The following is a 57671-nucleotide window of genomic DNA, read 5'->3' as shown; positions in this document are numbered from 1 at the left end:
ACGACCGATTGCAATCACCTTGTTGGTGGTGCGGTCGAAAGCAACGATAGAAGGCTCGTCCACTACTACTTTATCGTTATGAATGATAAGGGTGTTGGCTGTGCCCAAATCTATAGCAACTTCTTGCGTAAACCAGTTAAATAACCCCATTTGGTATGTGTTGTCTTAGTTTTTAATTTAATGCAAACCTAAATAAAAAAAATGGTTTTATCCATCTGTTATTAAGGAAAAAATGAACCTTCTCGTAAATGTTTTGATAACCTAGGATGAAGAACTTTCATAACGTTTTACTACCTGTGATTATTGTGTTGAAACACGAATATAATAGTTGAATGTATCGATATCTAAATCTCCTATTTTTGCGATCTCAAGTGGTATTGTTGTGAAGGTCGAACCTACCTTGTATTGCTGTGATTTCTGCCCCTTTACTCCCAGGTGTATGGGCATCTGAAAGTTAGGTGTTTCAGCCATCCATCGGCAGGCTATTTGACCATTAGGCATTTGCTTTACTTCGAGTGTCGGTAATGTTTTATGCTGTACATACTGTGCAAAAATACTGTCAAAATTTATCCCTGTTTCCGCGTTTAAGAAAGTGACGATATCAGCGTAATCAACGGTCTGGTGATAGAATGTCTTGTTCATCTTGCGTAAGATACTCCGCCATTTGTCGTCGTCATCGATAATCGTACGGATCATATGGTGAAATACGCCCCCTTTGGGGTACATATCACCCGAACCCTCTTTGTTTACACCATAGGGACCCTGCATAGGACGGTCGTTACGTATTGCCTTGCGATTTCCATACACATACTCTTGACTGGCACGTTTGCCGTAGTGATAATCAATAAATAAGGCTTCCGAATAGTTTGTGTAGCTTTCGTGTATCCACATGTCTGCCAAGTCTCTAGAAGTAATATTATTGCCATACCACTCGTGTCCTGTTTCATGAACCACAATGAAATCCCATTTCAGACCCCATCCTGTACCAGATCCATCATTCCCTAAATATCCATTTTTGTATTTATTACCATAGGCGACGGCGCTTTGATGTTCCATGCCCAGGTGGGCGGTTTCGACGAGTTTATAACCATCTTCATAGAACGGATACGGGCCAAACCAATGTTCAAAAGCTTGGAGGGTTTCACGTGCATTTTTACGGAGGTGTTCGATTTTACCTTTATTTTCTTGCAATACGTAATAATCGAATGTTAACGGTCCTTTCTCTCCGTTGTATATTTCGCTGAAATGTGCGTAATCCCCGATATTAAGTGCCACATTATAGTTGTTTATTGGATTCACGACTTTCCAATGGTATTTGGTATAGTTATCGGGAAGTTGTTCTGTTTTGATGAGTCTGCCGTTCGATACGTTCATCAATCCCGTAGGAACTGCCACAGAAATAAGCATGCTGTCCACTTCATCAGATTGGTGGTCTTTGTTAGGCCACCATACGCTGGCACCTAATCCTTGGCAGGCGGTTGCGACCCAGGGCTTTCCGTTGCTATCCTTTTTCCAGTCGAAACCACCGTCCCACGGTGCTCGGGTTGCTGCAATTGGAGTTCCAGAATAATGGACCGTAAAAGAGTCGATTCGTCCCTTTTCGATTACCTGAGGGAAGTCCACGAAAACAGCATTATACGCGCGAGAAAACGGTAGTTCACGTCCGTGATAGGTGACCTTATCGACGGATAGATTTTCGAAAAGGTCGAACTGAAGTTTCTGGAAATCAGTGGTTGCTTTAAAGCGAAAAAGATTTGTTCCCGAAATTGATTTATTGGGTATATCTACCTTAACATCAAGGTGATAATACTGTATGTCATAGCACGTGCGTAAGGGCGTTAATGTGCCGCGAAGCGAGTCGGCTTTACTGAATATTTCTCTTGCATGTAAGAGCTGTGCATAACTAGTCTGTACGGCGCTAAAAAAAAGCACAGCACTAATAAATAAATACTTCATAAATACTTGGATGACCTTGGGCCGCTGTATCTGTAAACATATATAAATTTACTTTCATATGCAATTAAAATGCTTGCATACGAAAGTAAATTTCGTGCTACTAGTAGGTAAAACTTAAGCCTATCCCATATCCCATATCCGTATCATAGTGTGTTCGTATGCTCCATAGACGTGTCATGATGTAGCTGAAGTCCACCATGTACTCTTTGTCCGTGTTTACCATAAAGCCTGCTCGGAGTCTGTTTGATATGGGAATATCCTCCCGCATAAGTTGTAGACGTAGATTCCCATCGTGGTATACTTCAGCTTGGAATACAACGAGCATAGGTAGGGTATATGCGACCCCGGCTGTGAACATCGCTCTATTATCTTTGCTGTTCTTTTGCCCAAACATATTTTTTTCAACTTCATTGTGTCCCATGCGTCGGTATCGCCAGTCAAAACCAATAAAAGGCATCAACCATTGCATTTTTCCAATGTAACGTCCTAAATGAGTTTCCACTTCGTAACCATGTTTTTTGTTGTAACCCAATCCCCATTCAGATTGTAGTTGCCACCTTGCATTATGAAGCATGGCCATCCCATCATTACCATTGGATGCAAAGTCGTTTCGAAACATGAAATGTGGCATATTGCTTTCTCGCTGTAGCATTTTGTAAGCATGTTCTTTGTTGGGAAGACGTGGATTTGGAGGTTGATTTTCGGTGCTGAATACGCGATTCATGCCGGCCATCATGTGGTACATAATGTGGCAATGGAAAAACCAATCGCCATGTGTGTTGGCTGCAAATTCAATGGTGTCGGTTTCCATAGGCATAATATCCAGCACATTTTTTAAAGGGGCATAGTCGCCTTGGCCATTTATCACCCGGAAGTCGAAACCATGTAGGTGCATAGGGTGGCGCATCATGGAGTTGTTATAGAGCACAATGCGTAGGACTTCATCTTTTTTGATCAGTATTTTGTCTACTTCCGATAGGACGCGGTTGTCCATGCTCCATACGTATCGATTCATATTTCCTGTTAGCTCAAAGCGCAGCTGCCGAACGGGAGCGGCTGGGTCTAATGTTGTTTTGTGCGTGGCGCGTAGCATGCCGTAGTTCAAGGTCACCATATCTGTTGATGAAGTGCCATGTCCAGCATGTTCGTCGTGGCCATTAGTACTATTCGTTGCTGCGGTTTTCTCGTTGTTGTGCTGACTGTGGTCTTCTGCTTTCTTGGACTTTGTTTCTGGGCCAGATATTTCAGGGTACATCACCGTGTTCATGTCCATTTGCTGCAAGCTCATCTTCATGCCCATATCTTTCATGTCTCCATTCATCTTCATCATGTCGTTCATCATCTTCATCCCTTCAAAATACTTGAGTTTCGGTAGAGGAGCATGTAGCTGTTTTTTACCGGCACCAATATAGAGGGAAGCCGACTTGGTGCGATCTTCCGCAGTAGCAAGAAATTCGTAGGCTGTTCCCTCTTCGGGAATGGTGACAACGATGTCATAGGTTTCAGATACTGCAATGAGTAGGCGGTCTACCTCTACGGGTTCCACATCATTGCCGTCGTTCGCAACGACCGTTATCTTTCCGCCCGCATAGTTCAGCCAGAAGTAGCTGGAAGCACCGCCGTTCGAAATCTGTAAACGAACCTTGTCGCCCGCTTTGAATTGGGAAAGCTGTTCTTCTGAAGCGGCATTAATGAGGAACCGTTCATAATAAATATCACTCACATCCATCGCCAACATACGCTTCCATTCGTTGGTCACTTTGGTTTTGAAATGCCCTTTTTTGATGGCTTCCGCATAACTCTGTACACTTCCTTTTTTGATTGCAGGATAATCATTTGCATTGTGCAGCATGCGATGTACATTGTCGGGGTTCAAGTCTGTCCATTCGCTCAATACGATAGGAACACTCGGCAGATCATCGATCCCTTTCCGAAAGGTCGGATCGCCGGCGCGCTTTTTGAAAATTAAAGCACCATACATACCAATCTGTTCCTGCATGCCGGAGTGGCTATGGTACCAGTGCGTGCCATTTTGGATAACCGGAAATCGGTAGATGAAAGTTTCGCCAGGCGCGATTGGTTTTTGTGTTAACCAAGGTACGCCGTCCTCGGGATTCGGAAGGAAGACGCCATGCCAATGCAATGATGTTCCTTCTTTTAAGCGGTTATGCACGACAATCTCGGCAGTGTCGCCTTGTGTGAAAGTCAATGTGGGCATTGGAATCTGTCCATTTACGGCGACGGCTCGGCGTTCTTTGCCGGTAAAGTTAACGGTAGTGTCTGCGACATAGAGGTCGTAGCGCACCACTTTCTGGGCATGCAGTGTTAATACGCATGCCCAGAAAAATAGTGTTGCAATATATCTCATTAGCCTATTTCTTGGTGATCGTTTCTACTGTTGAGCCACAGGTTAACATTTTACTGCCGTAATACGGGTTTTTTATAGCTTGTTCTGTGCTCAACCAATTGGCTCCTTTTCCATTGGCATACATCGGACAATGTTGGTAGTAGATCGTGTTTCCAACACTTGTTTTTTGTAGGATAGGAAATAGTATATCTGACAGGAGGGCAAAAGTATCCCGTTGCTGACTGATGTTTTTAGCTTCAACAATTTTAGCGGTAAGTGCAGTGATATCTTTCTGCGTACGCATCCATAAGGTATGAGCATCATCAGAGAATTCGTCCATTTTCACAGATTGAAGGGCTTGAGCAAGATCTTTTGCCTTAGCGGTCGCTTGTTGCGTGTTGTCTGCAACCAAGGCATTTTTTATAGCAAAGTAGCTTGTGAGTACGTCTTCAAATGTGTTGCCTGATGTTGCTGTATGTTGATCGTGGTCTGTTGACGGACTATGCGTGGAACCGTGGTTTTGATGTGCGTCCTTCGCCATTACATTACGCTTAGGTTCCCGCTCGTATTTGCAACAACCAGGAAGTGCGTTATATACTTCATCAGGTGCTAGGAATGCTGCATTGTCGTAACCTACTAACGCTATTTTTTTTAAAATATCATTTTTATTGGTCTTTTTGTTGTCAAACGTAATGCTTGCGAGTTTGCTCGTACGGTCCCATTTGGTTGTGGATACATTGCCGCTTGAACCTGCCTTTTCGATCGTGTTTTTGCACATGTTGCATAGCCCTTCGACTTTAACTTCGATTGTTTCAGCATTTTTTATTTGTGCGAATGCACGACTGTTTGCGTGGATGGCCATAAAGGTCAACACCACATATATGATTGATTTCATTTTTCTATAGATTAAAATATAACACAATAAGGTAACTCATAAAACATACTAATTGTTTATGAGCCACTATAAATAGATTGTAAAATAGATTAAGCTATACGCGGAGGAATCCAAACGTTGTGGTTCAGATTTTGGTAAATAGGATATATATACAAAGGTAAATCTAGTCCACTTTTGCTTGTTGAATAGATCTGCAGTTCATACTGCATGTGCGCAAAAGTACTAACCACACTGTGGCACATATTGAAACAATGTTGCGGTGAACAGTCGTGGCTGTTATCAGTGTTGCTTTCTTCACCGTCGGCATGTTTATGATGATCACGTTGACAGCATTCTGCTGTACAGTTGCTAGTCTCTTTCTGGTGTTTTGTCGTCTGTTCCTGCTGATGGGGGGAGTTGTTCTGGTCACCACAAGCCATAGCTTGCTCCGGAAAGCTAAAGTAGCTAATCAAAATAAGCAATATGGTTATTATTCTCCCTGTCATTTGCGGTGCGATAACCAAAGTTAAGGTTTTATTCTTAAAACTTAAACTTTTCTAGGTTGGGTTTGTGTTTCTTGACTCTGTTTTGTTCTTCCTGATACAGGATCTGTCCTAAATTTTTCAGGAAAGGGTAAGTAACAGTTTCATAGCCATAGATTCCATCGTTGTAGATGCCATCGTCGTTGGATTGTATGACGACCGCCACCATGAATTCTATTCCTTTTTCGAAATCAACAATGTAAGCGTTATCAATATTGTACCCGTAAGAATCCCCGTATTTATTGAAACTACGAATCGTTGTAAAACCATCGATTCCTTTATCACGGCCAAAGTATACAAATTTGCTATAAGTGGGCCAAAACTCTTCCGGATTGTATTTCGGGAAATCTGTTTCTTGTGGCGAACGCGACATGTATTTGTAGAGGAAGGCGTAATCTTCTTTTTTGAGGTTGAAACGTTGTTTGATTGGAAATGCTTCTGGAAAAAGTAACTTTTTGAGAATCAGTTGTTGATCTGCCAGAGCATATACATTTAACCCTTCGAAGCTCCAAGGCTCGTGAATGAGGTTATCGTTGGCATCGGTATATCCGATGCCTTGCACTGTATTTTGAAGCCATGGCATGGGATAGTCATTTGCATCATATTGTGCAGGTTGACTGTAGATGTTTTTTTTGCCATTGTAAAAGGTAATGGGATTGGTGTGCTTGGCCCAGATACCTTTATCACCAATAGCTAGTCGATTAACAATTCGGCTGTGCTGTGTGCCGTGTTGTTTGAGTTTACGATTGATCTCTGCGCGGCCTACAAATTCGAATAATCTGTTATGTCCGTCATTGTCGGAGGTGAGCAGAACTTTTTTAATATAGTGTTCAATAGAAGGTAAACCATCTGCTGCCGTTGGATCCGTTAAGACCTTTGTTTGTTTCTCGTATGCCGAGTCTATACGTAGGGACGTTTCTTTCGTAAGCCCTTTGATATTCAGTTCGTTTATCTTTTCAAGGGCGAAGATTGCTGTAGGGAGTTTGACGGTACTCGCCGGATAAAAATACCACGTCGGGTCTAGGCGATAAGCAAAACTAGTAAAATGTGGTGTGTTATGCTGATCCCTGTCGATCCGTGTATAAAGAATCTGAACTTCATTTTTTTGCGGATGCGCCAATACATCACCGAATAAATCGGGATGTGCTTGGAGCAGGCTGTCCAAGTAGGTGTTATTCATCGTTTGGCCCTTAACGCCCACAGCGAAGAAGATAGAGAGGGATACGGTCGAAAGTATCTGCTTTATTGACGCTCCCATACTTCGAAAGTAAAATCATATGCATGTTTTTCATCCTTTGCATGTTGTTCCTGACTCGTCAATTTCCATTCTTCAGGGGATAGTTCCGGGAATACTGCATCTCCTTCGATTTCTGTATGTACGCGTGTTAAGAGAACCTTTTGCGCCATCGGCAGCGTCTGTTTATATAGGTTTGCACCACCGATAATAAATATTTCGCGTTCGTCACGGCAGTAGCTCAAAACTTCATCTAAGGAATTGGCTACATCGACTTCCTCAGCCAGCCAATCTTGGTTGTTTGTTAACACTATATTTCGGCGATCTGGCAATGCCTTACCAATAGAATCATAGGTCTTTCTGCCCATAATAATACTGTGGTCGAGTGTGTTCTTTTTAAAGTATTTAAAGTCATCAGGTAGATGCCAAACCATTTTGTTGTCTTTTCCGATGACATTATTAGTAGAAGCCGCTACGATAAGGGTTATCTTAAGATTACTCATTTTATATGTAATGTGTGCAGTAAAAAATTAAATAGCTACAGGCGCTTTAATATGTGGGTGGAATTCGTAGTCGAACAACTCAAAATCTTCGAATTTAAAGTCGAAAATATCGTTCACCGCAGGGTTTATTTTAAGCTTTGGCAAAGGCTTAGGGTCGCGGCTTAGCTGAAGCTCTGTTTGTTCAAAATGGTTGCTATAGATATGTGCATCACCAAAGGTATGGACAAAATCGGCTGCTTCCATATCGCATACTTGAGCAACCATCATCGTGAGAAGTGCGTATGAAGCGATATTGAAAGGGACACCCAAGAAAATATCAGCACTACGTTGATACAGTTGGCAAGATAACTGCGGTTTTAGTATGCCTTTTTCGGGCTGCGCTGGAGCGACATAAAACTGAAAGAAGGCGTGACATGGCGGAAGTGCCATATTTTCGATTTCAGCGACATTCCATGCGGAAACGATAATCCGTCTGGAGTCGGGTGTGTTTTTGAGCTGCTTAATAACTTGCGCGATCTGGTCGATATGGCGACCATCGGGTGTTGGCCAGGAGCGCCATTGCGAACCATAAACGGGACCTAGGTTTCCGTTTTCGTCGGCCCATTCATCCCAGATACTAACGCCATTGTCTTTAAGGTATTTGATGTTGGTGTCTCCTTTTAAGAACCAAATCAATTCGTGTAAGATCGAACGTAGGTGTAGCTTTTTGGTGGTAACCATGGGAAAGCCTTCCTTGAGGTTGAAACGCATCTGATAACCAAATACACTACGTGTTCCCGTCCCTGTCCGGTCTGTTTTGTCTACACCATTTTCGTATACGTGCTTTAGTAAATCTAAATATTGTTTCATGATTCTATTATTTTTTGCCTCCCTGTTCCGTGTCATCCAGAGCCTATGGGAGGAGGGTTATTCGATACGAAGATAGTACATTCTTTTAAAAGGTATGTCGCCCTAATGTTTATTTATACGCTGATCCAAGTTATTGTTTTGTTATTCAGTACTGACCTCGGTTTTCAAGTCGAATTGATGGGCTTTCGTCCGGTTTATCTTCGTTAACAATTGGAGCCTAAAGGCAGGTCAATAACAAACATGCAATCTGTTCCATGGTGTAATCGCCCTGGATGCGATAAAGAACCGGTGCCCAAGCACCTTCGCCTAGTTTTATAGTGCCATTTTCTATGACATATACAACCGGATTGCTTAAGAAGGTCCCTTCGCCAACGCGAATCTGATTGCCATCAACGGTGTAAATAACCTTGGAAAAGAAGCGTCCGTCCCCTTGCTTGATTTTACCTTTCTCTATCGTCAGGATAGGTTCTTTTCGGTTTTGCCAGCGATCGAGTTTGTACATCATGTTTTCCTCAAATTTGTAGATTGGCTCCCGGAAGGCGCTGCGCTCTTCCCGATAAACGAAACCTTGATCGAGGACCAGGAGCGGCTCCCGCATGGTTCTATTTTCTTCCGCATATATTCTGACCGGTTGTGGTACCTGTGGTTTGACTTGTGCCTGTACAAATAATGTACTCCATAGGGCAAGGATAGTGAGGGTTGTTTTCATTATAAATGGGATGTTAGCCTGTACAATATCTAAAAAATAAAGGACATATTACATCCTTTAAACAGGATTTACCGCATTATGTTCTGTCTCATGTTAATATCACAATTCTACATAGTCTTATATTCTAGGAGTTTTTATGTATTTTTGCAAAATTGTTATGAACAAAAAAGTTGCTTTTTATACTCTAGGATGTAAGCTGAATTTTTCAGAGACATCTTCTATAGGTCGATTGTTTAAGGATGCAGGCTACGAAACGACGCCGTTCAATAGCGCTGCAGATGTGTATGTTATTAATACCTGTTCGGTTACCGATCATGCGGATAAGAAGTGTCGCAAGGTGGTGAAGGAGGCGTTGAAGCATTCGCCAAATGCATATATCACTATCGTAGGTTGCTACGCGCAGCTAAAGCCACAAGAGATTGCGGAGATCCCTGGTGTTGATATGGTGCTTGGTGCGGCGGAAAAATTTAATATTATTGAGCACATCAACGATCTGACGAAGCATGAAAAAGCAGTTGTTCATAATGCACCGATTGATGAGACCAACCAGTTCGTATCTGCATATTCGATTGGCGACCGTACCCGTACTTTCTTGAAGGTGCAAGACGGATGTGATTATTCGTGTACGTTCTGCACAATCCCATTGGCACGTGGCGCTAGTCGTTCTGGAAAGATTGAAGATATTGTGCGTCAAGCGGAAGAGATTGCCGCATCCGGTGTAAAAGAGATTGTGTTGACGGGTGTTAATATTGGTGATTTTGGCATCCGCGACGGAAAGCGTCAAGATAAGTTTTTGGATTTGGTGAAAGCGTTAGATGAGGTGGATGGAATTGATCGTATACGTATCTCTTCCATTGAGCCTAATCTATTGGCAAATGAGATTATTGAGTTTGTGGCGCAATCGAAACGTTTTGTTCCGCATTTCCATATGCCATTGCAATCTGGGAATAATAAGGTCCTTGCAAAGATGCGCCGTCGTTACAAACGGGAGCTTTATGCGGAACGTGTAGCGAAGATCAAGAGTTTAATGCCGGATTGTTGTATAGGGGTCGATGTTATCGTTGGTTTCCCCGATGAATCGCGTGAAGATTTCTTGGATACCTATAATTTCTTGAATGAGTTGGATATCTCGTATCTACACGTATTCACTTATTCGGAACGTGAGAATACGATTGCTGCACAAATGGAAGGCGCGGTTCCTGGAGCACAGCGCAGTGACCGTAGCAAAATGCTCCATATCTTGTCGGAAAAGAAGAGACGTGCTTTCTACGAATCACAGCTGCTGAAGGAAGGTGAAGTGCTTTTTGAAGGGGATGTGAAAGATGGGTATATGCACGGCTTCTCGAAGAACTACGTGAAAGTACGTAGCCTATACGATCCACTATTGGTGAATGAAATTATTCCGGTCAAATTTACTTCGATTACGGAACACGGTGAAGTGGATATTGAAGAGATGGCTGTTGGTTTGTAAGGAACGCAGACTCGAACTATCGAGAGTCTAGCCACGGTGGATGGGCTTGTCACGGTGCGCCTGTGGAAGCATCATCCTTTTTTAGATTCAATATTACAACAACGGCTAAGATTAATGCAACTCCTACGAATTGCAATGGCGTAACAGCTTCGTGCAATACAAAAAAGGACATGCATACCGCTACGGGCAATTCCACGGAGCTAAGAATACTACCAAGGGAAACACCCGTTTTCGGCATACCGTATGCGAAAAGCACGGGAGGTAGTACCGTTCCAAAAATAGAAAGCAGCAGGCCGTATTGCCATAGATTGGAGAGGGTATCGATTTGAAGGACCGAGAAGGGGCGTAAAAGTGTAAAAACCAATATGCACGCGCCCGATACCATCAGTGCACTCTTATATAAAGGTGGGTAATCATTACCTACACGGCCATTAACAATAATAAAAACTGCATAGGCGGTAGCTGCCAAAAGGCCATAACCAATTCCCAAAAGACTGATCCCGTTAATATCGTGTTCAAATAAGCCCGTGGCTAAGAGTGTACTGGCTAGAATAACAATAATTCCCCATATATTACGCTTGCTGGGTTTAGCCTTAAAGACTAAAAACTCGATTAGTTGCCCGATCCAAATATATTGCATGAGTAAAACGATCGCGAGTGAGGCGGGCACCAGTTGTACACATTTGTAATAGAGAATACTTACAGCACCGGTGGAAATGCCACTAATCAACACTTTCCACTTTGATGTTTTTGACGGATATTTCGTGAAATATGACTTATTGAAGATAAGAATAATACCTAACAGAAGCCATAAAAAAAGCATACCAAAGAGTGCCTGAATGCCTGTTACTTCGCCGAGATTGAAACCTAATGCATACGATTTTTTGACAAAGGTGGATAAGATACCGAAACTCGCTGCACCCAAAAAAACTGCGATAACCCCTTTTGTTTTTTCCATGATAATATTTGGTGCAAGTTACAAAATCGCGATTAAACTTGATGAAAGGTTTTCTTTTGGTTAAGTTTGTTATATGTACTTTATCCGTCGAACCCCTTACTTAGCGCTGCTTAGCCTGTTTTTTATGGTTTTGCTTCTCAGCTCCTGTGGTAGTAAGCGAAAGGTTGCGCATGGAGGACGAGGTACGGGGCGACCAATAACAGAGGGACGTGGGACCGCTGTTCTGACCGATGCAAGTGATGCTCGTGGTAAAGTGCTCAATGCTTCAAAAATGGATAATTATGCGTCCTTGTTAGGTGTTGATGTGCGAGATTTGGACAATAAGCAGTTGTATCATTTTATTGATGACTGGATGGGTTGTCCACATCAGCTGGGAGGAACTCAAAAGTCGGGTGTTGACTGTTCTGCCTTTGTCAGTATACTTTTTCAGCAAGTTTATCGTAAAGATCTGCCGCGTACCTCACGCGATATGGGAGAGCAGGTAAAACGTAAATATGAACGTGAATTGAAGGAAGGTGATTTGATCTTCTTTTCATTCGGAGGGAAGACCATTGACCATGTTGGTGTTTATTTACGAAACAACAAATTTGTTCATGTATCGACCCGAAAAGGTGTGATTATCTCCAACATTAAGGACAGCTGGTATTATAAATATTTTGTCCGCGGCGGTTCGCCAAAAATCTAACATTCAGATTACATAAGCATCCGAAATGTGAAATTCAAGTGCTGTATTGTTTTCACATATTTGCGTATGTTTGCACATATTTTAATGTACTATGAGTAAAAGAACAAAAACCATCTTCCTCGGTTTGTGTATTATCGGGTCATTTTTTATTTACTGCGTGTTTTACTACTCAAACATGTTGAAGAATGCACCTTTCCGATTTTCTGATTTTGAATCTATTTCGATCCAATACGGCTTACGGGACTCCATGTTGAACACCTACAATACGGCGACGCAGGAGTATCAATACATCAATAAGAATAATCAGGTTGTTAAAGAACGATTGAAGTTGTCTGACGATGATTTACTGTTCTTGCACCGTAAGGCAATGGAAATGGGCTTTTGGAATGTAGATAATGATATGACGACCCCACGGCAAGATTCAACGGAAGGAGCTAAAGTACCTCGTTATGTGCTGGAGTTCAAATATAAAGAAAAAAGTAAGCGGGTGACATTAGATGCAGATTACCCAGGTAATCAAAAAATGAAGGATGCAGCCAAGACAACCATTGAGAAGGTGTTAGACCGGATCAATGTTGCTTACGCCAGGTAATATAAGAGGCTCGCAACAAATAAGAGTAAAAGAAAAATTTTGCTGTTATTTAATAAGCGCCTAATACTAACTTAATACGAGAACAGCACCTTTGTGTTAGAGTAATTTTTGTTCATAGTGTTATGGTTAATGTTAGGCCTGTTGTGAAATATGCCAAACCAAGAATTTGTTATTCATACAAACAAATGAGAAAAGGTTATCGTGTTAGGGATAACCTTTTTCTTTTTATCTAATTATCTAACGCTCTAATTTTCCAACTCCTCACCAACATATCATCCTGTCGAATTTGTAGACCGCTAAATAACATTCTATTTCTCTAATTCTTTAACCTTATTCATCACCCCGCGGAGATCATCGGATGCAGGTAATTCAAAAACCTCTAAGTGGAAAAACTTTATTGCTGCGAAGAGGTGGTCAAATATATCCGCCATTACATTCTCAAAAAAGGTCCATTCGGTACTTGTCGTAAACATATACAGTTCCAATGGTAATCCATGTTCATCGGGTGGTAGCTGTCGTACCATAAGCATGCGGTCTTGGTGGATATTAGGATTGTTTTGCGCATAACGGGTTATATATGCACGAAAAGTACCTACATTCGTTATCCGCCTTCCATTAACCATAACACGCGGATCGTTTTGCGTCTCTTCATTATAAGCTGCAATCTCTTGCTGCCGCTCCTCAATATAGTCCTTTAAAAGCTTGATTTTTTTTAATTCATTGATTTCTTCATCTGTTAAGTAACGAATCGAGGATATCTTGATACTGATTGCACGTTTGATACGTCTACCACCAAACTGTTGCATGCCTCGGTAATTCTTAAAGGAATCTGTTAAAAGTGTATGCGTGGGAATGGTCACAATTGTTTTGTCGAAGTTTTGAACTTTGACGTTGTTCAAGTTAATTTGAAGGACGGTGCCGTCCGCTCCATATTTTGTCATTTCGATCCAGTCTCCAACGCGAACTGAATCGTTTGCCGATACTTGTATGCTGGCTACAAAGCCGAGAATGGTATCTTTGAATACAAGCATAAAGATTGCCGATGCTGCTCCTAAAGAGATTAAGAACTCCCATGGAGAAGAGCCTGTTACAATCGAGAAAACGAATGTTAAGCCTATAAAAATAAGGAATATCTGTACGACTTGTAAATAACTGTCTAGGGGTTTATCTATGAAGGCGTTTTTCTCGCGTAGAATATCCCGCAGAGTTTTTAGAAAACCATTGATCAATCGATAAATAACAAAAACGATAAAAATTGTTACGGTTTTAAAAATGAAGGACGACCAAATAGGGGAGTCTATAAATACAACAGGTAAAAGCTGTTGTGCAATCATTAACGGAACAATATGGCTCAGATTATCGAGTACTTTGTGTTCTATCAATAAATCATCCCAAAGTGTTTTGGTGCGTTTTATGATATTCACAAAGAGCGATCTCAGGATCTTTCGAACGATAAAGTCAACGATCAGGAGTCCGACTGTAATAGCAATTAGGAGAAGGAAAGAGGTGACGAACTGAGCTATTCCACCATGAAGTCCCGTTTTTTCTACATAATCTAGTGCCCAATCAAAAATCTTACTGTTTCTTTTTGCATCTACTACGATAAAATCTTTGTCTTCCATGTCTTACAAACTTAGAAAAAGTTGTTCGGAATACCAATTTGTGGAAAAGTGGAATCGCTTTACACATAAAAAAAGAGACATTAAGTCTCTTTTTTTATGTGTTTTTTTCGTGCTTATGCTTAAACATAAAAGCAAACAAGATGGCTATTACTAAGGTGTAGCCGGCGAAGGCCAGCCAAATTTGATGCCAATCTTTTAGTAGGATACTGGTGTTAAATAGTCCGTTTTCCGCAATATTTACACCACGTTCCTGTACAAGCGATAAGAGTGTTGTATTGCTTGCTTCTGTATGCAGATAAGTAGCTAAAGATGATATGTCATGGAAAGAAAGTGTAAAATAATGATCAATCACCCATCCAGAAACCAAACTTCCCAGTACCGCACCAAATCCGTTCGTCATCATCATAAATAATCCTTGAGCAGAACTGCGGATATGGGAATTGGTCGAAGATTCTACAAAGAGAGACCCCGAGATATTGAAGAAATCAAACGCCATCCCATAAACAATACAGGAAAGAACAATCATCCATAATCCACCTGCCGGGTCGCCATAAGCAAAGAGCCCGAAACGTAATACCCACGCAAACATCGATATCAACATTACATTTTTTATACCAAAACGCTTTAAGAAGAACGGTATAGCAAGGATGAAGAGTGTTTCTGATATTTGTGAAATAGACATGATAATCGTGGAATATTTAATCACGAAAGAATCTACATATTTAGGATAGAACTTGAACTCATCCAAGAAAACATCGCCATAGGCATTGGTCAATTGTAATGCGCCACCCAGAAACATAGAGAAGACGAAGAACAAGGCCATTTTGTAGTTGCCAAAAAGCTTGAAGGCCTCCAAGCCAAAAGTTTCCATAAGTGTTCTGTTTTCTCCACCCGTATTTTTTGGGGGACACTTTGGTAGGGACAGCGCAAATAGACTTAGCGCTAAGGCTGCGCCACCAGCAATGTTGAATTGATGGCCTGTAGCTTTATTTCCCGTCAGGTTTACAAGCCACATGGCGGCAATAAAGCCGATGGTGCCCCAAACGCGAATCGGGGGGAAGGATTTTACTAAGTCGTAATTTCCCGAAGTAAGTGCGGTGTAAGAAATGGAATTGGATAGTGCTAACGTCGGCATGTAGAAACACATGGCCAGTAGCATAATGTAAAAAAACATCTGCGGGTCGTTGACCGTAGGCAGATAAAAGAGCGTTGCTGCGTACAAGAAGTGTAGGATACTGTATAGCTTTTCGGCATTAATCCATCGATCAGCGATAATACCCATTAAAGTAGGCATAAATAGGGAAGCAATTCCCATTGTCGCGAATATAGCACCAAATTGGGTTCCATCCCAGTGTTTGGTTCCAAACCAGTAATTCGCTATTGTAATTAACCAAGCTCCCCAAACAAAAAACTGGAAGAAACTCATGATGGTTAATCGTAGTTTAACGGACATATATGGGCTTATTATTTTAATTATGATTTTCTACGCTCGATTTCGTCGCGAATTTTTGCGGCAGCTTCGTACTGTTCGTTGTCGATAGCTTTATTGAGATCCGCTTCCAGCTGTTCGTCGCTAAGGTGTCCATATGTTGATTTTGGACTTTTTTCCTTTGGTTTGTCTGGAGCTGGAGTTGTGATATTTTCTTTTGCTGTTGGAGCGTCGATATTTTCTAAGAAGGCCAAGTCATTTGTTTCGATAACGATTCCTGAAGCATCCATAATAAAATCGTAGGTGAAAATAGGTGCTCCAAAACGTACCGCCAAGGCTACCGCATCGGAAGTCCGCGCATCGATTTCAATTGGTTTTGCACCATTTGAACATATTATTTTGGCAAAGAAGATACCATCAATAAGGTTGTATATCAATACCTCTTGAATGACGATGTTGAAATTATCGGCGAAAGTTTTAAACAAATCGTGTGTCAAAGGTCTGCTAGGTTGCATCTTTTCGATCTCGACAGCTATAGCTTGCGCCTCAAACCCGCCAATAATGATGGGTAACCTACGGTTTCCGCCAACTTCTCCGAGCACAAGGGCATAAGCGCCAGATTGCGTTTGGCTGTAGGATAATCCAACAATATCTAATTTGATTTTCTTCATTCTTAAAGCCTTACAGGAATACAAAGATGGGAATATTCAAGACAAAATAAAAATGGCTAGACGTAATTTAATGATGTCTAGCCATTTACTTTGTTTCAATGTATACGTTTAACTGTTTTTATACGCTTTGAAAGCTTCAATCAATTGTGGAATAACTTCAAAAGCATCACCTACAATACCGTAGTCGGCTACTTTGAAGAATGGTGCTTCGGGGTCTTTATTGATCACAACAATTGTTTTTGACGCGCTCACGCCTGCAAGATGCTGGATTGCCCCTGAGATACCTATAGCAATGTATAAATTAGGACTGACAGCAATTCCTGTTTGTCCCACGTGTTCAGAATGCGGGCGCCAACCGGCATCCGAAACGGGTTTTGAGCATGCTGTTGCGGCACCTAATATTTCGGCTAACTCTTCCACCATGCCCCAGTTTTCAGGGCCTTTTAAGCCCCGACCTGCCGATACAACAATTTCTGCTTCAGGAAGAGAAACTTTATCTGTTGCACGAACGATGTCTTTAATAACGGTCGATAAGTCTGATCCTGCTACATTCGGTTGAAAATTCTCAACGGATACAGAAACAGGATTTTCTTTGACCTCAAAGGCATTTGGACTTAATGAGATAACGCGTTTATCTGCCGATAGTTCTTCTGTCGCTATTGCTTTACTTGAGAATACCGTGCGTTTAATTTGCCATTTGTTACCGTCTACTGTCGGTAAAGCTGTTGCCGCTGCGCCTAAGGCCGCAGAAAGCTTAGCCGCGATGCGAGGCGCTAGGCCTTTACCTGAAAAGGTATTGGATAAGATAACGGTAGATGCGTTTTTACTTTTTGCCACCTCTGCAATTACAGATGCGTAAGCCTGGTTTACAAACTGACCCAGTTGGTCGGTATTAACCGTCACTACATTAGAAACACCATACGTTCCGATTTTATTCAATTCCGATTCCTCGACCTGACCAATACTCAAGGCAATAATGTCCTGTCCGGCTAGATCGGCAACCGCCTTTGCATAAGAGACTGCTTCAAAAGCAGATTTCTTAAAGGTACCTTCAACATTCTCTATATATACTAATACTGACATAAAATTTCTTCTTAAAGGGGTTAAATTACTTTCGCTTCGCTATGTAATAATTCTACGAGTTGAGCCACATTATCTTTGTCGATAAGTTTAACAGTGCTTCTTGGCGCTGGTGTTTCATAACTTTTAATAGCTGATAAGGAGGCCACTTCCACTGCCGGAATCACATTTAACGGTTTTGTTCGTGCCGTCATAATACCGCGCATATTCGGAATTTTCGCTTCTGCGACACCTTCCGCCGTTCCTACAACTAAAGGGAGGGACGTTGTTAAGATTTCTTTACCTCCTTCAATCTCCCGTTCGACTGTAGCTGAAGAGTCAGAAATATCTATTTTTTTTGCAATGGATACGGATGGAATAGAAAGGAGTTCTGCAACAAAAGCAGGTACTTGTGTTCCATTGTAATCGATAGACTCACGCCCTGTAAGGATCAAATCAAAATTTTGATCTTTAGCATAAGTTGCGATTTGATTGGCAACGAACCAAGCGTCGCGTGCCGGTGCATCGACACGAACAGCTTCATCGGCGCCTACAGCTAAAGCTTTACGGATCGTTGCTTCTGAGGAAGCATCGCCTACGTGTAGTACGGTAACCGTACCTTTTCCGCCTTCTGCTAATTCTACCGCTTTTGATAAAGCAATCTCATCGTATGGATTGATAATGAATTGAACACCCGCACTGTTAAAAGTGCTGTTATTATCACTAAAAGTGATTTTAGACGTTGTGTCGGGCACATTGCTTATACAAACTAATATCTTCATATATCCTAATTTTGTGGAGCCTCAATCGGCTCGGTTTACTATCTAATGGTTGTTAAATGTTCGTATTATAACAAACCTATCATTTTTTTTGACTATTTACAAGATGTTAAAGCGGCTTGAATGGGCTAATGTATTGTATCTTTTTTTGCCAATTTGTTATTATTTATTCCACTTCGTTAATAAAACTGTTGTTAGGGCTATATTGTTTTATTTTTTATTGATGAAATGTTAAAAAAAAAGTGTGTTTTCAGAAAGGTCAACGAAGTGTCATTTTTCTATGCTAGCATAGTATTTTAATATATGTTAAAGCTCGAGTGGTAAAACCGAAGTTAGTGATTTAAAAATATTTTGCTTCTTCGAATTAATACAATGAGGGTTTGCTTGTTTGAGGTTAAGTAGGGTGGCTGTATTAACAAAACAAAATGATTATTTTTGAGGGATCAAGAGTAGATAAATTCAAGTATTGTAATATGTCAAATAGAATCGAGGAGTTAACTGTTTTTTTACAAGAGAGCCCGAAGGATCCATTTTTAAAATATGCATTGACGATGGAATATCGTAAAATGGGTGATGTTGTAAAAACACGAGCTGGGTTTGAGGAATTGGTGCGTGACCACGCTGATTATGTAGGGACGTATTATCACTATGCTAAGTTCTTAGAAGAGCAACAAGAAAAAGAGGAGGCACTCCTCATTTACCAAAAGGGTATGGAGATCGCACAACAAAAAAGAAATCGCCATGCCTATGGTGAGTTGTTAGGTGCGTATAACTTGGCTTTGGGTGTGTCGGAAGACGACGACTGGGACGATTAATCCACGTATCGGCTATCCTGCGTTTTTATCTTGCTCCTTCCATTGCTTAGCGAAAGATTTATCGGCTAGTTTTGGAAGGTCTCGATGTTCTCCCCAAGACTTTTTAAAGAAATTCCGAAGGAAGAAGTTTTTGAATTTGCCGCCAAAGAAGTCGATTAACTTTCGGCGTTGAATGGCATAGGTAAACCCTTTCCACGCTCTTTTTTCTGCGGTCGTTGTCAGGTTTTGTTCGACAGCATCCCGACGATTTAAAAGGAGCATTTTCTGAATGTCGATACCGACGGGACAAACTTCAGTGCATTTTCCGCAAAGTGAAGAAGCATAGCTAAGGTGCTTAAATGACTTCATGCCGTGCAAGTGTGGAGAAATTAACGAACCTATTGGACCTTGGTAGGTTGTTTCATAGGTATGCCCACCAATATTTTGATAGATTGGACATACATTTAAACAGGCTCCGCAACGGATGCAATAGAGACCCTGGCGCTGTTCTTTTTCTGCCAAGAGATTGGTTCGTCCATTATCCAGCAGGATAACATACATTTCTTCTGGACCGTCTGTCTCTCTCGATTGACGTGGTCCACTTAGTATGGTGTTGTATACGGTTAGATTTTGACCTGTTCCATGTGAAGCAAGCAACGGCCAAAAGAGATCCAGGTCGTGCATACTTGGAATTATTTTCTCTATCCCAACGACTGCAATGTGTACTTTTGGGAAGGTCGTTGTCAAGCGTGCATTGCCCTCATTTTCGGTGATGGCTATGCTTCCTGTATCCGCTATAATAAAATTTGCGCCCGAGATTCCGATATCAGCTTGGGTATATTTTTCTCGGAGTAGTTCCCGTGCTTTTTGTGTGAGCTGTTCAGCGGTTGCATCTAATGGCGTTTCAAACTTCTCGTGGAATAATTTAGCGATATCTTCGAGGCTGAGGTGCATGGCCGGCGTCACAAAATGATACGGCTTTTGTCCTAACAACTGGATGATAAATTCCCCCAAGTCGCTCTCGACGGCTTCGATACCTAGCTTTTCTAAGAAGTGGTTGAGCTCGATTTCTTCAGTGGCCATAGATTTAGACTTCACGATAAGTTTAGCCTCGTGCTGCTCAACGATTTTTTGGATTTCCTCTTGTGCCTCTTTTGCATCGTTCGCCCAAATGACATGCCCACCCCGCCGGGTGAAGTTCGATTCGAAATCTAGGAGGTAGCGATCCATGTTTTCAATGGATTTCCACTTGATGATATTAGCTTTTATTTTGGCGTTAGGCAGATCAAAAAACTTATCCTTAGCATTTTCAAAAGCATGGGTGTATTTATCAATATTGGTATTGATAATATCGCGATGACGTTGGTCAAAGGCTTTTTCTGTACTATCTTTTAGAAATTTGTCTGCGATTTTTTGCGCCATAGAACAAAACTACTGCTTTTTTCTGAATTGTAGGACCTCCTGTTTGCTGCAACAAGCTTTTTCTTTGAAATCTCGGCCCTTATGTTGTAAACTGATCTTACAGCAAAAAAAGGCGGCAGCCTTCTTTAATTCGAAAACTGCCGCATTCTGGTACAGGTAGGTATGCCGGTACTAATATAGTTTCGTACTTTATTTAGCTTTTATATTAAGCGCTAAGCTCAGTTCATCTAGTTGCGCTGGAGCTACGGTCGCTGGCGCATCAATCATGACATCTCTTCCGGAGTTGTTTTTCGGGAATGCAATAACATCACGGATAGTATCTAGTCCGGCAAAGATGGAGACCAGACGATCGAAACCGAAAGCTAGACCGCCATGTGGTGGCGCACCGTATGTAAATGCTTCCATCAAGAAGCCGAATTGTTTTTGAGCTTCTTCTGGTGTAAAGCCTAAGTGCTTAAACATCAGTGATTGTAACTCACGGTCGTGTATCCGGATTGAACCTCCTCCAATTTCGACACCATTAATGACTAAATCGTATGCATTGGCACGCACTTCGCCCGGAGCACTATCCAAAAGTGCGATATCTTCTGGTTTCGGGGAGGTGAATGGGTGGTGCATAGCGTGGTAACGTTCTGTATCTTCATCCCACTCTAGCAGTGGGAAGTCGATTACCCACAGTGGAGAGAATTTGTTTTTATCACGTAAACCGAGTTGTTGTCCCACTTCAAGACGAAGTTCGTTCAGTTGTTTGCGCACTTTATCTTTAGGGCCTGCCATGATCAGGAATAAGTCACCTGCTTCTCCATCAAATGCTGCTGACCATGCTTGTAAATCTTCAGGCGAATAGAATTTATCAACCGACGATTTAATAGTTCCATCTTCGTTGTAACGTGCATAGACAAGGCCTGTTGCACCAATCTGTGGGCGTTTCACAAAATCAGTCAATGCATCCAATTGCTTGCGTGTATAGTGTGCGCAACCTTTGGCATTGATACCGACAACAAGTTCTGCCGCATCAAATACAGGGAACCCTTTGTCTTTTGTTATATCGTTTAGTTCAACGAACTGCATCCCAAAGCGGGTATCGGGTTTGTCGGAACCATAAAGACGCATAGCTTCGGCATAGGTCATTCGTGGTACGGTACCCAGATCAATGCCTTTTACGTGTTGGAAGAGGTGTTTTGTAAGCCCCTCGAACATGTTTAGGATATCTTCTTGCTCTACGAAAGCCATCTCACAGTCGATCTGTGTAAATTCCGGCTGACGGTCGGCACGTAAATCTTCATCACGGAAACATTTTACAATTTGAAAGTAGCGGTCGAAACCGGAAACCATCAACAGTTGTTTAAATGTTTGAGGCGATTGTGGAAGGGCGTAGAATTCACCGGGGTTCATACGGGAAGGTACAACAAAGTCGCGCGCCCCTTCGGGTGTCGATTTGATGAGTACGGGCGTTTCTACTTCCAAAAAGTCTTCGCTATCAAGGTAACGACGGATTTCCTGCGCCATTTTGTGGCGTAGGATTAGATTCTGACGGACAGGGTTACGACGCAGGTCGAGGTAACGAAACTTCATTCGGATATCATCTCCTCCATCTGTTTCATCCTCAATGGTGAAAGGAGGTAGTTTCGCCGCGTTTAGGATCTCTAAGTCGGCTACTTTGATTTCGATTTCTCCGGTCGGGATTTTGCTATTCTTACTGGAGCGTTCGATTACTGTTCCAGTAACTTTAATAACATATTCACGACCTAGTTCGCGAGCACGTGCACGTAATGTTTCGTCATCATCAGTGTTAAAAGTCAATTGTGTAATACCATAACGGTCACGTACATCAATGAAGGTCATGCCTCCCAGGTCACGTGATTTCTGTACCCAACCACTCAAGGTTACTGATTTTCCAAGATCGGCTAATGTTAACTCGCCGCAGGTATGTGTTCTGTGCATTATATACTGATTTTAAAACCGTACAAAAATATCGGTTTTTTAGGAGAATAAAGAAAGTTTGACACCTTCTATTGCAGATATCGCTGTAGCGTTTATATTTGTCTCACCGTTAAGGTACTGATTCATTAATCATTATTTATGTCGCATCGTTTTTTTGGTTTGTTCATCATATTTATATGTTTGAACTTTTCATGCTCAAGAGAAGAGCACAGCTTTTATGCGGAGGATGTTCCGACTGTTGGAAGGGGCGGGGAGTATGCAGATAACTTGAACTATCTGACTGATATTGGAAATATTAATATCAATGTCATTGCTAATGCAAATTATAAGGGCGAGACTAATCATGCCTTTTTAAAAAATATATCGGGTACAAATCACAGTTATTGTCACCCTGATGTTTTGTATTTCCCGGATGGCTTTCGTGGGTATCGCTACTGGATGGTATTTACCCCCTATTTTGGAGCCGTTGGTACGAGTCAAGATGCAAAGAGGTATGAAAACCCAACTTTGGTCGTGTCAAATGATGGGTTGAATTGGATAAGTCCGGTTGGAATAAAGAGCCCACTCCAGGAAACGCCGAGCTTAAAAGAGAGTTTTATTGATCAAAAAACTGAGCCAAAGCAAGGGTTTTGGTCTGACGTAGACTGGGTTTATGCTAATAATAAGTTTAGTTTATATTCCCGTGCCAGTTTTGTTACAGCCGAAGGCTTAAAGCGAAGAGGAGCAAAGAGTCTTAATAACAAAGAAAAATTGGTAAAAAATGCACAACGAACTATTGTAAGGCAAGTTTCTGTCGATGGAATAAATTGGAAACCTTTAGACGTTGCTTTCACAAGCAACTCTCCATATACGCCAAAGAATAATCATCTTTTGTCTCCCAGCTTTATTCATGATGGTTCTGAGTTTAAAAGTTATGAAATTGAACTAAACACAGGTGCGAAAAATTTTAAAGGAAAGGATAAATCTTTTGTTATTCAACGTACATCGGCAGATGGGCTTAATTTTACACCTTTTAATCGCAGTAAGATTGTTAATTTTTTGAGCAAGCCATGGGAGCAAGTCGATGCGAAATACTCTCCTTGGCATATTCATGCGGAGTATGTTGACGGATTTTATTTTTTATGTTTGGCGGTAGGTGATGTCACGCGATATAATTGTGAAGCGTTGTATGTGGCGTATTCCAAAGATGGTGTTAATTTTCAGGTGTTTCCAAGGCCACTGGTGGAGCGTAACGCTTACCGATCCGCCCTCTTTAAAATGAAGTCAGACGAAAATGTAATAAATTTTGGTGCCGTTATTGGTTTGAAAAGTGGGGAGTTTAAATATCGTGAGTTTATGCTCAGCAAGGCTAAGCTTTCAAAGTCATTGGAGTAACTAAAAATGGAAGTCCTTCAATCAATTTCCTTACCTTCGAGTAAATGAATGTACCTCATCAAATATTTGTTTCCGTCATTGTTCCTATTTATAATATAGAAAGATACATTGAGGAAGCGATTCAAAGTATTTTGAGTCAGACACTAGAAAATATTGAAGTAATTCTGGTGAATGATGGTAGTAACGACAATTCTGAAATAATCTGCCAGCAATATGCTGCTGCGCATTCAAATATTACTTATCTGTATCAAAGCAATGGTGGAGTCTCTGTGGCTCGAAACAATGGTTTTTTACGAGCTAAAGGAGACTATGTTTTTTTTATGGATGCAGATGATACAATTGAACCGGGTTTTCTTACTTCTTGTTACCAAGTCGCGATAGATAGTGGTGCGGATATTGTGATTGTTGGTGCGGATTTCGTTCACGCACATCCCTATACGGCAGCACTCCCTACCTGCGCTCAGTTTTTAAAACGATCATTCTTGAATGAGTATCCTGATATTCGTTTTCCTGAAGGGATACAACCTTGCGAAGATGGCTTACTATCTCATCGTTTGCTTGCAGTAACAAAGAAAGTTACGGTTCATCCAGAGGCGCAGTATTTTTATAGACAGCATGATAGCCAAAATCATATACGGATTAATGAACATAGTTGGGCTGTACTTAAACAGATACCGAAATGGTTTGAGATTTTAACTGCATTTTACGATAAATACGATTTATGGGATTCACATGTAGAACATCTCTTACTCTTTTTGGAGCACGAGCCTTTTAATATTAGATATTTTGAATTACCCTTAGATGAGGAGCAAAAAACTTATCTGTTTAATTTGATACATGATTTTGAAAAAAAGCATAGAATTTTAGGTAAATGTGATTCGAAGAAACTACCCATAACGACACCTTTTAGATTTTTTCTCAAAGCGAAGAATTCGCGTGAATTTGATGATTTCTATAATCGTTTCAAAAAACGAAGAGCGATAAAGCGAAAGATCCTTCTTTTTCTAAGTAAGTTGATTCCTGTTGCAGGTAAGCGTCGTGAATTTAGGACCAAGATTAGAAAAACATATCAACGATGAAAATAGTTCTCGTACAACATAAGGATTTTATTAATGGCTCAGGAGGAGCGGAGAAAATGTGTTGTTTTCTGGCTAACGGATTTCATGATATGGGATATACTGTTGAAATTGCTACTAATGAAGATATTATTGGTGCTCCCATGTTTCCGCTAAATAAAGGAGTCACTGTTACGAATATCTTTGATGCAGCGATTGAACAAGTCCGGTTAGAGCCGTTAATTAATTATGCAGGTAAAAACCCATGGAAATGGTTGTTGAGTAAGATAAGGAAGAAGCGTGCTAAGCTCATTAATAAGCGTATACGTCGGGCGTATGACGATAAGATATATGAGTTCAATCTCAAACAACGTGCATTGGTATGGAATAGATATTTTGAACGGGTTAAACCAGCGTTGGTTGTGACGATGTCGTTGGAGTCTGTGCTCGAGATTACTTATCTGAATAGCTGTGCTTTTCCTATAGTAAATTCTGTGAACGGTCGCCCAGATTATGATTACGCGTCTCCATTTTGGAATCGGGATACACAAGAAGCATCTCTTTTGAAAGCGGCATACACTAAATTAGCAGGTGTTCAAGTCTTATTTGCGAGCTACGAAGAGTTTATACCTACTATATTTAAAGGCAAATGTTTTGTAATTCCGAATCCTGTTCCGCAACCTATTGACAATGCAGTTGTCAATCATTTTAAAGATAAAGATAGATATACAATCGTAAATATTGGACGATTAGATAATGCAGGTAAACAGCAGTCTCTCGCCATCGAGGTCTTTGCACAAATAGCGGATAGCTATCTTGATTGGGATCTGGTACTTTGGGGAATTGGAGCTGATCGAAAAATGTTACAAAGTCTAATCGAAGAGCGGGGAATGGAAAAAAGAATTTTTCTAAAAGGTTTTACAGAGAACCCATTAGATAAGTTAAAAGAGTCAGATGTTTTTGTGTTTCCAAGTAAGTATGAAGGCTTTCCATTAGCCTTAACGGAGGCGATGTCCGTCGGTTTGCCAGTATTGGGTTTACGGTCTTGTTCTGGTGTAAATGAGCTTATCAATCATGAGGTCAATGGTTACCTGGTGGAGGGGAAAGAAGATCTACAGACATATCTCGTTAAACTTATTGAATCGCCTTCTCTTCGCCAGGAATTAGGTCAATCTGGCAAGAAATCTATGGGGTGCTATGCGCCAGCGCTAGTATTGCAAAGATGGAGTGAGCTGCTAACTCGTATTACAAATTAATTCAAAAAGTGCTTATTCATACTTCAAGATCTCTTCTATTTGTTTAATTTTTTCATGCAGAACTTCTTTAGAGAAAGGCTTTAGTCCGGACATGGAATTTTCTTGAATTTCTTTCCATATTTTTTCATCAGTATATAACGAGATGGTTTTTTTTGCAAAATCCTCTGGATTTTCAGCGACAAGGATATGTCTGCCATCTACTAAGTGCATGCCTTCCGCACCTATGCTGCTTGAAACAACAGGGAGGTGGTATTCCAATGCTTGGCCAATTTTTCCTTTAACGCCTGCCCCATATCTTAGCGGGGCGACCATAACCCTATGTTTTAAGAAGTATGAACTAACTTCAGGAACAAAACCATGGAAAATTACATTTGAAATTGATTTTCTATCTTCCGAGAAACATTGCGCAACATTGCCTACAATATGTAGTTTAATCGTATTATCTGTTTTCCAAATAATAGGCATTATTTCATCAATCATGTAGTTGATAGCATCAATATTTGGGGTGTGTCTAGAGCCTATAAAAAGTAAACCTGTTCGATCTTCAAATTTAGGCGTTTCTTGCACGTTTACTTTCGGGTAATGTACATTCGATATAACCAGCATCTTTTCCTCAGGAGAAAAGGATTGCATATATTGTTTTTCTTGATCAGAAATAGGAATGACTATATCAGCCAGGAGCGATGCTCTTGTCTCTATTTCAAGATAGGTTTCATAAGCCTGCTGGATGCCTAGGTCCCTAGGAAATAATTCGAGTTCTCTTTTGTATCGGAGATGATGTATATCTACCATATCAAAAATCAAACTAAATGTTTTGAAAATTTTTCTTGCTGTTTCGTAAAATCGATTGAAGGTTGTCGCTGAATGCATCCAAATTATTGGATTAACATAATTTACTGTCTTAAAATAGTCAGATATGTTGGAATGTCTTCGATTTATGTAGAGAACGGCTATTCCTAACTTTTGAAAATATGCGTTGTATGCGTTATAAATCGTGTTGTCTAAAGTAACCAACGTGACATGATAATTCAGCTCTTTATAAGCCTTAATTATTTCCGTCAATCGGAGCTCTCCTGAATTGTTGTCATATTGAGGCACTTGATCATTAAAAAAGATCATTGGTCGACCATCGTAAAAATCTAAAATTCGATGATGAATTGATGTAGACTTGATAGCCTCGATTTGTCTCTTCCATTTTTGCTTGAAAAGTTCCAAGTTCTTGCTAAACGATTTATTTCTTACGGAATGGGAGACGTTTTCATTAGAAGTATTTTTTGTGTAGCACACGACTTTTGAAAAAGGAGTGTAATAAGTGCTTCTACCCTGGTTATACTTTAATCTAAAACATAAATCGGCGTCAGCAAAAGAGGATAGTGAAAATGCATCATCTAGTAGATTGAGATCGCCATGAATATCCTTCTTTTTAAAGAGAAGGCTGTGCGCCGAGCAATAATCGACTTTATACGTGTAATTGACTTGTGGAAAATAAGATTTTACACCTTTTATTGGTGTTATTTTAGCATTCTTTAGCACCGCTGTACCTGCAGCGTATAGTTTCCCTGTGCTGTCAAGTAGCATAGAACCCACCGCACCGACATCGTTGTTTGTCTCGAAGACATGTAGTAATTCGTCTAAAAAACCTTCACGTACTATAGTGGAGGAGTTAAGTAGGTAAATGTATTCGCCTCGTGCCTGATGAATGCCTTGGTTTGTGGCTTGAACAAAATCATGAAGAGCTGGATTTTGAATGAGTGTAACGCCGGTTATATTGGTGAAATCAACAGCTTCTGAACTGTTGATGTCAATTAATAATATTTCGAAGGTATTTTTTGGGAGATTTTTTAAAATAGATTGTAAACATTTTCGCGTATACATTTCACTATTATGAAATGAAATTAGAATAGAGACCAAAGGTTCTTCAACAGAAGGAAAATGTATAGGATTTCGTTCGGTATTTGGTTCAGAAACCTGAAAAGAGTGGGCTTTATCTAATTCGGCAATTTGCTTATTTCTTCTTAAAAATGCACTTATTACTCCCATGAGTCTTTATTTATTACGATTCTCTAAGCTTGTTGTATTTTTTGAACGGTTGGATTTGTAATTCCCTTTTTCTCATTTTGACATTGATAATGATATAAAAATGGATGATAATTAAGGTAAATCCAACAAGCTCATTTAAACTACGTAAATATAGGAATATATACCCTTTAGTTATAACAAATTGATGATAACATAACGCACGATTTGATTCATGATAATATCTGTTATTGCTTTAAATTGTTGTACTCACCGCAGTATTTTATCCTTCGAGGTATTGCTTATTTCGAGGACAAATATTGTTTTAAGAGCTAAAAGCGGTTTTTAAATCGTAGACATTTTTTCTCGATCAAATGCCATGAAATGTAGGAGAGAATATAGGTCACTATTAGACTGTAGAGCGTAAGGAGGTAAGGGTTCAGGTCTAAATAATTCATAAACAACTGCTGAATAAGGAAACCATAAATATAGATTCCATAGGATAGGTCTCCTATTTTTGAAGGAATGTAATTTAGGGTTGCACTATAGGAAAGACCAATTAGAATGATTAATGTGGGGGTTAATATGATTGAAAAATAGTTATACACTCGGAACTGTATGGTTACTATTATTAAAAAAAATATGACTAATTTAATAGACAATCTATTTAATGCCTTGATGTCAATGATACGTAGTATACTTCCGGCAAGGAACAAGCTTGCTAAACGGTATAGTTGGGAGGTGTCGAGATGAATTTCACTAAAAAAAGTCTTTAGCATCGCGGTGTTAAATTGTCCATATACGGCAAGTAGATAAGCAGAAATTAAAAAGGTTAGAAGAATCTTTTTGTTTTCTTTGAATTTATATGCTAATAGTAGGATGATATACATTGTAAATTCATACGATAAAGACCATAAACTTCCATTTATTGCACTCGGATAGGGATTATTTTCAAATACATGAGGGATACTGTATCTTACTTTGTATAGTGTCATGTTATCGAAAAAATATTTGTAAAAATCTTTTTCTCTAAAGATATTGTTTCCTGTATAGACGATACTGATAACGATACAAGAGAAGATTAACATGAAAAATAAAGCCGGGAAAAGTCTTAAACAGCGTTTCCATAGGTAGTTCTTTATTGACTTGCTTTGTTTTAAACTGCTGATAATTAAGAATCCACTTATAATAAAAAAAACGTCTACTGCTAACCCGCCAAAACTCAACTGTCCATAGCTATACTTACTAAGTATTTCTGGACTCGTGTCGGTCAACGCGAATGCATGAGAAAACACGACTAAACTAGCAAAAAGGAGTCTTAGGAAATCAAAGTTATTAGCTCGGTTATCTGGTTTTATTGTATTCATTATATTATATTGTCCTGTCTGAGTGGGTAAAATGTCTATGTCTTTAAAAAGACCATCCAATTATGGTTAAATAAAAAGTGCTATACTATACCTTTGTGCTAAATAATTAATGGGCGAAGGTACAAAATTGTAATTAGCGTACAACAAATTTGTACGTGCTGAAATTTTAATATTAAAGATGTCAAAAAAAATTCTGTTAGCTTCAACTGATAGTTTTAAACTGTATGAGCTTATTGTTCGTAATCTTGAGTTTTTGGGTTACGAAGTTGTGCATATTCAAGATGCCGGTTACCCCTTTAGGTACAGCTCTATTTTTGAAAGAATCGAAAATATAGCACGAAAAATTTTTTTAGGAGATAAGAAGTTTAAACGTCAGCTTCGTGAAAAATTCTTACAGAATAAACAGAAGGAGATTCTGGATCAGCATATGGCTTTTGAGTTTGCACTAGTTTTACGTGCAGACTTTTTTGATTTCGAAATAATTAAAACCATACGTAGTAAGACCAATTTGTTAATTGGTTTTCATTTTGATGGAGTCGGACGAGATATTAAAGTATTAGATTACGTTGAATTTTTTGATAAATTCTATGTCTTTGATCGAAATGATGTCATGAAATATAACGATATTAATCTCATGTATTCTACGAATTTTTATTTTGATTTTCCGGGACTTATTCCGAAGAAAAGTAAAGAGACGGAGGTTTATAATGTTTACTATGTGAGTACATATAATGAAAGTCGAGTAGACTTCTTGATTGCTGTTCATCGCGCATTAACAGAATTGTTTCAAAAGGTTAGATTTGTCGTTGTCTGTAATAAGCATATAACACAGACATTACCTCCCTATTTACATGAACACATGGAAATTGTTCATCAGCATGTTTCTTTTTATGATCAATTACAGCATGTTTCCAAGTCGGAGTTGATTTTAGATCTAGTGATCTCCAGTCACGTCGGCTTTTCATTTCGTATATTTGAAGGTCTTTGTTTTGAGAAGAAAGTAATCACCACAAATCCGACTGTACGCGAAGCGGATTTTTATGATGAACATAACTTTTTTATTCTCGAAAAGGACAATTTACACGAACTTCCCAATTTTCTTAAGCTTCCGTATAGAAGAATTGATAAAAGTATTGTTGCCAAGTATAGTTTTACTTCTTGGATTGACACAAAAATTAATAACATCTTAAGTCATGATTAAAGATAATATTTTGGTTAGCGTGATTATTCCAGCTTTTAATGTGGAAGAAACTATAGAAGAATGTTTAATCTCTGTTGCAAACCAAGCCTATAGCCATATTGAGGTTATCGTGATTGACGATGGTTCTTCTGATGCGACAACGAGTGTTGTGGAATCATTTATTTTAACTAATAAGTTTTTAAAATTCTCCATATTTATACAGGAGAATCAAGGACCTTCCAAAGCGAGAAATGTAGGTATTGAAAAGGCTAGAGGAGAGTTTGTTGTATTCATGGATGCTGATGACCGCGTCGATCCAAGTTATATAGTACGTTGTTTAGAAATGTTTAAAAGAAAGCCCTCGCTTAATCTAGTCTATTCAGGTATCCGAAATTTTGGAAGGGAAAACAATGCCTTTCTTTTCAATGCGTTTGAAATTTCTTCCTTTCTGCGGGCTAATGTTATTCCCATCTTCGCAATGGTACGTCGTGAACAAGTAATGGGAGTCGGCGGTTTTGATGAGTCTTTGAAAAATCATGAAGATTGGGAGTTATGGATTCGAATTATTCAAAAATTTGGTGCACATGTGTACCAAATACCCGAACATTTATATTTTTACCGAAAGAGAGAAGTTAGAAACTCCATCACCGATTTAAGCCAAGCAAGTCAAACTATTGAACAAAGCTTCTATTACATTTACAAGAAGCATTACGCATATTATTTATCCAATAAATTGGGAATACATCAACTCTTTTTGAAAGCAAAGTATCAAGAAAAGTATAATAATGTATGGTATCGTAAGCTATATTACCTATTGTTCCCTAATAAAAGAAAAGACTAATCTAGTTTTCAGGATTATGAAGTAAAATATTCATTTTTATTGAATATGGGGAGGGATATTAAAAACTGTCCGTATCCAATTTTTTAGGCTGTATTTTTGAACAATTTCTGTATCAAGGGTATGGTACTTCGTTGATAGAAAAGATTTTAATTCCTTTTGATTATCACCAGTCCAAATGAAGATATTGTTAGGGTGAAAGAAGTCATATTTCGATATATGCTTATTTGTCGTGATAAGTTTTTTTCCATAGCAAAGAGACTCAAAGACGCGGAAAGATAGTCCTACTTGGCTGGTGTTTTGTACATCAATTAAAAGGGTTGACTCTTTTACAGCTGCTAAATTTTCGGGATAATAGATGGATCGTGTAATAGATTTTAACCCAGACTTAGTGAGCCTTTTTATATGGTCTTTTTTTGCTGTCTTTAATGTGAAACTACAATCGAATTCGTAGTATTCAAGTTCTTTTTTGAGTGCGACAGCTTGTTGGAATCTATCCTCATCAAAACTACCTAATAAATAAGCGGTTTTACGTTCGGTATTAGCGCACACCTCTGGTTCTCCAATATAGAAGTTCGTGATCAATTTTAGTGATGAACCATATGTTAAGTCTCTGAAATCGTAAGTGAAGAAGTGGTCAAAGAGATTAATGTAATTCAAGACATGTGGAAATCGATTGAAGCTGTCCCATTGGTAGGCAACGGTTTTAGTGGCTTTATTTTTAACCTCTTGTATAAATTGTTGAGGATACATGTCGGGACGAATAAAAAGAGCAAAGTCTACATTTTGTAACCGTTCTAGCTTGGGGCTTAAAGATTGATATCTCTCCTTTAGTTTTACCGTTGTTTTGTAGTGTTTGTCACCAAGTATGATTTTGCGATAGCTGTTATAAATGCGATTTAATATGCTTTTATATTTGTAGTTCGCATCTTCAATTGGAAATCCAAATACCTCAAAACCAGATTTTTCTAGATGCACTTTTATGCAATCAAAGAATCCAAAATCTGACGGGGCACAAAGGATAAGGGTTTTTTGCTTTTCAGGAGCGCTCATTAAGAACAAAGATACAGATTGGTTTTATTAATGTTAGGCTTTGAAACCAGGTGCAAGGATGAGAGAGTCTCTATAACTACTCCAAATCCAAAACTGCCCTGCGCAATATTTGGGTACCACGCTCGTGGTCAACACTCTGATGTTGTAAAACGTATCTGAAGATCTACAATGCAACCTGTTAAAAATAAGTTTATTTCGAAAGTAGATTCTTTTTATTTTTTGCTTCTTAGCTGCAGATTTGATTGTTTTTGACCCTAAGTGGTAACAAATTGCTTCTTTTATAAAATAAGATTTCCAACCACATTTCATGGCTCTGAAGCTTAAATCGTCATCCTCAAAATAATAGGGACTGAAAATAGTGTTAAAGCCACCAAGCTCTTTTAATTTTCTTGTATCGTACAATGTGTTTGCACCAGATACAAAGTGGGTTTCATTATTCTGATGGTTCGCATATTTCTGGATTGAAAAAAGCCCCTGTCTATAAAGTACACCCGTCGTTTGCGGCTTAACACTTCCGTCAATAGCTTGGCCCATCACAGCAAAGGTTTGCGCATCGACAAAATTATCTAAACAAGTCTTGATATAGGAAGGAGTCAATTGAATATCAGAATTGAGTAATAATAGTTTTTCGCCTCTAGCCGCCTCTATACCCAAGTTACACGTTTTAGAAAAACCAGAGTTTACCTCATTTTTTAAAAGTTTGATTTCAGGGTATTGTTGTTGTAAAAATTCTACGGAAGAGTCTGTTGAACAGTCATCCACGATAATAAATTCAAAATCCACTTTCGCATAAGCCAACGAAGCAAAAATTGATGGTAAGAATTGCTCCAGCAACTCTCGTCCATTATAGTTTGGAATTATGACCGTTATCATACACAAATCTAATTTTATTTTTTTTATTACAATATAAACGTTACAATATTTGTGTCTGCTACAGTTTTTTATTTATTATTTTCATAAATTTTGATTTCCTCTCTATTTCATGTCTATATTAGTTCCAAGCGTGTCACAATTTTTATGCCTATCTTTGAATAATTATTAACTTGCTTTAATGCATATTGTTTTGCTGTTGGTATTATTTCGTTTAAATGCCACACAGCCCTATTTAAGGGTATAAGAATGATTATTATTTTGTGTTAATGATAATCAAATTGCTAAATTAACAGACGATACAAATTTGAAATAATGAACTTTGAGTCGTTAATGTATTAGAAATTTGATCAATCTTGGTTAGGTCTAATGATTTATTGTTATAAAAATGCTTAGTGTAGTTGTTCCTTGTTTCAATCATGGTCGTTTTCTCGAATCTACCGTTCAATCTGTCCTGGATTCAACCTGGACCGACTTGGAAATTATTATTGTCGATGATGGTTCCAAAGATGATAGTCGTGAAGTAGGTGAAGCTTTGGCAGCTAGATATGGCAATGTTCACTATTTTTACCAGGAGAACGGGGGGCCATCACGTGCACGTAATCATGGAATTGAAAAAGCAAAAGGCACATACATTCTGCCTTTGGATGCGGATGATTTGATCAGTCCAAATTATTTGGAAGAGGCGATCGCGGTTTTAGAAAACAACCCGACGGTAAAGGTTGTATATGCGGAAGCCGAAAAATTTGGAGCTGTGACCAGACATTGGCACTTGAAACCATTTTCTTTACGTGCGTTGGCATTAGATAATATGATTTATGTGAGTGCTGTGTTTCGTAAAGCAGATTGGATTCGGATGGGCGGATACGCAACCGATCCCCGCTGTGTACGTGAAGATTGGGAGTTTTGGATCAAGTTGTTGAAAGATGGAGGGCAAGTTGTGAAATTACCCTTTGTTGGATTCTACTATAGAATACATACTGATTCACGACGCAAAAGTATGACCAAGGCAAAGAAAAGAGCTGAAATATCCTACCTAAACAGTCATCACGCTGAATTTTTTAAGAGAGAACTAAAAGGACCATTGCGTGTAAACCGGAGCTGGTCCCGGCCCTATAACATCGCATTAGGTATGCTCGGATTGTTGAAATAAGAAGCGGCGTCTACCGGTGGTAAATACCTGCATTCTTTTCCATGTCAATAGGAAGGGATCTAGCGATATGCTCTTTGTACTTCAAGCATAAGGGATGAAAGATATTACCAAAAACAGTCCACGGTAACGGATAATTCGGATTTCTGCCCGAAAGTAAATACTTGAAAAATAGAACAAGCTGATGCCCCATGTGCTTCGCTTTGATCTTTTTCTCTCGTGGATGTCGAGCCGGGTGCTCTTTTAGTTCCTTTTGATATGTATCAAAAAGAGACAGAAAGCCTTGATATAGCTCGCGCGAAAAAGGAGTATCTGGTCTTCCAATCCAAGTCGGAACACTGATTAAATTCAGGTAGTTGTCGGGCATGTATGCACCATTTGCATCAAAAACGGGCGCAGCTCCGTTCTCTGTTTCCGGGCGACCGATCATCCATATATTTTGGTCAGCAAAGTCGTTCCACGAGTCCGTGAAGGAAACTTTTGTCGCTTTAATATCATGCCAACCCCCGCCATAGTGCTGCAGGAGGTATGCACGAATATAATCGGAGCGATGTACAATGCTCAGCTGTTCAAAACATGGATGCAGTGGCGAATCATGGCGTACAAATTGGTGTAGATTATCTCGAGTCACCAATAATACAGGAACCCCAATATTGTCACATAGATACTCGAAACTTAAAGCTCTATTTTTGTTCATAGGCGCCCCTTCCCAATAACACCAGATAACAAAAGGTACATTGTGTTTTAAAATAACTTCTTGGAGGCTATGAACTAGAGGCATATCAAATTTTATCTCTTTTTTGCGTGAACTTTAACCAGTAGTACTTTAAGGGATTGGTATATTTAAGATGTTTCCAAGGTCTGCTACCATGTGGTTTATGTAGTACCGGAGTGTTCAGCAAAACATAATTCTCAAATCCTGATTCAATTGATTTCTCCGAAATAATAGTGTCGAACCAGTCTTTTTCACTATTTAATTCTGCGAAATCAAAAGTTTTAAGGAAGTCCAAAGAAAGTAAGGTACAACAAAAACTAAGACTTCGGGATGTTTTTATCACCGCTTCTTTTTCATTCTTAAACTTGAGATAAGGAAAATTAATCGTTCTTGTATCGTCAACGGTAATGGCTCCGACCATACCTGTTTTGGGAGATATGTAGCTTAAAAGAGATTTAAAAACATGGGGCTTTACCACCACATCCGACTCCACAATAATCAACGGAACACCAAGTTGTATAGCTTTTTTTTGCGCGTCGATTAATACAGTATGGTAGTTGGGAGATGGCGTATTTGTGAGCGCTGAAAGATGGATATAGTTGTAGCCTAATTTACTTTGCTCGGCAAATAGAGTTTGCGAAACGTCCTTGTCACTAAAATCATCATACACGAAATAAGAAACAGTAGACTCTGTTCTCTGAATAGCCTTTATCGTCTCTAATGTATTTTCTAGAGCGTTTTTTACGGGGGTTATGACTAATGCTTCTAACATAAAAAATTGTTGGAGCAAAGATAAGATTAATAAATCTTACTTTAATGCATTTAACAATAAGCTCGGAAACAAGCCAAGTAGAAGGATAATGCCAACCAGTATTAAGGCCAAGACAAAAAGGATTAAACTGCGTTGCTCATTATAAGAAATTTCTTGTTGAGATTCCCGCAAGAAGGCATACAATGGTATCTTAAAGTAGTAGAACAACGAGATCACAGATGTCAAGGCTCCCACAATAAGCAAGATCAACACAGCTATTTCTTCATTTTGTTGATAATCACTAAATACAGCTGAAAAGACGAGTAGCTTTCCTATAAAACCGATTGTAGGCGGAAGACCTATCAATGAAACTAGCGTAATTGTAAACGCCGTGAATAGAATAGGCAATTTCTTTCCTAGGCCTGTAAAGCTACTTATTTCAGTCGAGAGAGTTCGTTGCTCAATCTGATCGATAAATAAGAATGTTGCAAAATTCATGACGGTATACGCCACAAGGTAAAACAGTAAATAATCGGTATGCTCCTGGTATGCAAAGATAGCCATCAGTAAGAAGCCGGTATGACCGATGGCAGAATAAGCCATCATCCGTTTAAGATCTGTTTGTCGTAACGCCGCGAGATTACCAATAAGCATCGTCGCTATGGCAGCAATCGCCATAAACCAAATCATAAGATCTGAAAAATAAAAACCTGTTCCCGCCCACGCTTTATACAAACGGGCAAACAGAATAATAGCACCGATCTTAGGAACAGTGGAAATAAAAGCTGTTATAGCAGTAGGGGCGCCTTGGTATACATCGGGACTCCAAACATGAAATGGAGCAAAACTGAGTTTAAAACCAATACCAACAAAGACAAATAGCAGCGCTATGATAATGATTACTTCGGGTGCTTCGATTAAACCGCGAATATGTTGAGCCGAAGTGAAATCCAGATTTCCTGTTAATCCGTAAATCAAAGAAAGACCATACAGCATCACCGCTGCGCACACGGATCCGAATAAAGCATATTTCATGGTTGCTTCAGATTGCACCTTGTTCTGTGCAAAATAACCAACCAAAATGTAGGAACAGATGGAAACCATCTCAATGGCGATAAAAGCAACGAGCCAATTGGTGGTTACCGCTAGGAGGTGCATACCTATCGTTGCGCCGATGAGGATACTAAATATATCTCCATTATGTTTTGGGTGACGTTGCTGAATAAAAATAGCTGTACAGCTTGTTCCTACTAAGATCAGCATGCGAGCATAGATCGACATGTTGTCGATGACCAGCATCTCAAAGAAGCTGGTGCTTGGTGTGTTGAGCTGCGGTAAAAGGAAAGTAAAAGCTGCAGCGAAGCCAATTATACTGATCCAGAAGGTAATGTTTTTCCAGTACTTTTGAATAAACAGACTGGCGAAAATACAACATACAAAAGCTACCATTAGGCTTAACTCTGGCTTAAAGAAGGGTACCGAGTCAATAATATGATCTAATATGTTGTTGATATTCACAGGTTGTTGTTTTTAAATGTGTGGTGTTATCAGTTCGATCAGTCGCAATACAGATGCATTTAAGTTTGTAAAGACCAATGATGGCATAATTCCGAGTATTAAAGCTAATGCCAAAGTAGGAACGAGGATGAGCTGTTCACGTGACGTCACATCGACCAAGGCAACATTCCATTGATCTCCTCCTTTTAGTCTTGGTAATCCAAAAAACATACGTTGTAAGGTCCATAAAAAATAGGCAGCACTCAAGAGGATTCCAACGGATCCGGCTAAAGCCATCCATCGTGGTACCCCCGTGGCCATACTCTCCGCATTGAAGGCACCGATAATGACGAAAGCTTCCCCAATGAAGGCCGAAAAACCAGGTAGACCGAGCGAAGCAAAGAAGGCAATCGCAACAAAAGCAGTGTATTTTGGCATAATCGTAGCAAGTCCCCGGAAGTTATAGATGTATCGATCATGGACGCGGTCATACAAGACTCCCACTAAAAAGAATAAGGCAGCACTTAGAAAACCGTGCGAGATCATTTGAAAGAGTGCTCCCGATATACCTTCAGCCGTAAGAGAAGCAACACCTAACAACACAAAACCCATATGTGAAACCGATGAATAGGCGATCATGCGTTTTAAATCTTTTTGCGCTAAGGCATTGAAAGCGCCATACAGAATAGATATTACGCCGATCAATGCGATCCAATAGTTGGTCTCTGCAGCAATATCAGGAAAAATGCTGTAGCAGATTCGGATGATGCCGTAACCTCCAATTTTTAACAAGATACCGGCAAGAATAATGGATACGGGGGTCGGTGCTTCGACGTGTGCATCAGGTAACCAGGTATGAAGTGGAACGATGGGTACTTTGATAGCAAAGGCAAAGAAAAGGACAATAAAGCCAATCATGCGCGCTGGAATACCCAATACTTCGTGGTAGTTGGACAGATATCCAAAGAAAGAACCTTCGATATAATTTTTCGGGTTCATCATGTGCAAGATATTGAAGGTGTGAGCTCCTGTTTCCGGGTTGACGACCGAGAAGTAGAGTCCGACGATAATAAGCAACATAAAGACCGATCCAAACAAGGTATAGATAAAGAACTTAATGGCTGCATACTCGCGACGTTCACCTCCCCATATGCCAATAAGAAAATATAGGGGGAGGAGCATAACCTCATAAAAAACATAGAAAAGGAAAAAGTCGAGTGCAGAAAAAATCCCTATTACGGCAGTATTGAGCACCATAAGTAGAGCGAAATATCCTTTTAGGCTTTTTGAAATATTCCATGAAGCTCCAATTCCCATGAGCATAACCAGACTGCTTAGTACAATAAGTGGTAATGAAATACCATCAATTCCAATGAAATAATCTATTTCTAGTTTGCCAATTGATCCCAAATCCATACGGATCCAGGGAAGTTGTTCCACATATTGGTAAGCCGCAATTTCGTTAATGCCTCCAAGTTGTGGATTAAACTGGGTATACATATAGGCCGACAGGATGAATTGTATCGCCGTAAAGCCCAATGCAATGTATTTATAGGAGGCTCTAGCCGTGGTTGGCAATGCTAAGATGATTGCCGTAGCTAGGAGTGGTAAAAATATCAATATGGATAATAAGCCCATTTTTATTTAATTATCAAGTAAAGAATGCCCAGTACAACAATTGTTAATGCAAAACCTAAATAGCCTTGCAGTTGACCGTTTTGCACTTGGCGGACCAAATGACCAAGGTAATATGTAAATCGAGCGATGACGTTTACTAAACCATCGACAATGTTTTTATCGAACCAATCTGCTACTCGTGCAAGTTCGCGAACAACAGTTGCAAGTAATTTAGTGCATCCATCAACGATGTTTTTATCGAACCAGAATAAAACCGTACTCAGGTAAACTGTACCTTTTACAAACGTAAATGCATACAACTGATTGATGTATCCTTGCTCGCGGAAAAAGGTCATCCAGCGACCTTCAGTTGCAAAAGGGTATTTAGACTTTACATACCATTGCCAGCCGATGGCCCAGGTCACTAATGCGCCTAGGGTTAGCACGGATGGAATGATGATGTGTGCAATATCTACGGTTGCAAAACTTTTTTTCACGTGAAAAGCTTCCATAAGCCATGAGGCGTGGTAATCGAGCGGTTGCCAAGAGAATGCAAAGAACAAACTACAGCTACCCAAGAACAACATGGGGTAAAGCATCGTCGAGGGTGCATCGTGTACCTTAGCCGTATAATTGTATGGACCAAAAAAGGCCTTAAACAACAACCTTCCAATATAAAAGGCTGTCAGGATGCTTACGAAGATCAAGAATGTCGGAACAATGAAATATAAGCCTCCGTACTGACTGGCCCATTCAAAAGCCGATATCACAATACTGTCTTTCGAGAGGTATCCCGAAGTTAATGGGAATCCGGCTAAAGCCAATGAAGCAATAACCATTAAAACAAACGTCTTGGGCATATGATGCCTTAAACCGCCCATAGTGCGGAGATCCTGCGGGTCAAAGGTAGCGTTGGTTTGTTCTTTGAGATGTGTCATCTCGTGGATTACCGCTCCTGCACCAAGAAAGAGAAGACATTTGAAAAAAGCGTGCGTCGTCAGGTGAAACATCGCAGCGTCCCAAGCTCCAATACCGACAGCAACCATCATAAAGCCTAGTTGGGAGATGGTCGAGAAGGCAAGAATCTTTTTGATATCGTATTGCGGCAACGCAAAAAATGCTGCTAAGATCGCTGTAAGACAGCCGATAATTGTAATGACGGCCAGTACGGTTTCATTGAACAATGGAAATACGGTGCATAGCAGGAAAACTCCGGCAGCCACCATTGTTGCTGCGTGAATAAGGGATGATACGGATGTTGGTCCTTCCATCGCATCGGGAAGCCATACATGTAATGGGAATTGCGCCGATTTCGCCATTGCTCCTAAAAAGAACGCTAATCCAGCATAGGTAACCCATGTGGCATGAGTGTCCATCGTATAGATTAATCCTTCTTTTCCAAATAATTCCACCAAATCGATGCTCCCCAATTGGCTGTATAATAAAGCAATACCAACCAAGAAACCCAAGTCTCCAATTCTGTTTATTATAAAGGCTTTCTTGTTGGCTTGGACTGCACTGTCTTTGGTGAACCAAAATCCAATCAATAGATAGGATGCGAATCCTACCAATTCCCAAAAAATATACAATTGCAACAAGTTGATGGATACCGTTAAACCCAGCATAGCAAAGCAAAATAGGCTCAAGTACATCCAATAGCGGTGTATGCCCGGATCACTTTTCATATAAGCGCGCGAATAAATATGAACAGGGAGAGCCACAATGCAGACAACAAGCTGCATCAGGGTAGTTAAGTTGTTCAAGAGTATTCCCACATGGAAAGATTTTCCTCCAATGGTGAACCAATGTATACGTTCATACATTGGAATATGGTTCCATACCTCCATAAAAACGCCAACAAGACTGCATACCGTGCTCAGGATAATGGCAATCAAACCGATGTTACCGGATTGATCTTTCTTGCCAACAATAGCTTGCGTCAAGAAGGCTAGAAATGGCAGTAGCACCACAAGGATGCTGATATGAATGGGTGATATGTTTGTCAAAAATTCCAACTAGTCTTTTAATTCGTTTATCTTGGTTGGGTTAATTGTTTTATGTTGTCTATAGACGTTCAAAATAATAGCGAGACCAACGGCAACAGCCGCTGCGGCTAACACGATGGCGAATAACGCAAATATCTGACCCCCGTAATTGACTTTGTCATAGCGACCGAAAGCGACGAAATTCAGGATAGCTGCATTAATCATCAGTTCGATACCCACTAAAATCATAATACTGTTTCGTTTTGCCAATACGGCATATAGACCAATGCAAAAAATACAGGCACTGACGATAAGGAAATGTGTTAGTGTAATCATCGATTATCCTCCTTCCGTGAAAGGTGAGCCGCACCGATTAAGGCTACCATAAGAAAGATTGATATGACCTCAAATGGTAGTATATACTGTGTCATAAATTTAAAACCGAGGGCTTTAATGTTATTGTCTTGTGGCTGGATAACAGATCCTTTTGCTTCTGCGTCTACTATCCATTGTGGCATGTTACTATGCCATGCCTGTACGGCATAGAGCATTAGGCCAAAGAATGCCAAGGCCAGCATGGTGGCTTGCCAATTAGGCATGGAAATAAAACGTTTTGAGGTATTCTGTAGATCGTCCAACAGTTCTTTGTTGGAGAGCATAAAAGCAAATATTAAAAGAATGAGTACGCCCCCTACATACACTAAGATCTGTGTAATGGCGACAAAATCAGCTAGTGCAAATAGATATAGAGCGGCCATCGCGAATAGCACGACAAATAATAAGAATAAGGCGCGTGCCGTATTCTTGATATTCACCAGGAGGAGTGCCGAGCCGATTGCCAAGAAGGCAAAAGCGTAAAAGATAATACTTTCAAGCATAATTATTTTTTCTTGGCCGCCTCCTTTTCAGCTTGAAAACGCGTCCATTCTTCTTTTCGTTGCGCTACCTCTGTATCACTCATCTCCGAAAAACCATAAATCAGATCCGTCAGCTTTTGTGTGCTGCGGTCATATTGGTTGGTCATGGTGATACACTCTGTCGGACAAACGACTGTACACAGCCCGCAGTACATACACTTGGCCATGTCGATGTCGAATTGTGCGGCGTATAGACGTTTAACACTTCCGTCCGAGGTTTTTCCTATTGCTTCAGGCGATTTTACGGCTTCGATTGCAATACAGTCTACCGGACAGGCTTTTGCGCAGAGGTCACAAACAATGCAATCATCAATTTCAACGTCCAGTTGGTAGCGTGCTACTTCAGGGATAGGCATTTTTTCTTTTGGATATTTTACCGTCGTTACACCCGCTTGCTGTTCAAAATAGTTTTCCTTTCGGATATCCAATTCTGTACGTGACTTTCGAGCACCAAAGAGGTGTCGCACCGTGAGTGTTAAACCTTTCACGGCGGTCAAAAATCCTTGTATAGTTGTGCGTAGTACCAAATCTTAAACAATTACGAATATACGCCATAAACCAGAAATAGCGATGCATACAAAGGCGATAGGAATCAGTATCTTCCAACACAGAGTCATCAGTTGATCGGCGCGGAAACGTGGAAGTGTCCAGCGAATCCACATCTGTATCGCTACGATTAATAGCGATTTGGTCAACGTCCAAAATATACCCCAGACCAAGCCTGAGGTCCAATCTGCCAGGCGTAGCTGCCCCATATTAGGAAGGGGCGAATTCCATGCCCCCAAGAAGATTACCACACCGAGCAATGCGACCAAGAACATCATGGCGTATTCTGCCAGAAACAAAAAGGCAAATTTTATACCTCCATACTCCGTATGGAAGCCACCAATTAATTCCGATTCTGCTTCCGGAATATCAAACGGTGCCCGATTACATTCAGCTAATGATGCAATGAAGAAGATGACATAAACCACCAACAGGTGTGGTGCCTGGAAAATATGCCACGCTAGAAAACCACCGATATCGGTTACATCCCAGAACCCCATAAAATAGATCGTCTCCGGTGAGGATACACCTTGAAGATAAGCGATTTCGTTGAGGTTTAATGTTTGGGTAATCATGACGGCAGCAATAAGCGATAACCCGACTGGTATTTCGTAGGAAACCATCTGTGCTATAGCACGGATGGAACCGAGTAGCGAGTACTTATTGTTAGATCCCCATCCTGCCATAAGTATTCCGATAGCATCGATGGAAACGACAGCCATTAAGAAGAATAACCCCGTGTGTGTGTTGCTGGGCATGAAGTCCGCTGCCCACGGAACAACCGAAAAGCCAATGAAAACAGCTGTGAAGATTAAGATAGGAGCGAAGGCGAACATCACTTTGTCCGCAGCAGAAGGGGTAATAAACTCTTTTTGGAGAAGCTTCAAAATATCGGCTATTGTTTGTATCAAGCCATATTTTCCCGTTTCCATTGGTCCTAGACGATCCTGTACAAAACCGGCTATTTTACGCTCTGCATAAACAGCAAATAGCGTAAAACCTGCAATAAAACCAAATATTGCAATCGGTGTAAGGATATGGATGATCATTCGGTCAATTCTTTTTTAGAATAATTCTTAATTACACCGCAAACATACGGAAAACGAATCAAAACCCCATGGTTTTTGTAAATATACTAACTTAATAGATTTTATTTTTTTATTGAATTGAAACAATTGAATTCTATCGGTGTTATTGCTTTGTATGTAACATTGTTGTATATTGTACTGTATAAATTAATATTATTTCTTATGAGAAAAATGAATTTTGGCGCTCTGGTAGCAATGGTTTTATTGTCTGCTGGTTGTGCAACAAACAAACCTACGGTACCGGCTCCAGGTAAGGATCAGGTGAATATTGTTGGCAAAAAATGGCAACTTATTGAACTGAATGGCAAGGCTGTTCCGGCGACGATCAATGGTAAGACACCTTACTTGGAGCTTAATGCTTCAGGAGGGCGCTATGAAGCGAGTGGTGGATGTAATGGTATGGGGGGCGAGTATACATTGGCGGCCGGCAATCGTGTGAAATTTACGCGTGGGATGTCAACGATGATGGCCTGTCCGGATATGAGCGCCGAACAAGGCTTAGGAAGGTTGTTTGAAACGGCCGATAATTATGCAGTAAGCGGAAATATTTTGTCATTTAGTAAAGCTAAAATGGCGCCAATAGCAAAATTTAAACTTATGGAAGATCAATCAGCAAGCCTAACGGGAACATGGGAGTTGGATTATATTTCAGGACCACGTATCGCTTTCGATGGTTTGTACCCAGGTAAAAAACCAACCTTGATTTTTGAAGCAGGTGAGAAGCGTGTTAAGGGAAACGGTAGTTGTAATAACTTTACATCTCAAGTCGATATCAGTGGTGCTTCCATTAAATTTGGCCCGGTAGCGGGTACAAAGATGGCTTGCGAAGGGCAGGGAGAGCCTTTGTTTTTCCAGACTTTAGAGAAGGTGACATCATTTGGTGTGAGCGGTAATACGTTGAATCTCGTGATGGGAGATATTGCGGTGATGCGTTTTAAGAAAAAGTAAATAGGGAACTCCCAATAAAAAAAACCGGATTGGTAATACCAATCCGGTTTTTTTATTAATATGCTTTTTTATTGAACCCAATCAGCGTCGGTAAGAGAAATCTTAAAAACCGCTTTAGCAGGTACATCTACAGGAAAGCCATCAAAAATCGGATCTTGCGCATAGATTCTTACAGACTGCGTCGCGTAATCATAGTTATACGATATTCCATCGATCGTAGCAGGAAGTGCATTGTATGTTTTTTCACCATCAAAGCTTATGGCTATATTAACGACACCTTGTTTTACATAATAATTTGTAAGCTCTGGAACATTTAAATCAAGGTAAGCGCTTTGAGGGTCCTTCGTATTCCAGTCTTTTGCTTCACGTGTGTAAATTACGGAGATACTTGGCACCATTTCATAATACTCCTTTGTACAGCTGCTCAATGTTCCCAATGTAGCTGTACCAATTAATAAGGCTAATAGAATTTTTTTCATCGCTATCGTGTTTAAGGTTTTATCAATTTTTTTGTACTTCAATTTTTATTAAAAATCCGCTCTATATTTCAATAGGACGTTAAAAAATGTTAATCGTTTAATCTCTCCTACAAAAAATAAGCCATAAAAGAGCGTTTTGTAAAACAACACCCTTTTATGGCTTATTTTTTAACTTAAAACTGTCTTTCGACTATTCCTTTTCTTTATCGTCAGACTCCGTTACATCCGACTCGATAGACTTGTCATTCACTTCCGGATGTATTGCTTCTACAACGATTTCTTCTTTCTCGCTGTTGTAGTCAATACGAAGTTCAGAACCAGCCTTTACTTCGCCTTTCAGAATTTCTTCTGCAATAGGATCTTCCAAGTATTTCTGAATTGCACGTTTCAACGGACGAGCACCAAAATTACTATCATATCCTTTTTCAGCGATATAGTCTTTTGCTTTTTCTGTTAACGTAATCTGGTAGCCTAAACTTTCGATACGACCGAATAAAGACTTAAGTTCAATATCGATAATTTTGAAGATATTTTCTTTAGTCAACGAGTTGAATACGATAACATCATCGATACGGTTCAAGAACTCAGGAGCAAAAGCACGCTTCAAAGCCGTTTCAATCACACCGCGAGAGTGTGTATCGGCTTGATTCGCTTTGGCTGCCGTAGTGAAACCAACACCTTGTCCAAATTCTTTGAGCTGACGCGCTCCGATATTCGAAGTCATGATGATGATCGTGTTCCGGAAATCAACTTTTCTACCAAGGCTATCTGTAAGTTGTCCTTCATCTAGAACTTGTAACAACAAGTTGAAGACATCAGGGTGTGCTTTCTCGATTTCATCCAGTAAGACAACGGCGTACGGTTTACGACGTACTTTCTCCGTTAACTGTCCACCTTCTTCGTAACCTACATATCCCGGAGGCGCACCTACTAAACGTGATACGGCAAATTTCTCCATGTATTCACTCATGTCGATCTGAATCAAGGCATCCTCGGAATCAAACATAAAACGAGCTAACTCTTTAGCAAGTTCTGTTTTACCGACACCTGTAGGTCCTAAGAATACGAATGAACCTATTGGCTTTTTCGGATCCTTCAATCCTGCACGTGTACGTTGAATCGCTTTAACCAATTTCTGAACGGCATCATCCTGACCAATAATACGGCCTTTCATGGATTCGCCCATCTTCAATAGTTTTTGACTATCTGACTGACTGACGCGCTGTACAGGAATACCTGTCATCATCGCTACCACTTCAGCAACACTATCTTCCGTTACCGTGTAACGTTTTGATTTGGTTTCCGTTTCCCAGGCTGCCTTTTCCTTTTCCAGTTGCTCTAGGAGCTTCTTCTCGGTATCACGAAGCTTTGCTGCTTCCTCATACTTTTGGCTACGGACAACCTTGTTTTTTTCTACTTTAACCTCTTCAATCTTTTCTTCAATATCAAGAATAGATTGCGGTACGTGGATATTGTTCAAGTGTACACGTGATCCCGCTTCGTCTAACGCATCAATCGCCTTGTCCGGTAAGAAACGGTCGGTGATATAACGTGTAGTCAAAGACACACAAGCTTCAATCGCCTCTGGCGTATACGAAACATTGTGGTGTTCTTCGTATTTATCCTTGATTCTATTCAATATCTCCACGGTCTCATCATGCGAAGCAGGTTCAACGACAACTTTTTGGAAACGACGATCTAATGCACCATCTTTCTCAATATATTGACGGTACTCGTCTAATGTTGTGGCACCGATACATTGAATTTCTCCACGAGCCAAAGCCGGTTTGAACATATTCGATGCATCAAGCGAGCCTGAAGCTCCACCAGCACCTACGATGGTGTGGATCTCATCGATAAATAAGATCACATCGGGTGATTTTTCCAGCTCATTCATGACCGCTTTCATGCGCTCTTCGAACTGTCCACGGTATTTTGTTCCGGCTACCAACGATGCTAAATCAAGGGTAACGACACGTTTGTTGAACAATACACGTGAAACTTTACGCTGCACGATACGTAACGCTAAACCTTCAGCGATTGCTGATTTACCAACACCAGGTTCCCCGATCAGGATAGGGTTGTTCTTTTTACGACGCGATAATATTTGCGATACGCGCTCTATCTCTTTCTCACGGCCTACGATAGGGTCTAGTTTACCTTCCTCTGCCGCCTTTGTTAAGTCGCGACCAAAATTATCCAATACCGGTGTCTTTGACTTAATATCGGACACTTTTTTGGGAGCGGTGAACTGTTGATCGTCCTCCGGGAAATCATCGTCTCCGGTTGGAGAACTTGATGCCTCATCCGTAATAGTCGTTTTATTTTGCTCAACCTCGTTTTTAAACAGATCGTATGTAACACTGTATTGTTGTAATATTTGAGAAGCAATATTTTCTTCGTCCCTCAAAATAGCTAACAATAGGTGTTCGGTGCCAATAACATCGCTCTTGAAAATTTTTGCTTCGAGATAAGTTATTTTTAGTACTTTTTCTGCTTGCTTGGTCAAAGGCATGTTGCCAATAGGTGCACGAGACATTGAAGAACCTTTTACAGCGTCTTCAATAGATTGTCGGATTGCACCCGTATCTATGCCAATGTTTTTCAAAATCTTTATCGCCACACCATCACCTTCTCGAATCAACCCGAGCAAAAGATGCTCTGTGCCGATATAGTCATGGCGAAGCCGCAGTGCTTCTTCTCGGCTGTAGGAGATTACATCCTTTACGCGTGGTGAAAATTTTGCTTCCATGTATTTTCCTTTCCTTTTTTGATAATAGGATGTATAAATGTATAAAATATATTATAAACCCTATGTCTTTACAGTGTATAATTTATCAACAATTGAGCCATAGGCCGGAAAGTAGCAAAATGTCAGTCTTTAACGAGTAAAAATGACTATCTTTGCACAAAAAATCAGTTTATTTTAATCTATGTCTGACGAAAAAATAATCTTTTCGATGGCTGGTGTAAGCAAGATATACCCGCCTCAAAAACAGGTTCTTAAAAATATATATCTTTCCTTTTTCTATGGAGCTAAGATCGGTGTAATCGGTTTGAACGGTTCTGGAAAGTCATCTCTTTTGAAAATTATCGCAGGTCTTGATAAATCTTATCAAGGTGAAGTCGTTTTCTCACCGGGCTATTCTGTCGGTTATTTAGCGCAGGAACCTGAGCTGGACCTCGAAAAGACGGTTAAAGAGGTGGTAGAAGAGGGGGTTGCTGAGATCACCGCTATCCTTAAGGAGTACGAAGAAATCAATGAGAAATTTGGACTTCCAGAGGTGTATGAAAATGCTGATGAAATGGATAAACTCTTGGCTCGACAAGGTGAGTTACAAGATAAAATCGATGCTACAAATGCATGGGAATTAGATAGTAAATTAGAGCGTGCCATGGATGCGTTGCGTTGTCCGGAGCCAGATGCGGTCATTGCCAATTTGTCAGGAGGGGAGCGTAGAAGAGTGGCACTTTGTCGTCTATTGCTGCAGGAACCAGATGTTTTATTATTGGACGAGCCGACCAACCACTTGGATGCGGAGTCTATCGATTGGTTGGAATTGCATTTGCAACAATATAAAGGAACGGTCATTGCCGTGACCCACGATCGTTACTTCTTAGATAACGTAGCGGGATGGATCCTAGAGCTTGATCGCGGTGAAGGTATTCCTTGGAAAGGGAATTATTCTTCTTGGTTGGATCAGAAGGCAAAGCGTTTGTCGCAAGAGGAGAAGCAAGAGACGAAGCGTCAAAAAACGTTGGAACGCGAGTTGGAATGGGTGCGCATGGCACCAAAGGCGCGTCATGCAAAATCTAAGGCGCGTTTACATAACTATGAGAAGTTAGCTTCAGAGGAAACGAAAGAACGCGAAGAGAAATTGGAATTGTTTATTCCACCAGGACCTCGCTTGGGGAATGTAGTCATTGAGGCAAATAATATCTCGAAAGCGTATGGCGATCGGATTTTATTTGAAGATTTAAGTTTTTCATTGCCTCCAGCGGGTATCGTCGGTATTATCGGCCCGAATGGAGCGGGTAAAACAACTTTGTTCCGCCTGATTACCGGACAGGAGCAACCCGATGCGGGAACGTTTAAAGTTGGTGAAACTGTAGTTCTTGGTTATGTGGATCAAAACCACGATGACCTTGATCCGGAGAAATCTGTTTGGGAGAATATTACAGATGGAAACGACAACATCATGTTGGGCAATAAATCGTTAAATTCACGTGCTTATGTGTCGAAATTTAACTTTAACGGTGCCGATCAGCAGAAGAAAGTTGGTGTATTATCTGGTGGTGAGCGGAATCGTGTCCACTTGGCTATAACATTGAAAAAGTCCTCTAACGTATTGTTGTTGGATGAGCCGACCAATGATATCGACGTGAATACGTTACGTGCTTTAGAAGAGGGATTGGAGAATTTTGGTGGTTGTGCGGTTGTTATCTCCCACGATAGATGGTTCTTGGACCGTATCTGTACGCATATTTTGGCGTTCGAAGGCGATTCGCAAGTGTATTTCTTTGAAGGGAATTACACCGAATATGAAGAAAATCGTAAAAAGCGGTTAGGTGATGTAGCGCCTAAGCGAATCAAGTATAAAAAATTAGTAAAATAGAAAATGGAATCCGCGAAACTTCTGGAAGCAATTATTGATAATGCCATCGATGGGATTATTACCATTGACCATCGTGGTTTCGTGGAGTCCATTAATCCTGCCGCCCTAACCCTGTTTGGCTATTTGGCGGATGAGGTTATAGGGAATAATATTTCGATGTTAATGCCCGAGCCGGATCGCAGTCGTCATGACGGATATATCCACAACTATCAGGAAACAGGGCATCGTAAGATTATAGGTATCGGTCGGGAAGTGAACGGGCAAAAGAAAGACGGTACCACTTTTCCGTTTCGGTTGGCGGTTAGTGAGGTTTTTTATAAAAATAAAAATATTTTTACGGGATTTATTCACGATCTAACGAAAGAGCGCGAAGCGGAGGATCAGCTGCGTAAGCATGCGGTAGAGCTGGAAGAAAAGGTGCGTGAACGAACGCAGGATCTTATTAAGCTAGTTAGTGCGTTAGAGAAAGCGAAAGCGGATGTGAGTATATCTCTCGAAAAAGAAAAGGAACTAAATCAGTTGAAGTCTCGATTTGTATCCATGGCTTCGCATGAGTTTCGTACGCCTTTGAGCTCGGTACAATTATCGGCTTCGTTGATTGAGAAATATATCGAAAAGCCGGATTTCGCCAATGTGGTGAAGCATACGAATCGTATTCGTGGATCTGTTAAGTTGTTGAATGATATACTCAATGATTTTCTGTCGTTAGAGAAACTAGAAGCGGGGCGCGTTGTGGTGAATAAAAGACCGATCAACCTCGTTCAGCTAGCGGAAGAAATTACAGAAGAGATGCAGATGATCTGCAAGAAGAATCAACATATCGTTTACCAGCACACAGGTGATGTCGGTATTTTTTCGTTAGATGAGCATTTGGTGAAAAGTAGTATCATTAATCTGATATCCAATGCGATAAAGTACTCGGGTGAGGATACGTTTATTGAATTTACGACAGAGATTAAAGACGATGTTTGTATTGTCTGTGTGAAGGATAATGGAATCGGTATTCCGGAAGAAGATCAAAAAAACTTGTTTGAAGCGTTCTTTCGTGCGCACAATACAGGAAGTATTCCGGGAACAGGATTAGGCCTTAATATTGTACGACGTTATGTAGAGTTGATGGAAGGTGAGCTTACCTATATGTCGGCGATGAATGAAGGTGCAATTTTTAAAATGATTTTTTGGCAATAGTATAGAACGTTATGGCTAAAACAATATTAATTATTGAAGATAATTTAGAGATTCGGGAGGGGACGGCCGAAGTTCTCGAGTTAACGGGCGACTATACTGTGCTCACAGCACCGGATGGGAAAAAAGGTGTTGATATGGCATTGAAGCATTTGCCAGATTTAATCCTGTGTGATATCATGATGCCGGAGCTAGACGGCTATGGTGTATTGTATATGCTGACGAAGAATGAGGTGACCGCAGATATTCCCTTTATATTTCTGACGGCGAAGACGGAGCGTTCTGATTTACGTAAGGCCATGGAGATGGGAGCAGACGATTACTTGACAAAGCCATTTGACGACATTGAACTTCTCAATGCGATTGAAAGTCGTTTACGCAAGAGAGAAAAGTTGGCACTTAAAGCCCGCCCTAAAAATCCAGTTCAATTTACAGAAGAAGAGCAGGAAGTGCTTTTGCATGGCCTGGTAAAGGATGTACGCGTTAAGAACTTTAAGAAGAAACAAGCTATTTATGAGTCTGGCGATACACCCGTCTTCATTTATTTTTTGGTAAAAGGTCGGGCTCGTAGCTTTCTCTTTTATCAAGATGGTCGTGAGTTGTCTACTGATATCTATGTCGACAGCAATTTCTTTGGTTATGAGGCTGTCCTTCTCAATGAGAAGTATAGTGACAACGTTACCGCATTGGAAGATTGTGAAGTAGCCTTGGTGCCAAAGGAGAAATTTTTCGACTTGATGTATGATAAACCGGTTATTGTTCGGAAGTTTATTCAACTACTTTCTGGTAATATTCGTGATAAAGAAGGCCAGATGTTGGGCTTTGCTTATGATACGGTACGCAAGCGAGTTGCAAACGCACTGGTTAATATTGCGGAAAAAAGTGTAGAAACACCAGATGGCGATGAAGCTTTGATACGTATCTCCCGCGATGACTTAGCCGCGTTGGCAGGAACTGCCAATGAAACCATAAGTCGTATGTTGGCCGACTTTAAAGATGAGCATCTGATTACAAAAGAGGGGAATGCAATTCGTATTGCCTCTATAAACAAACTAAAATCTATAAAATTCTAAGTGCCGGTTTCCGGCACTTTGTGATATAAATCATTTTATTTATTGATTGCCTGCATGCTAATACCTGCGCTTCTGTTCTACTTTTGTTAGAAACAGTAAAGCGATGCATGCTATATGAAAGTGGTAGCCTATAATATAAAAGATTATGAGAAGGAACTGTTGGCGCTAGCCAACGGCAAGGTTCATGATTTAACATTGATTTCCAATGGGCTAAATCTTAATACAATACATTATGCGGAAGGCAAAGAGGTGGTTATCGTCTCTGCAGAAGATCTGCTTGACGCGTTGGTGATTGATGAACTATACAAAATTGGTGTTCGGAAAATTATAACACGATCATTGACCACAACCCATATCGACCTATATAAAGCGCACGATTTAAAAATTCAAGTGGCCAATACACCACATGCAGATCAAACGCCAAGAGGTATTGCGGAGCAAACGATCCGTAACTTGAATCTATGGGGAGGTGGAAAATGTGTTGGAAAAGCGTGCTGCTGTGTAAACAATTGTAGTGCGCTGCCCGATAATACATCAAATACAACAGGAAAACAAGACTCTTCACCGTCTCGGTAAGACATCGTTAGATCGATGAATACGGAGTGCAGTTTAGATCAATGAATAGATAAAATCAATATGCTTGTAAATAATAATCTCATAGCAAAATACAATGTAGCGGCTCCTCGTTACACTAGTTATCCAACCGTTCCTTTTTGGGATAATCAGGGTTTTGAAACAAAACAATGGATAGATCGCTTACAGGTTGCTTACAACGCAAATAAAGAAGAGGGTATCAGTTTGTATGTACATCTTCCTTTTTGTGAAAGTTTATGTACCTATTGTGGGTGCAATACACGAATAACGGTAAATCATCAGGTGGAAATCCCTTACATCGAATACGTATTAAAGGAATGGACGATGTATAAGGCTGCGCTTGAAGCAGATATTGTGATCAGTGAAATTCATTTTGGAGGGGGAACCCCTACTTTTTTTACGGCTACAAATTTGGAGATGTTGGTGAAAGGTTTGCTACAAGGAGCAACCATTACACCTAATGCGTCCTTTTCTTTTGAGGCACACCCAGCGAATACGAGCAAGGAACACCTTCAAGTGCTGTTTGACCTTGGCTTTCGCCGTTTGAGTTTGGGAATTCAAGACTTTGATGAGAAAGTACAGTATATAATCAATCGAAAGCAAAGTGTCGCGGATGTCGAGCGTGTGATGCAAGAAGCGCGCGATATTGGATATACATCTATTAATTTTGACCTTATCTATGGTTTGCCGCTGCAAACAGCAGCGACGGTAGCCCAAACTATTGACCTTGCTTTGGCCATGTCGCCGGATCGAATTTCATTTTATAGTTACGCCCATGTGCCCTGGATCAAACCTGGTCAACGACGTTTTACAGAGAACGATCTTCCGCAGGGGGAGGCAAAGTTATTTCTTTATACGTTAGGCAAACAAATGATCGAAGCTAAGGGTTATAGAGATGTAGGTATGGATCATTTTGCAAAGACCAATGACGAACTTTTCTTAGCTTCTCGTAATGAAACGCTGCATCGTAACTTTATGGGGTATGCCGATCGGTACACGCCTGTCTTGATTGGGCTTGGTGTATCGTCGATTAGTGATGCTTGGACGGCTTTTGCACAGAATGTTAAAACCGTAGAGGAGTATTATAAGGCATTGGACAGTGGGGAGTTCCCTGTTTTTAAAGGGCACCTTTTGCATGATGAAGATTTGATATTGAGACGCTATATTTTGGATATGATGTGCAAAGGAAAGGTGGTACTGCAAGCGGGATTTGAAGGAAATGCAATTATTAAAGATCGGTTAACGTCTTTAGAAGACGATGGTTTAGTGGTGGTCGATGAACAAGTTATTAAGGTGACCGAAGTAGGTAAATCATTTTTAAGAAACATATGTATGGTCTTTGACCAAAGACTGCATCATTCTAAAGAACGAGAGCAGTTGTTTAGTCAGGCTATTTAATACCTGCAATATATGAGCGAAACTGTAAATACTGTTGTTGAAGAAGGGTGCTTCCATTGTGGTGATAAAGTTGAGGAAGCCCCCTTTTTATTAGACGGACATACTTTTTGTTGTTTGGGATGTCAAACGGTGTATCAGGTTTTGCATGATAGTAACATGCAAAACTATTATAAGTATAATACGCATCCGGGACGTTCACAAAAGAAGAAAGGGATTGACGTTTCTTATCTTGATGAACCAAATATTGCAGCAAAGTTAGTTGACTTTAAGGATGACCATATTGCGGTCATGACCTTTTATATTCCTGTAATTCATTGTAGTTCCTGCATATGGCTTTTGGAGCATCTTTATAAATTGAATCCTGCCGTTGTTACCTCGCAGGTCGACTTTATGAAAAAGCAAGCGACTATCACTTTTAAACATAATGAGCTATCCTTGCGGGGCTTAGTTGAGTTGTTGATTCATATTGGTTATGAGCCTAAAATAACGCTGCAAGATGTTGTAAAAGAAGGTAAAAAAGTAAATCAAAACGGGTTGGTTGCCAAGATTGCTGTAGCTGGTTTTTGTTTTGGTAATTCAATGATGCTGAGTTTCCCAGAATACTTTGGAATGGCGGATTTTGAAAAGCAATATGCTAGTGTGTTCGGTTATCTTAATTTAGCCTTTGCTGTACCGACTTTACTTTACAGTGCTTCCGATTACTTTAAATCGGCATGGATGAGCCTGAAGCAAAAGCGGCTAAACCTCGATGTTCCTCTAGCGCTTGGTATTTTTATTATTTTTATTCGTACCGCTTTTGAGGTACTAACTAAGACGGGGCCTGGGTTCGCGGACACGTTGTGTAGTTTGGTTTTCTTTATCCTTATCGGAAAGTGGGTGCAACAGCGTACCTATTATCACATCTCTTTCGAACGGGATTACCGTTCTTATTTTCCGGTTGCGGTAACACGGATTGAAAACAATGTAGATCGTCCGGTGCAATTATCTGATCTAAAGGTCGGAGATCGTATTCTGGTGCGTAACAATGAAATTATTCCTGCCGATTCTATCTTGTTGAATGGACAGGCATCGATAGATTTTAGTTTTGTAACAGGCGAATCTCGTGCGGTGGAAAAAATACTCGGTGAGGTGATCTATGCCGGAGGTCGCCAGGTTGGGGAGGCTATTGAATTGGAGGTCGTGAAACCGGTCTCTCAAAGTTACCTTACCAAGTTATGGAACAATGAAAGTTTTAAGCAGTATGAAAAACAGTTTGATACGTTCATTGGGTTTATCAGTAAATATTTTACAATAGGCTTAGTCGCGATTGCGGTGGTGGCTTGTGGGTTTTGGCTTGTGGGAGGTGATTCTATGAAAGCCTGGGGAGCATTTACGGCCGTATTGATTATCGCTTGCCCTTGCGCATTAGCGCTGAGTTCACCTTTTACACTGTCTGCAGCACTGAGTATTTTTGATCGCAATAAGTTTTATATTAAAAATACGGCTGCCATTGAAGAAATGGCAGCGATCGATTGTATTGTTTTTGATAAAACAGGAACGATATCGTCACCGAGATCCTCCTCTATGTTTTTCGAAGGGCAGCTATCCGGTGCTGAAAAAATAGCGGTGGCGTCTGTTTGTCGTAATTCGGGACATCCGCTCAGTCGTGAAATTGTAAAATGGATGAATGTATCCTCTTTCCAAGAACTATCTTCTTTTGAGGAAATTGCGGGACAAGGTATGCGGGCGCAAGTAGGTGAAGTCTCTATTTTGGTAGGGTCTGCATCTTTTGTCGGCGTGAAGCAGGGGAGTGCGGATGGGTCTGTTGTTTATGTGTCCATCGATGGTGAAGTAAAAGGTTTCTTTACGCTGGAACAATCATGGCGAGTAGGTTTGGTCGATGTGGTGAATGATTTGAAAGAGGGGTACGATTTGCATTTAATATCTGGTGATAATGAACGGAGAATGGATGCGCTAAAACTGATCTTTCCGAAAGAGTCTAGTTTATTGTTTAACCAAAGTCCTGGAGAGAAGCTTCTTGAAATTGAGGCTTGGCAAGATAAAGGAAAGCAAGTCTGTATGTTGGGAGATGGGTTGAATGATGCAGGAGCCTTACGTAAAGCAGATCTTGGTATTGCGGTATCGGACGATATCAATAATTTTTCACCAGGCTGTGATGCGATTCTTGATGGGGATTCATTTGCGAAGCTGCCTAAATTTTTCGCTTTTGCAAAAGATGCGGTGAAAGTGATTCACCTGAGCTTTGCGATATCGCTTACCTATAACGTTGTGGGTTTGAGTTTTGCCGTGCAGGGAACGATGTCTCCTTTATTTGCGGCGATCTTGATGCCTATTAGTACGGTAACAATTATTTCGTTTACCAGTTTGTCCACAAGATGGCTTGCTAAAAGGCGAAAATTAGTGTAACTTGTTTAAATGGAGTAGAAGCGCGTGAATCCGTGGAGTGGGGTTTGACGAATTAAGCTGTAGGAAAGAGACATAATTTTAAGTCTCCTATACGATAAGAATAATCTCGTTACCACAAAAAAATCGCGAGACGCAAAATAAATTATTTGATATGAACATTATATTCTTTCTTATTGGTTGTAGCGTATTGATCGCGTTGATTTTTCTAGGAGCTTTCTTTTGGGCAAACCGAACTGGCCAACATGATGATACATATACGCCATCTGTACGTATCCTATTCGATGATGAAGTTGTGGCAGATGAAAGGGCAGAAACAAAGAAGAGTTAATTGTTTTCTTTCGTGTGAGGTCGAATTGTGTGATGCCCTTATAAAAAACAAAATGCTTTATCTTAATAAAGCACCTCTTTTTGTTTCGTCTAATACTTGAAGCTTAATCTTCGCTTCTTTTTACTGATTTGGACTGTTTGTCCGTTTTTTGTGAGCCTTGCTCGATAAATCCCCAGTTCGTCATGTAATACATGTAAGGGTTCTTTTGTAGGTTTGTTTTTTTCATCTTTTCTTTTTTTATCATATATATACCTTTCTGTTAATTACCCAATATACAACAAATATTGTTCCAAACCAAATTTTGTCGATACGTATTTGATAGTACTTGGAAGTTTGTCGGGGTAGATTGTAGTTCGTAGTTGATAGATATTAGTTTGTGGTTGGTTGTTTGTAGAGGGTAGATTGTAGTTGGTAGTTCATTGAGATTAATTTTTGGTTGGTGGTGTGTCGGAAGAGTTGGCTGGTAGTTGAGAGGGGGGGAGTGGTAGTTTGTAGAGGGTAGATTATAGTTGATAGAGGTTAGGTCATGATTGGTAGTTTATAGAGGAGAGATTATAGTTGGTCGTTGATAGGGATTAGTTTGTGGTTGGTGGTTTGTCGGAAGAGTTAGTTGGTAGTTCATAGAGATTAGTTTATAATTGGTCGTTTTATAGATTGTCGGGTGAGTTTTCGAATTCGCTGGCGCGAGCTTGTAGCTCGTGTCCAAATCAAAAAGCCGAGGTTCAAGCCACTGCACTATGTCCGATCGAACTAGCGAGGTGTGTCATTGACATGAGGCAGTCTGCGATAAGCAGGTTTGTAACTAACACACATAAAGATTAGACTAGTTGCTGGTAAGATTGCCACAGCTTCGTACCTCAGGTTCGCAAAGACGCCAAGGAGTGCCGCGTCGCCCCTGCGCGGAGGCACGACGCGACAACCATTATTAC

Annotated in this window: 51 protein-coding genes (1 of these 51 running past the window's edge); 18 read left to right on the top strand and 33 right to left on the bottom strand. The window is 40.3% G+C overall.

Going from position 1 to position 57671, the window contains the following annotated elements; all coding sequences use genetic code 11:
• The 9 genes from B9Y69_RS17360 to B9Y69_RS17320 form a co-directional block, all read right to left on the bottom strand.
• Nucleotides 1–150, bottom strand: the 5' portion of a protein-coding gene (locus B9Y69_RS17360) for a rod shape-determining protein (protein ID WP_085474261.1). It extends 873 nt beyond the left edge of the window; only the first 150 of its 1023 coding nucleotides appear in the window; it begins with the start codon at nt 148–150; its stop codon lies off the left edge, out of view.
• A gap of 150 nt (nt 151–300) precedes the next feature.
• Nucleotides 301–1956, bottom strand: coding sequence for a M1 family metallopeptidase (locus B9Y69_RS17355; RefSeq protein WP_085474260.1), 1656 nt, complete (start codon nt 1954–1956; stop codon nt 301–303).
• Between the two features lie 100 nt (nt 1957–2056).
• A complete protein-coding gene (locus B9Y69_RS17350; RefSeq protein WP_085474259.1) occupies nt 2057–4324 on the bottom strand; it encodes a multicopper oxidase domain-containing protein in 2268 nt (755 codons plus the stop codon).
• Nucleotides 4325–4328: 4 nt separating this feature from the next.
• Nucleotides 4329–5198 (bottom strand): DUF3347 domain-containing protein, encoded by an 870-nt coding sequence (locus B9Y69_RS17345; protein WP_085474258.1) that lies wholly within the window; start codon nt 5196–5198, stop codon nt 4329–4331.
• 89 nt (nt 5199–5287) lie between these two features.
• Nucleotides 5288–5683, bottom strand: a complete 396-nt coding sequence (locus B9Y69_RS17340; RefSeq protein WP_085474257.1) for a hypothetical protein — start codon at nt 5681–5683, stop codon at nt 5288–5290.
• Between the two features lie 34 nt (nt 5684–5717).
• Complete coding sequence (locus B9Y69_RS17335; RefSeq protein ID WP_085474256.1) at nt 5718–6977, bottom strand: serine hydrolase; 1260 nt, start codon at nt 6975–6977, stop codon at nt 5718–5720.
• Entirely contained in the window at nt 6962–7456 is a 495-nt protein-coding gene (locus tag B9Y69_RS17330) for a dihydrofolate reductase (RefSeq protein WP_085474255.1), read from the bottom strand. Before B9Y69_RS17330 ends, B9Y69_RS17335 begins: the two co-directional genes overlap by 16 nt.
• A gap of 27 nt (nt 7457–7483) precedes the next feature.
• Nucleotides 7484–8305: a thymidylate synthase gene (locus B9Y69_RS17325; protein WP_085474441.1), complete on the bottom strand. Its 822-nt coding sequence runs from the start codon at nt 8303–8305 to the stop codon at nt 7484–7486.
• Between the two features lie 217 nt (nt 8306–8522).
• Nucleotides 8523–9014 carry a hypothetical protein gene (locus tag B9Y69_RS17320; protein WP_085474254.1) on the bottom strand — a complete coding sequence of 164 codons (492 nt, stop codon included), beginning with the start codon at nt 9012–9014 and terminating at the stop codon, nt 8523–8525.
• 157 nt (nt 9015–9171) lie between these two features.
• Between B9Y69_RS17320 and mtaB the strand changes: the two genes are divergently transcribed.
• A complete protein-coding gene (mtaB, locus tag B9Y69_RS17315; RefSeq protein ID WP_200811828.1) occupies nt 9172–10485 on the top strand; it encodes a tRNA (N(6)-L-threonylcarbamoyladenosine(37)-C(2))-methylthiotransferase MtaB in 1314 nt (437 codons plus the stop codon).
• 49 nt (nt 10486–10534) lie between these two features.
• On the opposite strand, the gene B9Y69_RS17310 is transcribed toward mtaB, so the two are convergent.
• Nucleotides 10535–11443, bottom strand: coding sequence for an EamA family transporter (locus B9Y69_RS17310; protein WP_085474252.1), 909 nt, complete (start codon nt 11441–11443; stop codon nt 10535–10537).
• Nucleotides 11444–11567: 124 nt separating this feature from the next.
• Between B9Y69_RS17310 and B9Y69_RS17305 the strand changes: the two genes are divergently transcribed.
• Both B9Y69_RS17305 and B9Y69_RS17300 read left to right on the top strand, forming a co-directional pair.
• On the top strand, nt 11568–12128 hold the full coding sequence (locus B9Y69_RS17305) for a C40 family peptidase (RefSeq protein WP_085474440.1): 561 nt from the start codon (nt 11568–11570) through the stop codon (nt 12126–12128).
• Between the two features lie 175 nt (nt 12129–12303).
• Nucleotides 12304–12720 (top strand): hypothetical protein, encoded by a 417-nt coding sequence (locus B9Y69_RS17300; protein WP_085474251.1) that lies wholly within the window; start codon nt 12304–12306, stop codon nt 12718–12720.
• 308 nt (nt 12721–13028) lie between these two features.
• On the opposite strand, the gene B9Y69_RS17295 is transcribed toward B9Y69_RS17300, so the two are convergent.
• From B9Y69_RS17295 to B9Y69_RS17275, 5 genes are all read right to left on the bottom strand, one after another.
• Nucleotides 13029–14342 carry a mechanosensitive ion channel family protein gene (locus tag B9Y69_RS17295; RefSeq protein WP_085474250.1) on the bottom strand — a complete coding sequence of 438 codons (1314 nt, stop codon included), beginning with the start codon at nt 14340–14342 and terminating at the stop codon, nt 13029–13031.
• A gap of 94 nt (nt 14343–14436) precedes the next feature.
• Nucleotides 14437–15795: a nucleoside permease gene (locus B9Y69_RS17290; protein WP_085474249.1), complete on the bottom strand. Its 1359-nt coding sequence runs from the start codon at nt 15793–15795 to the stop codon at nt 14437–14439.
• Nucleotides 15796–15815: 20 nt separating this feature from the next.
• Nucleotides 15816–16442 (bottom strand): bifunctional nuclease family protein, encoded by a 627-nt coding sequence (locus B9Y69_RS17285; protein WP_085474248.1) that lies wholly within the window; start codon nt 16440–16442, stop codon nt 15816–15818.
• Between the two features lie 108 nt (nt 16443–16550).
• Nucleotides 16551–17525 carry an electron transfer flavoprotein subunit alpha/FixB family protein gene (locus tag B9Y69_RS17280; protein ID WP_085474247.1) on the bottom strand — a complete coding sequence of 325 codons (975 nt, stop codon included), beginning with the start codon at nt 17523–17525 and terminating at the stop codon, nt 16551–16553.
• Between the two features lie 20 nt (nt 17526–17545).
• The gene (locus B9Y69_RS17275) at nt 17546–18283 is read right to left on the bottom strand and encodes an electron transfer flavoprotein subunit beta/FixA family protein (protein ID WP_085474246.1); all 738 of its coding nucleotides are present in this window, start codon (nt 18281–18283) and stop codon (nt 17546–17548) included.
• A 470-nt stretch (nt 18284–18753) separates the two neighbouring features.
• Here B9Y69_RS17275 and B9Y69_RS17270 point away from each other — a divergent pair, with 470 nt between their 5' ends.
• A complete protein-coding gene (locus B9Y69_RS17270) occupies nt 18754–19095 on the top strand; it encodes a tetratricopeptide repeat protein (RefSeq protein ID WP_085474439.1) in 342 nt (113 codons plus the stop codon).
• A 12-nt stretch (nt 19096–19107) separates the two neighbouring features.
• On the opposite strand, the gene B9Y69_RS17265 is transcribed toward B9Y69_RS17270, so the two are convergent.
• Both B9Y69_RS17265 and aspS read right to left on the bottom strand, forming a co-directional pair.
• Nucleotides 19108–20496, bottom strand: a complete 1389-nt coding sequence (locus B9Y69_RS17265; RefSeq protein WP_085474245.1) for a LutB/LldF family L-lactate oxidation iron-sulfur protein — start codon at nt 20494–20496, stop codon at nt 19108–19110.
• Between the two features lie 189 nt (nt 20497–20685).
• Entirely contained in the window at nt 20686–22440 is a 1755-nt protein-coding gene (aspS, locus tag B9Y69_RS17260) for an aspartate--tRNA ligase (RefSeq protein ID WP_085474244.1), read from the bottom strand.
• Between the two features lie 138 nt (nt 22441–22578).
• On the opposite strand from aspS, the gene B9Y69_RS17255 reads away from it, so the two are divergent.
• From B9Y69_RS17255 to B9Y69_RS17245, 3 genes are read left to right on the top strand one after another with little or no spacing between them, the layout of a single operon-like run.
• Nucleotides 22579–23814, top strand: a complete 1236-nt coding sequence (locus B9Y69_RS17255) for a hypothetical protein (RefSeq protein WP_085474243.1) — start codon at nt 22579–22581, stop codon at nt 23812–23814.
• A gap of 44 nt (nt 23815–23858) precedes the next feature.
• Nucleotides 23859–24893: a glycosyltransferase family 2 protein gene (locus B9Y69_RS17250; RefSeq protein ID WP_085474242.1), complete on the top strand. Its 1035-nt coding sequence runs from the start codon at nt 23859–23861 to the stop codon at nt 24891–24893.
• Nucleotides 24890–26125: a glycosyltransferase gene (locus B9Y69_RS17245; protein ID WP_085474241.1), complete on the top strand. Its 1236-nt coding sequence runs from the start codon at nt 24890–24892 to the stop codon at nt 26123–26125. The genes B9Y69_RS17250 and B9Y69_RS17245 overlap by 4 nt, the downstream gene beginning before the upstream one ends.
• 12 nt (nt 26126–26137) lie before the next feature.
• On the opposite strand, the gene B9Y69_RS17240 is transcribed toward B9Y69_RS17245, so the two are convergent.
• Both B9Y69_RS17240 and B9Y69_RS17235 read right to left on the bottom strand, forming a co-directional pair.
• Nucleotides 26138–28165 (bottom strand): glycosyltransferase, encoded by a 2028-nt coding sequence (locus B9Y69_RS17240; protein ID WP_085474240.1) that lies wholly within the window; start codon nt 28163–28165, stop codon nt 26138–26140.
• A 308-nt stretch (nt 28166–28473) separates the two neighbouring features.
• Nucleotides 28474–29508 carry an acyltransferase family protein gene (locus B9Y69_RS17235; RefSeq protein ID WP_144036618.1) on the bottom strand — a complete coding sequence of 345 codons (1035 nt, stop codon included), beginning with the start codon at nt 29506–29508 and terminating at the stop codon, nt 28474–28476.
• A gap of 178 nt (nt 29509–29686) precedes the next feature.
• On the opposite strand from B9Y69_RS17235, the gene B9Y69_RS17230 reads away from it, so the two are divergent.
• A complete protein-coding gene (locus B9Y69_RS17230; protein WP_085474238.1) occupies nt 29687–30709 on the top strand; it encodes a WaaS/CpsH family glycosyltransferase in 1023 nt (340 codons plus the stop codon).
• On the top strand, nt 30702–31529 hold the full coding sequence (locus tag B9Y69_RS17225; RefSeq protein ID WP_085474237.1) for a glycosyltransferase family 2 protein: 828 nt from the start codon (nt 30702–30704) through the stop codon (nt 31527–31529). The genes B9Y69_RS17230 and B9Y69_RS17225 overlap by 8 nt, the downstream gene beginning before the upstream one ends.
• Before the next feature lie 36 nt (nt 31530–31565).
• On the opposite strand, the gene B9Y69_RS17220 is transcribed toward B9Y69_RS17225, so the two are convergent.
• Complete coding sequence (locus B9Y69_RS17220) at nt 31566–32579, bottom strand: WaaS/CpsH family glycosyltransferase (RefSeq protein ID WP_085474236.1); 1014 nt, start codon at nt 32577–32579, stop codon at nt 31566–31568.
• 33 nt (nt 32580–32612) lie between these two features.
• A complete protein-coding gene (locus tag B9Y69_RS17215; protein WP_085474235.1) occupies nt 32613–33452 on the bottom strand; it encodes a glycosyltransferase family 2 protein in 840 nt (279 codons plus the stop codon).
• 385 nt (nt 33453–33837) lie between these two features.
• Between B9Y69_RS17215 and B9Y69_RS17210 the strand changes: the two genes are divergently transcribed.
• On the top strand, nt 33838–34602 hold the full coding sequence (locus B9Y69_RS17210) for a glycosyltransferase family 2 protein (protein WP_085474234.1): 765 nt from the start codon (nt 33838–33840) through the stop codon (nt 34600–34602).
• Nucleotides 34603–34612: 10 nt separating this feature from the next.
• Here the strand turns inward: B9Y69_RS17210 and B9Y69_RS17205 are convergent, their stop codons facing one another.
• The 9 genes from B9Y69_RS17205 to B9Y69_RS17165 form a co-directional block, all read right to left on the bottom strand.
• A complete protein-coding gene (locus B9Y69_RS17205) occupies nt 34613–35296 on the bottom strand; it encodes a capsular polysaccharide synthesis protein (protein ID WP_159451881.1) in 684 nt (227 codons plus the stop codon).
• 85 nt (nt 35297–35381) lie between these two features.
• Nucleotides 35382–36086 carry a glycosyltransferase gene (locus tag B9Y69_RS17200; RefSeq protein WP_085474232.1) on the bottom strand — a complete coding sequence of 235 codons (705 nt, stop codon included), beginning with the start codon at nt 36084–36086 and terminating at the stop codon, nt 35382–35384.
• A 36-nt stretch (nt 36087–36122) separates the two neighbouring features.
• A complete protein-coding gene (locus B9Y69_RS17195; protein ID WP_234991297.1) occupies nt 36123–37583 on the bottom strand; it encodes an NADH-quinone oxidoreductase subunit N in 1461 nt (486 codons plus the stop codon).
• A gap of 12 nt (nt 37584–37595) precedes the next feature.
• The gene (locus B9Y69_RS17190; protein ID WP_085474230.1) at nt 37596–39200 is read right to left on the bottom strand and encodes a complex I subunit 4 family protein; all 1605 of its coding nucleotides are present in this window, start codon (nt 39198–39200) and stop codon (nt 37596–37598) included.
• A 2-nt stretch (nt 39201–39202) separates the two neighbouring features.
• Entirely contained in the window at nt 39203–41185 is a 1983-nt protein-coding gene (nuoL, locus tag B9Y69_RS17185; protein ID WP_234991296.1) for an NADH-quinone oxidoreductase subunit L, read from the bottom strand.
• Between the two features lie 9 nt (nt 41186–41194).
• Complete coding sequence (nuoK, locus tag B9Y69_RS17180; RefSeq protein ID WP_085474228.1) at nt 41195–41500, bottom strand: NADH-quinone oxidoreductase subunit NuoK; 306 nt, start codon at nt 41498–41500, stop codon at nt 41195–41197.
• Nucleotides 41497–42042 (bottom strand): NADH-quinone oxidoreductase subunit J family protein, encoded by a 546-nt coding sequence (locus tag B9Y69_RS17175; RefSeq protein WP_234991295.1) that lies wholly within the window; start codon nt 42040–42042, stop codon nt 41497–41499. Before B9Y69_RS17175 ends, nuoK begins: the two co-directional genes overlap by 4 nt.
• A gap of 2 nt (nt 42043–42044) precedes the next feature.
• Nucleotides 42045–42569, bottom strand: coding sequence for a 4Fe-4S dicluster domain-containing protein (locus tag B9Y69_RS17170; protein WP_234991294.1), 525 nt, complete (start codon nt 42567–42569; stop codon nt 42045–42047).
• A 42-nt stretch (nt 42570–42611) separates the two neighbouring features.
• Entirely contained in the window at nt 42612–43676 is a 1065-nt protein-coding gene (locus B9Y69_RS17165) for a complex I subunit 1/NuoH family protein (RefSeq protein ID WP_085474225.1), read from the bottom strand.
• A 201-nt stretch (nt 43677–43877) separates the two neighbouring features.
• Between B9Y69_RS17165 and B9Y69_RS17160 the strand changes: the two genes are divergently transcribed.
• Complete coding sequence (locus B9Y69_RS17160) at nt 43878–44663, top strand: META domain-containing protein (RefSeq protein WP_085474438.1); 786 nt, start codon at nt 43878–43880, stop codon at nt 44661–44663.
• A 68-nt stretch (nt 44664–44731) separates the two neighbouring features.
• Here the strand turns inward: B9Y69_RS17160 and B9Y69_RS17155 are convergent, their stop codons facing one another.
• Complete coding sequence (locus B9Y69_RS17155) at nt 44732–45142, bottom strand: hypothetical protein (RefSeq protein WP_134433582.1); 411 nt, start codon at nt 45140–45142, stop codon at nt 44732–44734.
• A gap of 190 nt (nt 45143–45332) precedes the next feature.
• Entirely contained in the window at nt 45333–47894 is a 2562-nt protein-coding gene (locus B9Y69_RS17150) for an ATP-dependent Clp protease ATP-binding subunit (RefSeq protein WP_085474223.1), read from the bottom strand.
• A 181-nt stretch (nt 47895–48075) separates the two neighbouring features.
• Between B9Y69_RS17150 and ettA the strand changes: the two genes are divergently transcribed.
• The 7 genes from ettA (at nt 48076) to ccoS (ending at nt 56742) form a co-directional block, all read left to right on the top strand.
• Nucleotides 48076–49758, top strand: a complete 1683-nt coding sequence (ettA, locus tag B9Y69_RS17145; protein ID WP_085474222.1) for an energy-dependent translational throttle protein EttA — start codon at nt 48076–48078, stop codon at nt 49756–49758.
• Between the two features lie 3 nt (nt 49759–49761).
• On the top strand, nt 49762–50946 hold the full coding sequence (locus tag B9Y69_RS17140) for a PAS domain-containing sensor histidine kinase (RefSeq protein ID WP_085474221.1): 1185 nt from the start codon (nt 49762–49764) through the stop codon (nt 50944–50946).
• An 11-nt stretch (nt 50947–50957) separates the two neighbouring features.
• Nucleotides 50958–52016 carry a response regulator gene (locus tag B9Y69_RS17135; RefSeq protein ID WP_085474220.1) on the top strand — a complete coding sequence of 353 codons (1059 nt, stop codon included), beginning with the start codon at nt 50958–50960 and terminating at the stop codon, nt 52014–52016.
• A gap of 114 nt (nt 52017–52130) precedes the next feature.
• Nucleotides 52131–52592, top strand: a complete 462-nt coding sequence (locus B9Y69_RS17130; protein WP_085474219.1) for a Rossmann-fold NAD(P)-binding domain-containing protein — start codon at nt 52131–52133, stop codon at nt 52590–52592.
• Nucleotides 52593–52652: 60 nt separating this feature from the next.
• Nucleotides 52653–54008: an oxygen-independent coproporphyrinogen III oxidase gene (gene hemN / locus B9Y69_RS17125; RefSeq protein WP_085474218.1), complete on the top strand. Its 1356-nt coding sequence runs from the start codon at nt 52653–52655 to the stop codon at nt 54006–54008.
• 12 nt (nt 54009–54020) lie between these two features.
• On the top strand, nt 54021–56414 hold the full coding sequence (locus B9Y69_RS17120; RefSeq protein WP_085474217.1) for a heavy metal translocating P-type ATPase: 2394 nt from the start codon (nt 54021–54023) through the stop codon (nt 56412–56414).
• A 151-nt stretch (nt 56415–56565) separates the two neighbouring features.
• On the top strand, nt 56566–56742 hold the full coding sequence (ccoS, locus tag B9Y69_RS17115; RefSeq protein ID WP_085474216.1) for a cbb3-type cytochrome oxidase assembly protein CcoS: 177 nt from the start codon (nt 56566–56568) through the stop codon (nt 56740–56742).
• A gap of 103 nt (nt 56743–56845) precedes the next feature.
• On the opposite strand, the gene B9Y69_RS19385 is transcribed toward ccoS, so the two are convergent.
• The gene (locus tag B9Y69_RS19385; RefSeq protein ID WP_262507891.1) at nt 56846–56968 is read right to left on the bottom strand and encodes a hypothetical protein; all 123 of its coding nucleotides are present in this window, start codon (nt 56966–56968) and stop codon (nt 56846–56848) included.
• Nucleotides 56969–57671: the final 703 nt, after the last annotated feature.

The sequence above is a fragment of the Sphingobacterium psychroaquaticum genome (assembly GCF_900177625.1).
Classification (GTDB): Bacteria; Bacteroidota; Bacteroidia; order Sphingobacteriales; family Sphingobacteriaceae; genus Sphingobacterium; species Sphingobacterium psychroaquaticum.
The sequence above is the reverse complement of the archived record's forward strand: the minus strand, read 5'-3'. Positions and strand labels throughout refer to the sequence as shown.

Bases quoted from the DNA above. Each gene is read 5' to 3' on its own strand.
- B9Y69_RS17355 (WP_085474260.1), bottom strand. From the start codon at position 1,956: ATGAAGTATTTATTTATTAGTGCTGTGCTTTTTTTTAGCGCCGTACAG.
- B9Y69_RS17350 (WP_085474259.1), bottom strand. From the start codon at position 4,324: ATGAGATATATTGCAACACTATTTTTCTGGGCATGCGTATTAACACTG.
- B9Y69_RS17345 (WP_085474258.1), bottom strand. From the start codon at position 5,198: ATGAAATCAATCATATATGTGGTGTTGACCTTTATGGCCATCCACGCA.
- B9Y69_RS17340 (WP_085474257.1), bottom strand. From the start codon at position 5,683: ATGACAGGGAGAATAATAACCATATTGCTTATTTTGATTAGCTACTTT.
- B9Y69_RS17335 (WP_085474256.1), bottom strand. From the start codon at position 6,977: ATGGGAGCGTCAATAAAGCAGATACTTTCGACCGTATCCCTCTCTATC.
- B9Y69_RS17330 (WP_085474255.1), bottom strand. From the start codon at position 7,456: ATGAGTAATCTTAAGATAACCCTTATCGTAGCGGCTTCTACTAATAAT.
- B9Y69_RS17325 (WP_085474441.1), bottom strand. From the start codon at position 8,305: ATGAAACAATATTTAGATTTACTAAAGCACGTATACGAAAATGGTGTA.
- B9Y69_RS17320 (WP_085474254.1), bottom strand. From the start codon at position 9,014: ATGAAAACAACCCTCACTATCCTTGCCCTATGGAGTACATTATTTGTA.
- mtaB (WP_200811828.1), top strand. From the start codon at position 9,172: ATGAACAAAAAAGTTGCTTTTTATACTCTAGGATGTAAGCTGAATTTT.
- B9Y69_RS17310 (WP_085474252.1), bottom strand. From the start codon at position 11,443: ATGGAAAAAACAAAAGGGGTTATCGCAGTTTTTTTGGGTGCAGCGAGT.
- B9Y69_RS17305 (WP_085474440.1), top strand. From the start codon at position 11,568: ATGGTTTTGCTTCTCAGCTCCTGTGGTAGTAAGCGAAAGGTTGCGCAT.
- B9Y69_RS17300 (WP_085474251.1), top strand. From the start codon at position 12,304: ATGTTGAAGAATGCACCTTTCCGATTTTCTGATTTTGAATCTATTTCG.
- B9Y69_RS17295 (WP_085474250.1), bottom strand. From the start codon at position 14,342: ATGGAAGACAAAGATTTTATCGTAGTAGATGCAAAAAGAAACAGTAAG.
- B9Y69_RS17290 (WP_085474249.1), bottom strand. From the start codon at position 15,795: ATGTCCGTTAAACTACGATTAACCATCATGAGTTTCTTCCAGTTTTTT.
- B9Y69_RS17285 (WP_085474248.1), bottom strand. From the start codon at position 16,442: ATGAAGAAAATCAAATTAGATATTGTTGGATTATCCTACAGCCAAACG.
- B9Y69_RS17280 (WP_085474247.1), bottom strand. From the start codon at position 17,525: ATGTCAGTATTAGTATATATAGAGAATGTTGAAGGTACCTTTAAGAAA.
- B9Y69_RS17275 (WP_085474246.1), bottom strand. From the start codon at position 18,283: ATGAAGATATTAGTTTGTATAAGCAATGTGCCCGACACAACGTCTAAA.
- B9Y69_RS17270 (WP_085474439.1), top strand. From the start codon at position 18,754: ATGTCAAATAGAATCGAGGAGTTAACTGTTTTTTTACAAGAGAGCCCG.
- B9Y69_RS17265 (WP_085474245.1), bottom strand. From the start codon at position 20,496: ATGGCGCAAAAAATCGCAGACAAATTTCTAAAAGATAGTACAGAAAAA.
- aspS (WP_085474244.1), bottom strand. From the start codon at position 22,440: ATGCACAGAACACATACCTGCGGCGAGTTAACATTAGCCGATCTTGGA.
- B9Y69_RS17255 (WP_085474243.1), top strand. From the start codon at position 22,579: ATGTCGCATCGTTTTTTTGGTTTGTTCATCATATTTATATGTTTGAAC.
- B9Y69_RS17250 (WP_085474242.1), top strand. From the start codon at position 23,859: ATGAATGTACCTCATCAAATATTTGTTTCCGTCATTGTTCCTATTTAT.
- B9Y69_RS17245 (WP_085474241.1), top strand. From the start codon at position 24,890: ATGAAAATAGTTCTCGTACAACATAAGGATTTTATTAATGGCTCAGGA.
- B9Y69_RS17240 (WP_085474240.1), bottom strand. From the start codon at position 28,165: ATGGGAGTAATAAGTGCATTTTTAAGAAGAAATAAGCAAATTGCCGAA.
- B9Y69_RS17235 (WP_144036618.1), bottom strand. From the start codon at position 29,508: ATGAATACAATAAAACCAGATAACCGAGCTAATAACTTTGATTTCCTA.
- B9Y69_RS17230 (WP_085474238.1), top strand. From the start codon at position 29,687: ATGTCAAAAAAAATTCTGTTAGCTTCAACTGATAGTTTTAAACTGTAT.
- B9Y69_RS17225 (WP_085474237.1), top strand. From the start codon at position 30,702: ATGATTAAAGATAATATTTTGGTTAGCGTGATTATTCCAGCTTTTAAT.
- B9Y69_RS17220 (WP_085474236.1), bottom strand. From the start codon at position 32,579: ATGAGCGCTCCTGAAAAGCAAAAAACCCTTATCCTTTGTGCCCCGTCA.
- B9Y69_RS17215 (WP_085474235.1), bottom strand. From the start codon at position 33,452: ATGATAACGGTCATAATTCCAAACTATAATGGACGAGAGTTGCTGGAG.
- B9Y69_RS17210 (WP_085474234.1), top strand. From the start codon at position 33,838: ATGCTTAGTGTAGTTGTTCCTTGTTTCAATCATGGTCGTTTTCTCGAA.
- B9Y69_RS17205 (WP_159451881.1), bottom strand. From the start codon at position 35,296: ATGAACAAAAATAGAGCTTTAAGTTTCGAGTATCTATGTGACAATATT.
- B9Y69_RS17200 (WP_085474232.1), bottom strand. From the start codon at position 36,086: ATGTTAGAAGCATTAGTCATAACCCCCGTAAAAAACGCTCTAGAAAAT.
- B9Y69_RS17190 (WP_085474230.1), bottom strand. From the start codon at position 39,200: ATGGGCTTATTATCCATATTGATATTTTTACCACTCCTAGCTACGGCA.
- nuoK (WP_085474228.1), bottom strand. From the start codon at position 41,500: ATGATTACACTAACACATTTCCTTATCGTCAGTGCCTGTATTTTTTGC.
- B9Y69_RS17175 (WP_234991295.1), bottom strand. From the start codon at position 42,042: ATGCTTGAAAGTATTATCTTTTACGCTTTTGCCTTCTTGGCAATCGGC.
- B9Y69_RS17165 (WP_085474225.1), bottom strand. From the start codon at position 43,676: ATGATCATCCATATCCTTACACCGATTGCAATATTTGGTTTTATTGCA.
- B9Y69_RS17160 (WP_085474438.1), top strand. From the start codon at position 43,878: ATGAGAAAAATGAATTTTGGCGCTCTGGTAGCAATGGTTTTATTGTCT.
- B9Y69_RS17155 (WP_134433582.1), bottom strand. From the start codon at position 45,142: ATGAAAAAAATTCTATTAGCCTTATTAATTGGTACAGCTACATTGGGA.
- B9Y69_RS17150 (WP_085474223.1), bottom strand. From the start codon at position 47,894: ATGGAAGCAAAATTTTCACCACGCGTAAAGGATGTAATCTCCTACAGC.
- ettA (WP_085474222.1), top strand. From the start codon at position 48,076: ATGTCTGACGAAAAAATAATCTTTTCGATGGCTGGTGTAAGCAAGATA.
- B9Y69_RS17140 (WP_085474221.1), top strand. From the start codon at position 49,762: ATGGAATCCGCGAAACTTCTGGAAGCAATTATTGATAATGCCATCGAT.
- B9Y69_RS17135 (WP_085474220.1), top strand. From the start codon at position 50,958: ATGGCTAAAACAATATTAATTATTGAAGATAATTTAGAGATTCGGGAG.
- B9Y69_RS17130 (WP_085474219.1), top strand. From the start codon at position 52,131: ATGAAAGTGGTAGCCTATAATATAAAAGATTATGAGAAGGAACTGTTG.
- hemN (WP_085474218.1), top strand. From the start codon at position 52,653: ATGCTTGTAAATAATAATCTCATAGCAAAATACAATGTAGCGGCTCCT.
- B9Y69_RS17120 (WP_085474217.1), top strand. From the start codon at position 54,021: ATGAGCGAAACTGTAAATACTGTTGTTGAAGAAGGGTGCTTCCATTGT.
- ccoS (WP_085474216.1), top strand. From the start codon at position 56,566: ATGAACATTATATTCTTTCTTATTGGTTGTAGCGTATTGATCGCGTTG.
- B9Y69_RS19385 (WP_262507891.1), bottom strand. From the start codon at position 56,968: ATGAAAAAAACAAACCTACAAAAGAACCCTTACATGTATTACATGACG.